General features: G+C 60.3%; 49 protein-coding genes and 6 pseudogenes (2 of these 55 cut by a window edge). 39 read left to right on the forward strand and 16 right to left on the reverse strand.

Annotation, left to right across the window (positions count from 1 at the left end):
- The 5 genes from ACP2YO_RS07915 to ACP2YO_RS07935 form a co-directional block, all read left to right on the forward strand.
- Window positions 1-589, forward strand: partial view of an enoyl-CoA hydratase/isomerase family protein gene (locus ACP2YO_RS07915; RefSeq protein ID WP_426440371.1) — the 3' portion only. Its footprint begins 182 nt before the window's first position; only the last 589 of its 771 coding nucleotides appear in the window; its start codon lies beyond the left edge, outside the window; the stop codon is at window positions 587-589.
- Window positions 590-656: 67 nt separating this feature from the next.
- A complete protein-coding gene (locus ACP2YO_RS07920) occupies window positions 657-1,832 on the forward strand; it encodes a thiolase family protein (protein WP_426440372.1) in 1,176 nt (391 codons plus the stop codon).
- Window positions 1,833-1,917: 85 nt separating this feature from the next.
- Entirely contained in the window at window positions 1,918-2,823 is a 906-nt protein-coding gene (locus ACP2YO_RS07925) for a LysR family transcriptional regulator (RefSeq protein ID WP_426440373.1), read from the forward strand.
- 232 nt (window positions 2,824-3,055) lie between these two features.
- Window positions 3,056-4,384, forward strand: a complete 1,329-nt coding sequence (locus tag ACP2YO_RS07930; RefSeq protein WP_426440374.1) for an MFS transporter — start codon at window positions 3,056-3,058, stop codon at window positions 4,382-4,384.
- A gap of 52 nt (window positions 4,385-4,436) precedes the next feature.
- Complete coding sequence (locus ACP2YO_RS07935) at window positions 4,437-5,669, forward strand: ABC transporter substrate-binding protein (protein ID WP_426440375.1); 1,233 nt, start codon at window positions 4,437-4,439, stop codon at window positions 5,667-5,669.
- Between the two features lie 404 nt (window positions 5,670-6,073).
- Here the strand turns inward: ACP2YO_RS07935 and ACP2YO_RS07940 are convergent, their stop codons facing one another.
- Entirely contained in the window at window positions 6,074-7,300 is a 1,227-nt protein-coding gene (locus ACP2YO_RS07940) for an ABC transporter substrate-binding protein (RefSeq protein ID WP_426440376.1), read from the reverse strand.
- A gap of 213 nt (window positions 7,301-7,513) precedes the next feature.
- Here ACP2YO_RS07940 and ACP2YO_RS07945 point away from each other — a divergent pair, with 213 nt between their 5' ends.
- Window positions 7,514-7,879 carry a nitroreductase family protein gene (locus ACP2YO_RS07945; RefSeq protein WP_426440377.1) on the forward strand — a complete coding sequence of 122 codons (366 nt, stop codon included), beginning with the start codon at window positions 7,514-7,516 and terminating at the stop codon, window positions 7,877-7,879.
- Window positions 7,880-7,966: 87 nt separating this feature from the next.
- Here ACP2YO_RS07945 and ACP2YO_RS07950 read toward each other — a convergent pair whose 3' ends face one another.
- The 4 genes from ACP2YO_RS07950 to ACP2YO_RS07965 form a co-directional block, all read right to left on the reverse strand.
- A complete protein-coding gene (locus ACP2YO_RS07950) occupies window positions 7,967-9,085 on the reverse strand; it encodes a CaiB/BaiF CoA transferase family protein (RefSeq protein WP_426440378.1) in 1,119 nt (372 codons plus the stop codon).
- Between the two features lie 247 nt (window positions 9,086-9,332).
- Window positions 9,333-10,001 (reverse strand): TetR/AcrR family transcriptional regulator, encoded by a 669-nt coding sequence (locus ACP2YO_RS07955; RefSeq protein WP_426440379.1) that lies wholly within the window; start codon window positions 9,999-10,001, stop codon window positions 9,333-9,335.
- Window positions 10,002-10,485: 484 nt separating this feature from the next.
- Window positions 10,486-10,872, reverse strand: coding sequence for a LysR substrate-binding domain-containing protein (locus ACP2YO_RS07960; protein ID WP_426440380.1), 387 nt, complete (start codon window positions 10,870-10,872; stop codon window positions 10,486-10,488).
- Between the two features lie 138 nt (window positions 10,873-11,010).
- Window positions 11,011-11,292: a LysR family transcriptional regulator gene (locus ACP2YO_RS07965; protein WP_426440381.1), complete on the reverse strand. Its 282-nt coding sequence runs from the start codon at window positions 11,290-11,292 to the stop codon at window positions 11,011-11,013.
- 114 nt (window positions 11,293-11,406) lie between these two features.
- Here ACP2YO_RS07965 and ACP2YO_RS07970 point away from each other — a divergent pair, with 114 nt between their 5' ends.
- The 4 genes from ACP2YO_RS07970 (at window position 11,407) to ACP2YO_RS07985 (ending at window position 14,257) form a co-directional block, all read left to right on the forward strand.
- Window positions 11,407-12,489 carry an alkene reductase gene (locus ACP2YO_RS07970; RefSeq protein ID WP_426440382.1) on the forward strand — a complete coding sequence of 361 codons (1,083 nt, stop codon included), beginning with the start codon at window positions 11,407-11,409 and terminating at the stop codon, window positions 12,487-12,489.
- 148 nt (window positions 12,490-12,637) lie between these two features.
- A complete protein-coding gene (locus tag ACP2YO_RS07975; RefSeq protein ID WP_426440383.1) occupies window positions 12,638-13,633 on the forward strand; it encodes an aldo/keto reductase in 996 nt (331 codons plus the stop codon).
- 93 nt (window positions 13,634-13,726) lie between these two features.
- The gene (locus tag ACP2YO_RS07980; protein ID WP_426440384.1) at window positions 13,727-14,032 is read left to right on the forward strand and encodes an MFS transporter; all 306 of its coding nucleotides are present in this window, start codon (window positions 13,727-13,729) and stop codon (window positions 14,030-14,032) included.
- Between the two features lie 63 nt (window positions 14,033-14,095).
- Entirely contained in the window at window positions 14,096-14,257 is a 162-nt protein-coding gene (locus ACP2YO_RS07985; protein ID WP_426440385.1) for a hypothetical protein, read from the forward strand.
- Window positions 14,258-14,798: 541 nt separating this feature from the next.
- Here the strand turns inward: ACP2YO_RS07985 and ACP2YO_RS07990 are convergent.
- The 3 genes and pseudogenes from ACP2YO_RS07990 to ACP2YO_RS08000 all read right to left on the reverse strand — a co-directional run.
- Window positions 14,799-14,876, reverse strand: a pseudogene (locus tag ACP2YO_RS07990) (hypothetical protein); the annotation flags it as partial.
- Between the two features lie 219 nt (window positions 14,877-15,095).
- Window positions 15,096-15,902: an SDR family NAD(P)-dependent oxidoreductase gene (locus ACP2YO_RS07995; RefSeq protein ID WP_426440386.1), complete on the reverse strand. Its 807-nt coding sequence runs from the start codon at window positions 15,900-15,902 to the stop codon at window positions 15,096-15,098.
- A gap of 53 nt (window positions 15,903-15,955) precedes the next feature.
- Window positions 15,956-16,354 carry an MAPEG family protein gene (locus tag ACP2YO_RS08000; RefSeq protein ID WP_426440387.1) on the reverse strand — a complete coding sequence of 133 codons (399 nt, stop codon included), beginning with the start codon at window positions 16,352-16,354 and terminating at the stop codon, window positions 15,956-15,958.
- Between the two features lie 604 nt (window positions 16,355-16,958).
- Between ACP2YO_RS08000 and ACP2YO_RS08005 the strand changes: the two genes are divergently transcribed.
- From ACP2YO_RS08005 to ACP2YO_RS08020, 4 genes are all read left to right on the forward strand, one after another.
- A complete protein-coding gene (locus tag ACP2YO_RS08005) occupies window positions 16,959-17,258 on the forward strand; it encodes a hypothetical protein (RefSeq protein WP_426440388.1) in 300 nt (99 codons plus the stop codon).
- A 151-nt stretch (window positions 17,259-17,409) separates the two neighbouring features.
- Complete coding sequence (locus tag ACP2YO_RS08010; RefSeq protein ID WP_426440389.1) at window positions 17,410-18,225, forward strand: N-acyl homoserine lactonase family protein; 816 nt, start codon at window positions 17,410-17,412, stop codon at window positions 18,223-18,225.
- 379 nt (window positions 18,226-18,604) lie between these two features.
- Window positions 18,605-19,300 carry a nitroreductase gene (locus tag ACP2YO_RS08015; protein WP_426440390.1) on the forward strand — a complete coding sequence of 232 codons (696 nt, stop codon included), beginning with the start codon at window positions 18,605-18,607 and terminating at the stop codon, window positions 19,298-19,300.
- A 37-nt stretch (window positions 19,301-19,337) separates the two neighbouring features.
- Window positions 19,338-20,072: an SDR family NAD(P)-dependent oxidoreductase gene (locus ACP2YO_RS08020; RefSeq protein WP_426440391.1), complete on the forward strand. Its 735-nt coding sequence runs from the start codon at window positions 19,338-19,340 to the stop codon at window positions 20,070-20,072.
- A gap of 153 nt (window positions 20,073-20,225) precedes the next feature.
- Here ACP2YO_RS08020 and ACP2YO_RS08025 read toward each other — a convergent pair.
- Window positions 20,226-21,404, reverse strand: a pseudogene (locus ACP2YO_RS08025) (CaiB/BaiF CoA transferase family protein).
- Between the two features lie 78 nt (window positions 21,405-21,482).
- On the opposite strand from ACP2YO_RS08025, the gene ACP2YO_RS08030 reads away from it, so the two are divergent.
- Genes ACP2YO_RS08030 through ACP2YO_RS08055 form a run of 6 tightly spaced genes read left to right on the forward strand, consistent with a single transcriptional unit; the run spans window position 21,483 to window position 27,285 of the window.
- Window positions 21,483-22,286 (forward strand): enoyl-CoA hydratase/isomerase family protein, encoded by an 804-nt coding sequence (locus tag ACP2YO_RS08030; RefSeq protein ID WP_426440392.1) that lies wholly within the window; start codon window positions 21,483-21,485, stop codon window positions 22,284-22,286.
- Between the two features lie 15 nt (window positions 22,287-22,301).
- A complete protein-coding gene (locus ACP2YO_RS08035; RefSeq protein WP_426440393.1) occupies window positions 22,302-23,855 on the forward strand; it encodes a class I adenylate-forming enzyme family protein in 1,554 nt (517 codons plus the stop codon).
- A complete protein-coding gene (locus tag ACP2YO_RS08040; RefSeq protein WP_426440394.1) occupies window positions 23,840-25,147 on the forward strand; it encodes a thiolase family protein in 1,308 nt (435 codons plus the stop codon). Before ACP2YO_RS08035 ends, ACP2YO_RS08040 begins: the two co-directional genes overlap by 16 nt.
- A complete protein-coding gene (locus ACP2YO_RS08045) occupies window positions 25,134-26,066 on the forward strand; it encodes an alpha/beta fold hydrolase (RefSeq protein WP_426440395.1) in 933 nt (310 codons plus the stop codon). The genes ACP2YO_RS08040 and ACP2YO_RS08045 overlap by 14 nt, the downstream gene beginning before the upstream one ends.
- The gene (locus tag ACP2YO_RS08050; RefSeq protein ID WP_426440396.1) at window positions 26,063-26,482 is read left to right on the forward strand and encodes a hypothetical protein; all 420 of its coding nucleotides are present in this window, start codon (window positions 26,063-26,065) and stop codon (window positions 26,480-26,482) included. Before ACP2YO_RS08045 ends, ACP2YO_RS08050 begins: the two co-directional genes overlap by 4 nt.
- 14 nt (window positions 26,483-26,496) lie before the next feature.
- Entirely contained in the window at window positions 26,497-27,285 is a 789-nt protein-coding gene (locus ACP2YO_RS08055; RefSeq protein ID WP_426440397.1) for an SDR family oxidoreductase, read from the forward strand.
- On the opposite strand, the gene ACP2YO_RS08060 is transcribed toward ACP2YO_RS08055, so the two are convergent.
- Window positions 27,282-27,956, reverse strand: a complete 675-nt coding sequence (locus tag ACP2YO_RS08060) for a TetR/AcrR family transcriptional regulator (protein ID WP_426440398.1) — start codon at window positions 27,954-27,956, stop codon at window positions 27,282-27,284. The two genes, ACP2YO_RS08055 and ACP2YO_RS08060, sit on opposite strands and share 4 nt — an antisense overlap.
- A gap of 317 nt (window positions 27,957-28,273) precedes the next feature.
- On the opposite strand from ACP2YO_RS08060, the gene ACP2YO_RS08065 reads away from it, so the two are divergent.
- Entirely contained in the window at window positions 28,274-28,507 is a 234-nt protein-coding gene (locus tag ACP2YO_RS08065; protein WP_426440399.1) for an NUDIX domain-containing protein, read from the forward strand.
- A gap of 83 nt (window positions 28,508-28,590) precedes the next feature.
- Here the strand turns inward: ACP2YO_RS08065 and ACP2YO_RS08070 are convergent.
- The 4 genes and pseudogenes from ACP2YO_RS08070 to ACP2YO_RS08085 form a co-directional block, all read right to left on the reverse strand.
- Window positions 28,591-29,514, reverse strand: a pseudogene (locus tag ACP2YO_RS08070) (aldo/keto reductase); the annotation flags it as partial.
- On the reverse strand, window positions 29,471-30,322 hold the full coding sequence (locus tag ACP2YO_RS08075; RefSeq protein WP_426440400.1) for an oxidoreductase: 852 nt from the start codon (window positions 30,320-30,322) through the stop codon (window positions 29,471-29,473). The gene ACP2YO_RS08075 and the pseudogene ACP2YO_RS08070, both read right to left, overlap by 44 nt.
- A gap of 52 nt (window positions 30,323-30,374) precedes the next feature.
- Window positions 30,375-31,478: an alkene reductase gene (locus ACP2YO_RS08080; RefSeq protein WP_426440401.1), complete on the reverse strand. Its 1,104-nt coding sequence runs from the start codon at window positions 31,476-31,478 to the stop codon at window positions 30,375-30,377.
- 307 nt (window positions 31,479-31,785) lie between these two features.
- Window positions 31,786-32,232, reverse strand: a pseudogene (locus ACP2YO_RS08085) (IS110 family transposase); the annotation flags it as partial.
- 134 nt (window positions 32,233-32,366) lie between these two features.
- On the opposite strand from ACP2YO_RS08085, the pseudogene ACP2YO_RS08090 reads away from it, so the two are divergent.
- From ACP2YO_RS08090 to ACP2YO_RS08160, 15 genes and pseudogenes are all read left to right on the forward strand, one after another.
- Window positions 32,367-33,745 (forward strand): annotated as a pseudogene (locus tag ACP2YO_RS08090) (ISL3 family transposase); the annotation flags it as partial.
- 408 nt (window positions 33,746-34,153) lie between these two features.
- The gene (locus tag ACP2YO_RS08095) at window positions 34,154-35,053 is read left to right on the forward strand and encodes a LysR family transcriptional regulator (protein WP_426440402.1); all 900 of its coding nucleotides are present in this window, start codon (window positions 34,154-34,156) and stop codon (window positions 35,051-35,053) included.
- Between the two features lie 124 nt (window positions 35,054-35,177).
- A complete protein-coding gene (locus ACP2YO_RS08100) occupies window positions 35,178-35,876 on the forward strand; it encodes a pirin family protein (protein ID WP_426440403.1) in 699 nt (232 codons plus the stop codon).
- Between the two features lie 24 nt (window positions 35,877-35,900).
- Window positions 35,901-36,326, forward strand: coding sequence for a DoxX family protein (locus ACP2YO_RS08105; RefSeq protein ID WP_426440404.1), 426 nt, complete (start codon window positions 35,901-35,903; stop codon window positions 36,324-36,326).
- An 89-nt stretch (window positions 36,327-36,415) separates the two neighbouring features.
- Window positions 36,416-38,020: a carboxyl transferase domain-containing protein gene (locus tag ACP2YO_RS08110; RefSeq protein WP_426440405.1), complete on the forward strand. Its 1,605-nt coding sequence runs from the start codon at window positions 36,416-36,418 to the stop codon at window positions 38,018-38,020.
- Window positions 38,021-38,022: 2 nt separating this feature from the next.
- A complete protein-coding gene (locus ACP2YO_RS08115) occupies window positions 38,023-40,029 on the forward strand; it encodes an acetyl/propionyl/methylcrotonyl-CoA carboxylase subunit alpha (RefSeq protein ID WP_426440406.1) in 2,007 nt (668 codons plus the stop codon).
- Between the two features lie 8 nt (window positions 40,030-40,037).
- Window positions 40,038-40,951: pseudogene (locus ACP2YO_RS08120) on the forward strand (hydroxymethylglutaryl-CoA lyase).
- 156 nt (window positions 40,952-41,107) lie between these two features.
- Complete coding sequence (locus ACP2YO_RS08125) at window positions 41,108-41,554, forward strand: (2Fe-2S)-binding protein (RefSeq protein ID WP_426440407.1); 447 nt, start codon at window positions 41,108-41,110, stop codon at window positions 41,552-41,554.
- On the forward strand, window positions 41,551-43,776 hold the full coding sequence (locus ACP2YO_RS08130) for a molybdopterin cofactor-binding domain-containing protein (RefSeq protein ID WP_426440408.1): 2,226 nt from the start codon (window positions 41,551-41,553) through the stop codon (window positions 43,774-43,776). Before ACP2YO_RS08125 ends, ACP2YO_RS08130 begins: the two co-directional genes overlap by 4 nt.
- Window positions 43,777-44,038: 262 nt before the next feature.
- Window positions 44,039-45,784: a CocE/NonD family hydrolase gene (locus tag ACP2YO_RS08135; protein ID WP_426440409.1), complete on the forward strand. Its 1,746-nt coding sequence runs from the start codon at window positions 44,039-44,041 to the stop codon at window positions 45,782-45,784.
- Window positions 45,785-45,811: 27 nt separating this feature from the next.
- Window positions 45,812-46,597, forward strand: coding sequence for an enoyl-CoA hydratase/isomerase family protein (locus tag ACP2YO_RS08140; protein WP_426440410.1), 786 nt, complete (start codon window positions 45,812-45,814; stop codon window positions 46,595-46,597).
- 67 nt (window positions 46,598-46,664) lie between these two features.
- The gene (locus ACP2YO_RS08145) at window positions 46,665-48,347 is read left to right on the forward strand and encodes an AMP-binding protein (protein WP_426440411.1); all 1,683 of its coding nucleotides are present in this window, start codon (window positions 46,665-46,667) and stop codon (window positions 48,345-48,347) included.
- Window positions 48,344-49,426, forward strand: a complete 1,083-nt coding sequence (locus tag ACP2YO_RS08150) for a maleylacetate reductase (protein WP_426440412.1) — start codon at window positions 48,344-48,346, stop codon at window positions 49,424-49,426. The genes ACP2YO_RS08145 and ACP2YO_RS08150 overlap by 4 nt, the downstream gene beginning before the upstream one ends.
- 13 nt (window positions 49,427-49,439) lie before the next feature.
- Entirely contained in the window at window positions 49,440-50,321 is an 882-nt protein-coding gene (locus ACP2YO_RS08155; protein ID WP_426440413.1) for a dioxygenase, read from the forward strand.
- 125 nt (window positions 50,322-50,446) lie between these two features.
- The gene (locus ACP2YO_RS08160) at window positions 50,447-51,127 is read left to right on the forward strand and encodes a TetR/AcrR family transcriptional regulator (RefSeq protein ID WP_426440414.1); all 681 of its coding nucleotides are present in this window, start codon (window positions 50,447-50,449) and stop codon (window positions 51,125-51,127) included.
- A gap of 108 nt (window positions 51,128-51,235) precedes the next feature.
- Here the strand turns inward: ACP2YO_RS08160 and ACP2YO_RS08165 are convergent, their stop codons facing one another.
- Complete coding sequence (locus ACP2YO_RS08165; RefSeq protein WP_426440415.1) at window positions 51,236-52,207, reverse strand: amidohydrolase family protein; 972 nt, start codon at window positions 52,205-52,207, stop codon at window positions 51,236-51,238.
- Window positions 52,208-52,691: 484 nt separating this feature from the next.
- On the opposite strand from ACP2YO_RS08165, the gene ACP2YO_RS08170 reads away from it, so the two are divergent.
- Window positions 52,692-53,441 carry a helix-turn-helix domain-containing protein gene (locus ACP2YO_RS08170; protein ID WP_426440416.1) on the forward strand — a complete coding sequence of 250 codons (750 nt, stop codon included), beginning with the start codon at window positions 52,692-52,694 and terminating at the stop codon, window positions 53,439-53,441.
- Window positions 53,442-53,467: 26 nt separating this feature from the next.
- Here ACP2YO_RS08170 and ACP2YO_RS08175 read toward each other — a convergent pair whose 3' ends face one another.
- The gene (locus ACP2YO_RS08175) at window positions 53,468-54,331 is read right to left on the reverse strand and encodes a helix-turn-helix domain-containing protein (RefSeq protein WP_426440417.1); all 864 of its coding nucleotides are present in this window, start codon (window positions 54,329-54,331) and stop codon (window positions 53,468-53,470) included.
- A 182-nt stretch (window positions 54,332-54,513) separates the two neighbouring features.
- Here ACP2YO_RS08175 and ACP2YO_RS08180 point away from each other — a divergent pair, with 182 nt between their 5' ends.
- Both ACP2YO_RS08180 and ACP2YO_RS08185 read left to right on the forward strand, forming a co-directional pair.
- Window positions 54,514-55,647, forward strand: a complete 1,134-nt coding sequence (locus tag ACP2YO_RS08180) for a transporter (RefSeq protein WP_426440418.1) — start codon at window positions 54,514-54,516, stop codon at window positions 55,645-55,647.
- A 394-nt stretch (window positions 55,648-56,041) separates the two neighbouring features.
- Window positions 56,042-57,428, forward strand: partial view of an FAD-dependent monooxygenase gene (locus ACP2YO_RS08185; RefSeq protein WP_426440419.1) — the 5' portion only. 230 nt of this gene lie beyond the right edge of the window; only the first 1,387 of its 1,617 coding nucleotides appear in the window; it begins with the start codon at window positions 56,042-56,044; its stop codon lies off the right edge, out of view.

The following is a 57,428-nucleotide window of genomic DNA, read 5'->3' on the forward strand; positions in this document are numbered from 1 at the left end:
CGTCGACCTGAAAGAACACAAGGCGGACCTCGATCAGGGCGTTGCGCCGGACCGCGCAACTGATTGGATCGAGGTGGTTTTGGGCATCCGGCAACATCCCGCGATTTTCATCGCTGCGGTGAACGGCTTCGCCCTAGGTGGAGGCTCGACGCTGATCAGCGTGTGTGATCTGGCAATAGCCGCCGACGAGGCCGAAATCGGCATGCCGGAAATCGGCTTCGGCGCCTACCCGCAGTTTGCGGGACCTGGGACACAGAAGCAGTTGACCGCGAAACGCGCTGCCTGGCTGGCCCTTACCGCAGAGAGGATCGACGGCCGTACGGCCACCGACTGGGGAATGGTCAACCTATCCGTTCCGCGCACCGAACTCATGAGGGAATCGGAGCAGTTGGCCACCAGGATAGCCGGCTTCGATGCAAGCGCCCTGTCGGAGACGAAGACGGCGCTCGACATCATACCCGCGCGTATTTCGGATTGGCGGCACGCCTTCGAGTACGGGTTGGACGTCAACTCGCGCCTCCGCGAAAGCGGCAGACGTCAGTCCATGGCTGATCCGAAAGTTGCCGGGGTCGACGCTGGGCGCGAGTAAGAAGTCAAAAGCCCAAGTTACAAGGCCCGTTGGCCTGCAGGCGAGTCAGGTTGAAGGGATACATGGTATGAGAAACGTCGTCGTAGCTGGCATCGGCCAGACGGTTTTCGGGAAATTCCTGAGCCGGAGCGTTCGTTCGCTCGCCGAAGAAGCGCTCAGGGCCGCCGCTCAAGATGCGGGTATATCCGAAAAGGAGATAGAGACCGTATTCTTCGCGAATGCGCTGTCCGGCCTGGTAACGGGTCAAGAGACCGTTCGGGGACAAGTCGCGCTTCGATATACCGACTTGATGGGCAGTCCGATTGTAAACGTCGACAACGCTTGTGCATCGGGTTCTTCGGCCTTTCAACTCGCCTGGCTATCGGTCGCATCGGGCCAAACCGAAATCGCCTTAGCGATCGGCTCCGAAAAGCTGACGCACGAAGACAAGTCAGTCACCTTCGGGGCTTTCGCGGCCGGAGTGGACGTCGAAGAGCGGAGCAGATTGATGAAGGAGATGCCGGAGAACCGCTCATTGTTCATGGACATCTATGCGGATCGAGCTCGAAAATACATGGCCGCAAGCGGCGCGACCCAAGAGGACTTCGCGGGCGTATGCGTCAAGAGCAGGCGGGCCGGCTCCCTCAGTCCGTGGGCGCAATTCACTAATGAGACTACCGTTGAGGAGGTTCTCGGAAGCAGGGTGGTTCGTTCGCCTCTGACCCTCCTGATGTGCTCGCCCATCGCTGATGGCGCGGCTGCCGTCGTCTTGGTCAGTCAAAAGGTCGCAAGACGCCTGGGTTGTCGGCCGATCGTCGTCAGAAATTCAACTTTGGTTTCGGCAAATCACGATGGGGCAGATCCGAGTGCGGCCGAACGCGCGGGAAAGCTCGCATACGAAGCCGCCGGCATCGGTCCGGAAGAAATCCACGTCGCGGAAGTGCACGATGCGTCGGCCCCGGCGGAGATCATGCTCTACGAAAAGCTTGGCTTCGCCGAAAGGTTCAAAGGCGTCGAATTGCTTCGAAGTGGAGCCACTTCGATCGGAGGGCGGCTGCCGGTAAATCCGGGAGGAGGTCTTCTGAGCCGAGGCCATCCGGTCGGCGCGACCGGCCTCGCTCAGATTGTAGAGCTTACGACTCAACTGCGAGGTGCCGCGGGGGCCAGGCAAAGGGAGGGAGCAAAGGTAGCGTTGGCAGAGTGCTCAGGGGGGCAGATCGGCATGGACTCGGCGTTGGCTTCGGTCTCTATTCTAACAGCGTGAAAGTTCGCCAAAGCACCTTCTGCTGGCTACCACCGCCGTGGGCATGGCCTGGAAGGTCTTGTCTTCGGGTTGTGGTCATACGGCTATGGAAATCAAGCAACTGCGTTATTTCGTCAAAGTTGCCGAGCTCAACAGCGTAGGTCGGGCCTCCGACCTTCTCAACATCGCCCAGCCGACATTGAGCCGCCAGATCCGGGCGCTTGAACTCGAATTGAAGACAGATCTGTTCGCGCGTAACGGACGGGGAGTGACACTTACGGTGCTGGGACGCCGATTCCTCGAACATGCGCGGGGCATTCTTCATGCCACCGACTCGGCGATGGACGCCCTCAACGAAGGCAAGACAGCCTATGATGGGAAGGTAGTGACCGGATTCACCCCGAGCGTTGGCCGAACGATGATCCCTTCCTTCACGGAACAGTTCGTCGAGCGATTTCCCAAGGCTTCGCTAAGTATCGTGGAAGGTTACTCGAGCGCCCTGACCGAACAGGTGCTGATGGGTAAACTGGATTTCGCGATCCTGCTGAATCCGGTCGCGTCTCCGAACCTGCTTATAGATCCCATCGCGACCGAGAACCTCTATCTGATCGGCGCGACCCCGCTGGGACAAAAGCCACGAGAGGTCAAACTGGAGCAACTCGCGGATATCCCTCTCATCATGCCGTACACCATGCATACGATACGTCCGCTGCTGGAGTACGAGGCGGCACGCCTCGGGATCTCGTTGAACATCTCGCTCGAAATCGATGCGGTCCGTTCAATCGTCGATCTGGTCGAAAAGGGAAGCGGATATACGGTGATGCCGCTCAATTCTGTGCGGCGCGACAGCCATCCCAGGCTTAGCTGGCAACGCATCGTCAAGCCCGTGATTGAAGTGACGATCTGCCTCGTCCGACCTGTAAGAGGTGCCCAAACCGCGCTACCGACCGAGGCCGCAGCCCTTGCGCGCAGCACCCTCGTTGGATTGCTCGAGGAATCGAAGCACGGCTGACTTCGTTGGTTGTGCCTTGCGGACGCGCGGCCCCCCGTCCCGTGGTTACCTCCAATCGACCGAAAGTGGATAGCAGAAAGAAAGATTCCGTCATTGTTCGCGTTCGTCAAAGCACTATCGTTTTCCCGACGGGGGATGCCGTCAGCGCAAACTTCGCGCAGATGAAAAAGCCGCGCCGTTCGCCTCGGGCAAACCCCGACGGCGACCGGCACAGTCGAAAAGAGGGAATCTGATGACGGCGACCGCTTCTTTATCGCCTGAGGTCGCCAAAGGACCCGGCCTTACGCGCCTTTCGCGGATGGCAACGAAAACGGTCATCGCGGGGGCGCTTGGCGAAGGCCTGGAGATCTACGATTTCTTGGTCTTCAGCTTCTTTGCGGTCTACATTTCGCGCGCTTTTTTCCCCTTGCAAGGACCGACACAAAGCCTGCTGCTGACAGTCGCAACCTTGGGGCTGGGGTTTGTCACCCGGCCGCTGGGTGCCTTCTATCTTGGCATGTACGCGGATCGGTTTGGCAGAAAGAAAGTTCTCACCCTTACCATGTGGCTGATGGGCGGTGCCACGCTCGGGATCGCATTGCTTCCGGCATACGACCGGTTGGGCACGACCGCTCAAGTCCTATTGGTTCTCGCTCGCCTCGTTCAGGGCTTCGCAAGCGGCGGTGAAGTCGGCTCCGCCGCGCTGCTGATGATGGAGGCGGCGCCACCCGAGCGACGAGGGCTGGCCATGAGTTGGCAGGTCACTTCGCACTCGATCTCGTATATCGCCTCCGGAGTAGTTGGTTCCTCTCTCACATGGCTTCTGACCAAGGAGCAAATGTTCGAGTTTGGCTGGAGAATTCCATTTGCGATCGGCTTTCTGATCGTTCCAGCTGGGATCTATATCCGGAAGAACATTGATGAGACGTTGGACACAGGACGGCACGTCCGGTCTCAAGGCGAGATCGTGAGAGGCCTGCTGAACCGGCAGCAGCTCCCACTTGTGCTGATCACGATCTTCTTTATCGGCGGGGTCGCGATAAACCAATATCTCTTCACCTACATGACAACTTTCGCGATTGTCACGCTGAAGCTATCTGCTTCGACAGCGATGCTGGTACCCGTGTTTATCGGCGTGTTCGGCGCCCTCGCGGGAATATTGGGCGGTTATTGCGTGGATAGCCTCGGGCGGCTCGCCATCAATGTCGTCCCGCGGCTTCTTCTGGCCATCCTCGCCTTTCCGGCGTTCTATATCATCGTTGCGTCGCGCGATGATCGCGTGTTCTTGGCGATCATCTCGCTGCTGACCGTTCTCCACATGAGTTGTACGGCCTTGCTGAACATGGTCGTTGCGGAAGCGTTTCCTCCTACGGTCCGTGCGATGGCGGTTTCGACGACTTACGCAGTCGGCCTGGCTATCTTCGGTGGTAGCGCGCAGTTCGTAGCTACCAGCGTCTTGTCCTACACCGGCGACCCGCGCTCGATCGCAGGCGTATTTGTGCTGGCGAGCTTGATGAGCCTGGTCGCCTACATTTCGATCTATCGACGCGCAAACTACCGAGCTCAACAGCTATCGAAATAGCGGTCGTTCGGCTTCACAGCGAAGTCTCGGCCGGCCGTAACGGGAGACCGAAATGCCTTCGTGGAAGTCCGAAATTCTGATTGGGCCCTTGCTGGCCGTCACATGTCTTTTGGCTGCGACGACGCCATCGACCGCGGAAAAGAAGTACGATCCGGGAGCGTCGGATACGGAGATAAAGATCGGAAATATCATGCCGTACAGCGGCCCTGCCTCGGCGTATGGCGTAATCGGCAGCGCGATGGCCGCGTACTTCAAGATGATCAATGAAGCCGGTGGGATCAACGGGCGCAAGGTCGATTTCCTGTCGAACGATGACGCTTACAGTCCACCCAAGACGGTGGAGCAGGCGAGGAAGCTGGTCGAGAGCGACGGCGTTCTATTCATCGCGGGCTCCTTCGGGACCGCGGGCAACGGCGCGATCCAGAAATACCTGAATCAAAAGCACGTGCCCCAACTGTACGTCGTGTCCGGAGCATCCCGCTTCAACGATCCGAAGCAGTTCCCATGGACGATGGGTCTCGGTGCGACGTACAAGGTCGAGACCGGCATCTATGCGCACTACATCTTGCAGGAGAAACCTTCCGCAAAGATCGCCGTCCTGTATCAGAACGACGATGCCGGGAAGGACCTGCTCAAAGGTCTCAAGCTGGGACTTGGCGACAAGGCCGGCTCGATGATCGTCGCCGAAAGTTCCTATGAGGTGTCGGAGCCGACGATCGACGCTCATATCGTGCAGTTGAAGTATTCCGGTGCCGATGTGCTCCTCAGTCTGGCGACCCCGAAGTTCGCAGCGCAGAGCATCAAGAAGGCGAGCGAACTGGATTGGCATCCCCTGCATTTCCTGCCGGTGGTATCTTCCTCGGTCGGGGCCACGTTGGCGCCGGCCGGAATTCAAAACTCGCAGAACGTGATTTCGGCGGCGTTTCTCAAGGACGCCTTAGATCCTCAATGGGCGAATGATCCGGGCATGAGGAAATATCTCGAGTTTCTAGCTAAAGGTATGCATGGAGCGGACAGATCCGATGGGCTGTTGGCGACCGGATACACCGCTGCGCAAGCCGTCGAGATGGTCCTGCGACGATGCGGAGACGATCTTACGCGCGAGAACGTCATTAAGCAGGCGGCGAGTTTCGATCATGTCTCGTTGGATCTGTTTTTGCCGGGTATCGAGATCAACACCGGCCCAGCGGATTACGACGCCATCAAAGATATGCAACTAATGCGTTTCGAAGGTGCGTCTTGGAAACTGTTCGGTCAGCTAATTCGGGAAGCTCCGAAGGAGTGATGGCGCTGCGGCGTGGGCGGGAGGGAAATCGGCTCCTTCCATCACCTGGCGAAACCGACCGAACGCTTCAACGGGTTGTGGCTCGAAGGGCTCCGGCCGGCAGTTTGGCCACCCGGGTCGCTGCATCCGAACGGCGGGGAATGGCAGTATTGGATCAACGGCAAGGGTCGCATGACCGTGTTCCCCGGCCTGGATGCAAATCGGCGCGATAGAACCGACCCCACCTAGATCAGTGGTGTCAAAGGCTTAGCTTGCCGATCGGCGTCGGACCCCCGCGCCGATTCACAGTCTCCTCTTAAACGCGGACACCACGACGATTCGCATTGCGTCATCCTTCGGCGCTAATGCGTGCTTGCCGCCCAGGATTCGGAAGGCGACGACGATCGAAATGCATTTCGACCGCCTCAATTCTTCGCCGTTGCGGTGACGACTTCCCCGAACAAATGCCACCTGTCGCCCACGAACCGCATGAGTTGCATGTCTTTTATCGGGCTGTAGTCCTCGGCTCCGGTATTGATGGTGATGCCTGGAATAAGCAGATCGGCCTGAAATCCCTTCAGGTTTGCCGCCTGCTTCATGACGTTCTCTCGCGTGAGGTCGTTGTCGCACTGTTTCAACACTTGAACCATCGCCTGCGCAGCCAGATAGCCTGAGGCGGCGACGTTGTCTGCCCGATCTACACCCGGCATGCCCTTTTCGAGGAACTCAAGATACCGCTTCATACCTTCATCGTTTCCCCACTGGGGATCGAGGGCATCCTTGAGGTAGGTCCCCGAAATTATGCCCTGTGTTTTGTCAAAGCCTGCCGGCTTAAGAGTGGCTCCCACGGAGGACGATACGTTCGGAATGACAAAGAGCGGATGCCAACCGAGTTCGAAAGCCTTTTTTATGCTCTGTGCGGCGAACTTCGGGGTCGCGAAACTTACCAACACGTCGGCGCCCGAAGTCTTGAGTTCGACCACATGCGACTCGATGGTCGGTTCAGAGACCTCATAACTCTTTTCCGCCACTATCATCTTCGAGTTCTCGCCCAGTCCGTTCTTCAGCCCCTTCAGAAGCTCCTTTCCGGCGTCGTCGTTTTGATACAGGACGGCGATTTTCGCACCCGGTCTCTCCGCCACAATGTACTTTGCGTAGATCGCTCCCTCAGTGGCATACGATGTGCCCAAGCCCATCGTCCACGGAAAGGCCTTCGGATCGTTCCACTTGTCGGCGTAGGACGCCACGAATAACTGCGGTACCTTCTTTCCGTTTAGGTACTTGGCGATCGCAGAATTGGACGGTGTACCCACCGGACTGAATATCAGGAGTACTTCATCGCTTTCGACGAGCTTTCTGGCCTGTTCGACGGCCTTCGGCGGACTATAGGCGTCGTCGTAGCTGATGAAGACGATCTTGCGGCCGTTAACGCCACCCTCGTCATTCACCTTCTTGAAGTAGGCGGCCTCGGCCTTTCCGAACATCGAGTAGGCGGATGCCGGACCGCTGTAGGGAGCAATGTTACCGATCTTTATTTCCTTGTCGGTTACCCCGGGTCCGTATTTTTCCGCCGCGCCTGCCGTTGGCGCCGACAGGCTCAGAGCGCTGAATACCGCGAGGCCTGCGGCGAACCGTGCTTTGGAAGCGGGCATGTATATCCCTCCCGATCGTTGCATGGGTCCACCTGCCCACGATGGGAACGCGGGACCTATCGAGAGACATGATGAGTCGCATTGACGAGAAAGTCAATTTATAGTATTTAAAAGTCATTCTGGCATGAGAGGCAGGAGTACCGAATCTGCTTCCGAAGCGACGAGAGCCTTCGCGGCGAAACAACACAACACGAATCGAAGGTCTCAGCGAACATGACCGATACCGTCTCTTCGGCCGTCGTCAATCGGGCGATCACCTCACGACGCTCCGTGCGCGCCTTTCTGGGAAAGAGTATTCCGCGGGAAGACATCGAGACCGTTCTGGATATCGCCTCGCGAGCTCCGTCAGGAGCGAATGCCCAGCCTGGGAAGGTCCATGTTCTTACGGGCGAAGCGTTGCCGAGCCTCTCCGAATTCCTCTTGGCTCGACACAATGCGACCGGAGGCCCGGGAGTCCAACCGCGGTCCTATGGTCGAGGCCGCGAGGCCGCATCGAGGCAAGCACCAGAAAACCTGCTCGTGTGCTCGAAAAGATTCCGATGGGACGAATGGGGCGGCTCGAAGAGGGGGCTGCCATGATCGCCTGGATGGCGTCCGACGAATGCTCCTTCACTACCGGGTTCGGATTCGACCTATCGGGAGGAAGAGCGACTTACTAGCAAGGAATCATTCATCTTTCGGGCCGCCTCGCAGCTTCGCAAGAGCATCGAGTATTTCTTCGGTATGCTCGCCCAGCGCCGGAGCCGGCTTGAGCGGCGGCCGCGAAAACGCTGAAAAAAGTAACGGCTGGCGGACGTACACCTCCGATTTGCCTGCCGAATCCGCAACCGTGTCAAACAACCCGCGATCCTGAAAATGGCGGTCGTTCGCAACGTCTTCCAGGCCGTTGATCGGAGACCATGGGATCCTGTGCGCATCGAAAAGGTTCGCCCAGTGCACCAACGGCTGCGTGGAGATGCACTGTGCGACCAACGCGCGAAGCGCCGGCGACTGTTTCAGTCGTGCGCCGAACTTCAGTCCGGCGTGTTCCGGGAGGTTTATGGCCTGACAGAGACTATGCCAGAAGTTGTCCTCGTATGCGATACTGAGAGTCAGCGCTCGCCCGTCCGAGCAGTCGAAGCTCCCGTAGGCGGGGCCCGAGGAGATATCCAGAGCGAGGCCCTTGTTCATGGCTGGCACGATCCATGGCATCATCAGAGACACCAAAGTATCCGCCATCGACACGTCGATATAGGTGCCCTTGCCTGTCGCATCTCTCGCGTAGAGGGCGGTTACGATCGATAGGGCGGCGAAGACCCCGGAGGCCAGATCGGCCCAGGGCGTGATCGGCGTGCCCGCGGCGCGTCTTGCTTGGTCCGCCATCAAGCCGGCGATAGCCTGGGTCGAAACGTCATGTGCAGGTCGATCGCGGTAGGGACCTGTCTGTCCAAACCCGGAGATCGATGCGTATATTAGGTCGGGTTTGACCGCGCGCAGCGTGTCGTAGTCTACCCCGAGCTTGGTGACGGTACCCGGCGCATATCCCTCCACGACGACATCGGCGGCCGCGACGAGTCCCACGAACTTCTCCTTATCTTCCGGCTTCTTCAAATTGAGACAGATGCTTCGCTTGTTGTGGGCGAGCGACGCGAACACATGAGGCCACGACCGCGCAGGGTCGCCCGCGCCGGGACGCTCGACGAGAACCACGTCGGCGCCTAGTTCCGCCAATAGCATCGTCGCGAAAGGGCCCGGTAGGGTCTCGGCAAGCGACAGTGTGACGACTCCGTTCAATGGTCCTGTCATCGTTTTGGTTCTCCACAGCAACACGAGGCGCCCATTCCGCAATGGGCGCCGGTGACAACGAGATCGTCATCGCCAACCGCACGGATCGCTCGCCGCCTGCATTGACTATAGCGTCAATTTTCCAGATTTACTAGTCATTATTTCGAAGGGACATCAGCATGGTGAAAGCTTCAGGTTAGGCATAACCCTCGAACGAAAGCGTCCTTCACGGCGACGGAGGTCTGGTCCACGGAATTTTCCAGCAGCGTCATGTGCGGACCTTGGTCCGCTCCGCGATTACGCGCGGTCGCGAAATCGCCGCTTCGTCGGGCGAGGGCAGGAGCCCCCCCATCGCGATGTCCACGATCTGTTCGGCCACTTCCGCACCCGAGAGACGTCCATTCGGGGAGTACCAGGATGGGATGGCATGGACCGCGCCGACGACGGTGAATACGGCCAGTTCGGCATCTAGGCGGCGCAAGCTGCCATCCCGCATACCGTCCTCTACGATCGCGACGAGGCGCGAGTTGAGTTTGCGACGGTTTGCCTTGACGAAGCGACGGTCCTGTTGGCGCAAAGCGCCGGTCTCGTTGATGATGCCGCAAGCTCCCAACTCTTCGCTGATCGCCGTTGCGTAAGTCGTCAAGACGGTTCGCAATCTCTCTGCCCCGCTATCGCCCGGGCGGCAGGCCTCGAGCGCACGCTGTGCGACGTTCAACGCAAGCTTGTGGCACTCGAAAAGAATCTCCTGCTTGTCGCGTACGTAGTTGTAAAGGGTGCCCTTCGAAACCTCGAGGACACGTGCAACCTCGTCAAGGGAGGCGTTGTGGAACCCGTCCCTGCTAAATATCCGGCCCGCTTCGCGGACGATCGCGTCGCGTTTCATGCGTGAAATTTCGTCGTTTGTCTGCGAAGCGTTCTTCCAGTGGGCCATCATTTACCGTTCGGTCAGTTCTTACTCTCCAACAATATCAATATTTTGGCGCATTGCCAGATTCCAAGTTCCCAAGGTGGACCAAAAAGCGAGGCGAGCGATCCCTTCGGCGTTTTAACGGTCAACGCGTACCCCATCTCCGGGTCTGCGCCGCCCCTTGGCGTGGTTCTGCCGTCCATGTGACCGAAAAGGAGAAGGCACTACCAGGAGCTCTTGACCTCGCGACCCGAATAGCGGCAAACGCGCCCATTCCAAGCACCGAGGATTCCAACGAAGGACCGCAGGCGTTTGCAGAGAAGCGCCCGCCTGTCTGGTCTGATCGATGATTTGTTTCGAAACGCAAGCCATAGTCCAGTCCACAATTGGACTCTGCGCTCACGCCGATAACGCTCGAGGTGCGTAGGATCTCATGGTTCACGAAGTTGCGCGGCGACGAAGTCCGCGAAAGCGCGCGCCGACGCTTTCGCAGCCCGTCCGGCCGGTAGAATCACGTTAATGTCGGACGATCCAATTTCCCAGTCCGGTAGAACCCGAACGAGGGTCGGGATTCCAGCTCGGCCTGGATGCTTCTTTCTCCAGTGGAGAAGATTCTCAATCCTGCGATCGCAGCAGTCGTCGCAGCTTCGGTGGCATTGATGACGAGGCGTCCTTGCACGCGAACCGACGTCGTCTTTCCGTCCCTGTGGAATGACCAGCCCTCGGAGCTACCGCCGGCTGGACCGACGATGAGTGTGTGCTTGGTCAAATCGGCAGGGTTGAGAGGCGTTCCGGCTCTGAAAAGGTACACCGAAGAGACGACGATTACCCGGTGAACTGTCCCAATCTTGCGAGCAACAGCGGTGCTGTCGCTCAAAATCCCGATGCGGACCGCCACGTCTACCGAATCTCCTCTCAAATCGTGCCGTGCGCCCGACCAACGTGAATTCGATCCGCAGCTTCGGGTGCTGGTCGATGAAACCAGCGAGGCGTGGCATCATTGTCTTGCTGGCGAATATGGGGGATGTTGCGACCCCTAGCGCGCCGCGCAGCTCCCCAGTGCCCGCGCGGCATCGTCCGCCTCGTCGAGAGCTGCGAGAATCATCTCCGAACGAGCGAGGTAGTCGGCGCCGGCCTCGGTGAGGGTCACTGCACGCGTACCGCGCGTCAGCAGCGCCACCCCGACCCGCTTTTCGAAAGCCGCAACGATTCGGGACGCCGTTGGCTGCGTCACGCCCATCTCGCGCCCCGCGACCGAGAAACTGCCGCTGCGAGCGACCCGAATAAAAAGCTGTATGGCGGTAGAGCGATCATTCATACAGAAATCGCATTTTAGAAAGTTGTTTTTTAAGACTACCGCTAAATTCTGTATAACCCAAATTATGTGAGCAGCCCCAAATACATGATGGGTCTGAGGAAGGACCGGCACTTCTTGACCCTCTTTGCGCCCTTCAAACTTGGTCAAATCGCACTCAAGAGCCGTATCGTCATGGCCTCCATGACTCGGGGGAGGACGACCAACCCAGGACACGTCCCGAACGAATTGCAAGTGGAGTACTACCGGCAGCGCGCCAGCGCCGGCTTAATCTTGACAGAGGGAACTTGGGTGAGCCGGGACGCGATCGGATTCATCAATGTACCGGGCCTGTTTACGCCCGCGCAAGTTGATGGCTGGCGCAAGGTAACTGAGACGGTCCACCAGGAAGGGGGCGTAATCTTCGCCCAACTCGCTCATTCGGGCGCCGTCTCGCACCCGGATTTTTTCGGCGGACTTTCACCGCTCGCTCCCTCGACGGTCAATCCAGGCCTGCGCGCTTTCACACCCGAGGGATTCAAGGACACGGTGACGCCCCGTGCGATGACACTTGACGACATACAGCGCACGGTCGCTGATTACGCGGCAGCGGGTCGTAACGCGCGCGACGCTGGCTTCGACGGCGTCGAGGTGCACTGCGCAACCACTTATCTTCTCCCGCAATTTTTAAACAGCGAACAGAACACCCGCCAAGACGCCTATGGCGGCAACGCCGAGAAACGCTGCCGCATCGTCGTCGAGATTCTTGAGGCACTAATTTCCGCTTGGGGACCTCGGCGGGTGGGCGTGAAGATCAGCCCTGCTCTCAGTCAGGGTGGATTTCGTCCCACCGAGCAAACGGTCGAAACCTATGACCATCTCGTCAGCGCGCTCAATCGCCTGGCGCTGTCACATCTCCACGTCGTTCGCGCAGCAGGCGACCTAACCAACTCTCCCATTGCCGCGCTACAGGACACGGTTGGCTACTATCGCGAGCGGTTCGAGGGGCCGATTATTGCCAACTTGGGTTTCGACAGGGCCGCGGCCATGGCTGCGATCGGTGGCGGCGCTGCGGACCTGGTCTCGTTTGCTAAGCCATTCATCAGCAACCCCGACCTCGTTCGCCGGTTTGAACACAATCTTCCGCTCGCGCCCCCGGTGGCCGACACTTTCTACCAGGGGGGAGAAAAAGGGTACGTCGATTATCCACCCTCAGAGTGAGATTCGCGCGGGAGCATCGTGAACCGAAAGAGCTTCAGCCAAGAGGGACTACACAATTCCAAATCCTGAAGAGGCAATACACTATGCTCGATCTTTACACCGACGCCACACCGAACTGCCCAATACCCACAACGATGCGGGGAATGCAATGAAGTTTGCAAGATTCGGCGCCACTGGATTAACCGTCTCGAAGCTGTGCCTAGGAACCGCGACCTTCGGAAAGCAGACGGAAGAGGTCGAGGCTCAGCGGATTCTGGAAAAAGCAGCCGACGCCGGCGTCGACTTCATCGATACTGCGGACGGCTATCCGATGGGTGCCGATTTCGCTTCGGTCGGACGAACCGAGGAGATCGTCGGCAGGTGGCTCAAGGGGCGGCGGGGTCGTTTCATCGTTGCCACCAAAGGCGGCGCCCCGATGGGGCCGTCGAGGTGGGACCAGGGCACGTCGCGCAAACATCTGCTCGACGCCATCGACAGTTCGCTTCGCCGGTTGGGTACCGACTACGTCGATCTCTACCAGCTTCACTTCGACGATCAGACGGTTCCGATCGACGAGACTTTGCACGCGCTCGAGTCGATTTTGAGTTCCGGGAAAGCCCGCTATGTCGGCACTTCGAACGTCCTGGCATATCGCTTGGCGCGCGCGTTAGGACGTTCTGATGTGCTTGGCGTTGCTCGGTTCGCATCCGTTCAACCTCGGTACAATCTGCTATTCCGCGAAATCGAGCGCGAACTTCTCCCGCTCGTGCAGGAAGAGAATCTGGCAGTCATCCCGTTCAATCCGCTCGCCGGTGGGATGTTGACCGGCAAGCACAAATTCGACATGCAGCCGGAGGCGGGACGCTTCTCCGGCGAGGTCGGGCAATTCGGCGCCGTGTATCAGCAGCGCTACTGGCACGAACGCGAATTTCAGACCATCGCGGAACTCGACTCCATTGCGAAAGGCGTCGGACAGCCCCTGTCGACGATCTCCATCGCGTGGTTGCTGGCCAATCCCGCCGTCACGTCGGTCGTCCTCGGCGCGAGCCGCGTCGATCAGTTGGACGCGACCTTGGCGGCGGCCCAATTTGAGATGAGTGCGGATCTGAAGAAGCGGCTCGACGACCTGACGGTCGAGTTCCGCCGAGGCGATGCGGCCCGTTAGCAACGGAGAATTCAACGGTCGACCTGAAAGATTTCACTGGTCCCAGCGATCGCTGGAACGGATCGCAGCCTGCGGCGCTGGATATTTTTGGCAGTGCTGCTCACTGCCGTCTTCGTCGCTACGCTGGACAATTTCATCGTCCTCGTCGCGATCCCGAGCATCAGAACCGACCTGGGCGCGACCTTCGCGCAGGCCGAATTCATCGTCGCCGGCTACACGTTGACCTTCGCGCTTGGCCTCATCACCAGCAACGGTCTCGGCTACAGGTTCGGCCGCCGTCGAATGTTCCTGATCGGATTCACGTCCTTCACCGTCGCATCGGCGTTGTGCGGCGCGGCTCCCACTCCGTCCAGCCTAATCGTATTTCAGTCGTACAGGGTATCGCCGGCCCAATGCTGACACCTCAAACGCTGGCAATCATCCGGGTGACCTTCATCGAGGCCCGCGACGGCGTTCGCCTGGATGGCCGTAACGCTCGGCCTCGGCGGCGTGCTCGGCGGCTTCGTCGCCTCCGCGGATTTCTTCGGGCTTTCGATCAACCTTCCCGTTGGCATCTTCGCGCTAACGGTAGGCCCGTTCGTTATCGACGAATCCGCGCCCCGGGCGTCCAGAGACTCGACTTGATCGGTGCCGCGCTAAGTTCGCTTAGGCTCGGGCTTCTGCTTTACCCCCTGATCGATGGGCGGGAGGCCGGCTGGCCCTCCTGGACTTGGGCGATGTTGGGCGCGTCCTCGATCGTTCTGGGAGTTTTCGTCGTCCATCAACACCGCAAATCCGTGGCGAAGACCTCTCCATTGCTTGACACGGAGCTCTTCTTCGATCGGGCCTTCTGCGTCGGCCTTTTGCTCATTTTGTTGTTCTATTGGACGTCAACATCGACCGGCAGAAGGGCCGGTCGAGCGCGTAAACCCGTCCGGCGGCGGCTTATCCAGCAGCTTCCGAATCCGCTTGTCGGTCGTCTTTGCAAAAGATCAGCCCTCCCTCTTCGTGGACCGCGTCGGTTACCCTCTGCCAGCCAGCCCTTTGCTCCGTGGAGAGACCGGGAACGTTGATGAAGCCTATGCTCTGTGGGCTGACCCAATTTGTCTCGGTGAAGATGAGCCCTGCAAGATGCCCTCTGCTTATAATATGCTATCTGCAAGTCGCCTGGGACGAGCCCGGGATTCCTTGCGCGGCCCCTCGTCATCGAGGCCATGGCCACCCGATTTCTTAAGGCGAGCCCACCCATCGTGTAGGGCGTCATCAGGGGATGATGATCAGTCCGTTTATCGCGGCATCTGCCTTCTACAATTGCTGATCTCTCTTCGCCGGGTCCTCAAGCTTCGCAGAGCATCGCCGCTTTCCGCGTAAGGCGCAGCTGCGACCAACTGTGCGCTCCACGCTCGCTCGCGAGCTCGGGAGAGCATTCCTCCTAGCGTTCGGCCTGCGGCCAACAGCACAGCTGCTCGCCAACCCGCTCGCGCTAGAGTGCCTTGTGATCACGCACCGCTTCTTCGAGCGAAAGTTTGATCGCCAGGAACGCCTCGTCGACCTGCCCGGGATCTTCTCGGTTGAGCGCGACGACTTGGGCGCGCTCTTTACCTCCGCGGGTCACTTCAAACGCATTAGCCTCGATCCCTGCAATCACCGCAGCTGCGACGCTTGCCGCGCTCTCCATGAAATAGCCGCTCTCCGGTCCCGCTTTCGAGGTCGCCATCATAGGCGTCTCCGTGGCTCCGGGATAAACCACGAGCACGTGCACACCTTCGCCCTTCAGCTCTCTGCGAAGCGATTCGCCGAACCGCACCAGGCCTGACTTCGTGCCCGCGTAGGGGGAATAGAAGGGAACGCCCGTTACCGCGCTGCTTGATGCTATGTTGACCACCATGCCTTCGCGGCCTTTTCTCAGCTCAGGAAGACATGCTCTCGTCAGCAGTATTGGAGCCACAAGGTTGGTTTCGATCATTGCGCGAATCTCGCGCTCGGAGATGTTCTCAAGCCGTCCGGCGCGGACTGCGCCGGCGTTGTTGACCAAAATGTCCAAGCCGCCCAACCGATCACGCGTAGCTTCGAGCATCTCGGCGCGACCATCCCCCGTCGCGACGTCGGCGACCAGCGGAATAACCTCGCCTTTTGCGTCCGCCAGCCCACGAGCGGCTCGTGAGAGCCGCTCGGTGTTGCGACCTGTGATAATCAGGCGAGCCCCTTTAGCGAGAGCCGACCTCGCGATCTCAAAACCGATGCCACTCGATCCGCCGGTAACGAGGATGCGCTTTCCAGCCAACTTCATCGTAGTTCTCCCTCGGGTCGCGGCTCGACGTCGGGCGCGACCAGCCCCTCCCGTCAGGCAAAGAAGCCACGGTAGACCAGATTTCCCGCCAAGACGGCTATACATATCATGCCAATCAGCCAGGAGAGCGACCGGATGGGGTTGATCGGCAACCAGTAGCCGAGTGTAAATGTCGTGCGGACTACCATGTAGACCAGCGCGACTGCGGAGATCAGCCAAGACGAATGGCCCTGGAGCACCGTTACGACCGCGACCGGAACGTACATCAACGCCGATTCCATGTTGTTGCGTAGCGCACGGGCGGATCGCCCTGTGAATCCGTCATCCGGCAATTGTTTTGAACGGTCGCTCATAACGTACGCGTTGCCGTGGGACGCAAGATTGTTGGCGTGCTGCGCGATGGCGGATAGCCAGATGAGAAGGCCAGCGTAGGCGATGGAGATTTGAAGCATGATCGTTGTTCCGTGAATTTCTGAGCACTGCGATAATCGCGTTAATCGGCACAAAACACTAGCGGGTCAATTTGCGTAAGATATATTCAGGATTGGTATGAACGATCGCATCTATGCTCTCGGCCTCTTCGCTCGCGTCGCGCGCACGGGAAGCTTTTCCGCAGCGGGACGCGAATTCAACGTTTCGCGGCCATCCGCTTCTGGATCATGCGGCTCGGGGGACCGGCGGACTGCGTGGCCTGCTCCGGGTTGCGACATCGACGACGTTCACAGTTCGGGAAATGATCCCCTCGCGGGCCAAATTCCTGGAAAAGCATCCGGCGCTTCGCGTCGATTTCCTTCTCGATGACAAACGCTAGGACCTGGTAATTGAAGCGGTCGACGTCGCCTAAGCATAAACCGAATCCAGCGCGGTGGCACGGCGTATTGGCGTCTCTCGCCGGCTGCTCGTTGCGTCTCCGGCCTATCTTAAAAAATGGGGAACGCTCCCCGGAGACCTGGCTGAGTACAAATTGATCGTCGGGCCGCCCGGGCTTGGTCCGGACGCTTGGGCTTTCCGCAAGGACGGGAAAGCGACCTCAATCCGCGTCGAGGCCACGTCACAATGAACGTGAACGAAGGAGCCATCGCGGCCGCCGTCACTGGGTTGGGAGTGTCCACGGGCACGTCGGCTGTCGGGCGGAAACCGGCGCAGCGTCTGACGGTGTCGAATCGCTGGCAGATTTGCGCGGCAAACGCGCAAGCCAATTCCCGGCACATCCGGAATATGAAGAAAGCCGCCGCGAATCTCGAACGTAGCGCAGGGTTCGGCGAGCGGCATTCTATCCGCATCGCTTTAGAATTCATCGCTTCCCGTGAAAAGTTGACGGGGTTTGCCACGGCACTCCCAAGAGAAAGCAGCTGAGATCAGGAATACGGTCCGAGTCCGATGAAACGGCTTCTTATCGAGTCCTCGATTTGCATGACGTGATAGAACGATTAATTGACGATGAAGTCAATTCTGTGCTACATAGCATGCTGGAAAAAAACCAGAGAACATTGCTGCGGAGGACAAATTGACCCTGAAACTGTATGCGATGACTTGCGGTTGGCTTACGATGCCGTACGGCTTCTTTGTCGCTGGTGAAGAGGGCGAATTGGCAGTTCCGGTTCCCAGCTACCTAATCGATCATCCCAAGGGCACGGTCTTATATGATACCGGTTTGGAAAAGACGCTCCAAAGCACGGATCCGGAGGTCGTGAAAGAAACGCTTGGATCGCTGGCGCCCTATATGAAGGTACGATATTTGCCGGGGGAGGATATTTCCAAGCGCCTTGAGTCGTTCGACCGCGATCCGAAACGTATTCATTACTTGATAAACTCCCATTTGCACTTCGACCACTGCGGAGGAAATGAGGCTATTCCGAATGCGCGGTGGGTAATCCAGAAGCGAGAATGGCAGTCCGCCACGACGCCAGAAGGGATAGCGGAGAATCGATTTGTTCCGCGCCATTATGACCTCGGTCACGATCGAATTGAAATCGACGGTGAGTACGACCTGTTTGGCGATGGGACAATTACCTGTGTACCTACCTATGGTCACACACCCGGGCACCAGTCCCTTCGACTTGCAACGGATGACGGCATCGTCTGGCTCACCGCGGACGCGTGCTACATGCGTACAGCGCTTGAGAGGATGATGCTTCCGGACGCGATGGTTGTGCGCGACGCGGACGCAATGATGAGGAATTTTGTCATGTTCAAGAAGCTCCTAGATGCGGGCGCTGTACTCATTTTTGGTCATGATCCAGCTCAATCTAAAACTTTGACGGACGGACCAATTCGGGAGGTTACGGCCAAGGCGCTCAGGGAAGCCTCTTTCGCACGATAGAGCTCGTTGCTCGAACTGTGCGCCAGCGAAGGCTTGAAGCACACCCATCGCGTTTGAAGAACCGGCACCAGTGGCGGGATTTCTTGTGTTCTTGGTGAAATGCGCGAAGTGTAGGCGCACTCGTCTTGAACTGAAAGACGACCGACACGCCGCGCTTGGAGCAGCTTCTTTGAATCTTTGAACAAGCGGGCAAGCTCGCGCTGATGACACACCGCGCGTTTTCCCGCATGCATACAATGCATCTGAGTCACGCATGACGCGCTGGGTTGACGCAAAAGTCAATTTGTAATAGTCCTAAGTCATGTGACGCCGAGGTCCGCGCGCGGCGCGGGAGAGCTTTTGCGAAATCCGCCGTAGCAGTCGACAGGAGTTCGCGAAAATGAGCGACAGAGTTCCCTCGGGCGATGTAGACCGAGCAATCGCATCACGACGCTCCGTCCGTGCATTTTTGAGCAAGAACGTTCCGAGGGAAGATATCGAGCGCATATTGGAGGTCGCTTCGCGATCGCCCTCTGGAGCCAATGCTCAACCTTGGAAGGTGCACGTGCTGACAGGTAAGGCTTTGCGGCGGTTGTCCGAACTTCTACTGGACGAATACAACGCGCCCGGCGGTCCGACTACTGAACCGCGACCGTATCAATACTACCCGGAGGAATGGGTAGAGCCGTACTTGGGACGACGCCGCAAGGTCGGGCTCGATATGTATCGTCTTCTGGGCATCGCGAAGGGCGAGAAGTCGCGCATGCACGAGCAGACGGGACGCAACTTCGAATTCTTCGGAGCGCCGGTCGGATTGATCTTCGCGATCGACAGGAGGATGGCGGTCGGTAGTTGGCTGGACTACGGGCTATTTCTTCAAAGCATCATGATCGCGGCACGAGGACGCGGGCTTGATACCTGCCCGCAGGCAGCATTCATCGACTATGCCGACACGATAGCCGAATTCGTTGGTCTACCCCAAACCGAGATAGTGGTTTGCGGCATGTCGTTCGGCTACGCCGATCCCGAAGCGGTCGTCAATCGGCTGGAAACAGATCGGGCTCCGGTCTCGACCTTCACCGTATTCCACGAATAGGGGACCAATGAGCAACCACATAGATCTTTCCGGCCGCGTGGCCGTCGTGACAGGTGGGACTAGCGGCATCGGTTTGGCGGCTGCCGAGCGCCTGCTGAGGTCGGGAGCGGTCGTCGAGATTTGGGGGCGAAATGCTGGGAAGATTGGTGCAGCCGCCGAGGCGCTATCAGCCTTCGGCCGAGTACGCGCGGTGGCGGTCGACGTATCGAGTTTCGAGAACGTCAGGGCGGCCGCCGAAGATGCAGAGCGACATTACGACCATGTCGACATACTCCTTAACAGCGCTGGCGTGCTTGCGGCCTCTGCTCCGGTCCAGGAATTGTCGCAAGAGGCTTGGGCAGATTCCGTGGCGACGAATCTTTCCGGCGTCTTCCATACGTGCAAGGCCTTCCTGCCGGGAATGCTTTCGCGGCGATACGGACGGATAATCAATGTTGCATCGATGGCCGGGAAGGAAGGTAATCCCTTCTTTGCGGCGTATTCCGCGACGAAGGCCGGGGTCATTGGCTTCACGAAAGCGATCGCGAAGGAATTCGCGACCTCGGGTGTGACTGCGAACTGCGTTGTGCCTGCCATCATTGAGACGCCTATGGTCGAGGCCGTTTCGAGACAGGCGCCGGAAAATTTCGCGCGAACACTCGAGAAGATCCCGATGGCTCGGATGGGGCGGCCCGATGAGGCCGCCGCGATGATCGCTTGGCTCGCATCCGACGAATGCTCCTTTACGACGGGCTTCGGCTTCGATCTCTCGGGAGGCAGGGCTACCTATTAGAGTATTCGAAGCTCCCTACACCGCGTCACCCTGCCGGAGCCGAACCACGGCCTTGGAACGTCGCGAGCATGGATCGCCCGTTTAGACCGGCTCCGGCGCACGGAAGCCGTAGCCAAGTCCCTAAGGCGATGGCCTTAGACAGGATCGTGCAGCCTAGTACTTTTCGCGGTCTTGGCGCTGCGAAGCGGCGCCGAGTATTTGTTCTATGCGCTCGCCCAGTGTTGGTGCGAGGCGGAGCGGCGGCCGCGAAAACGTGGAGAACAGCAGTGGCTGACGAACGTAGACTTCGGGTTCGCCTGCCGAATTCAACACGGTTTCGAACAGTCCGCGATCAACAAAATGACGGTCTTCGGCGACTTCAGTCAGATTGCTTATTGGAGACCATGGGATTCTCCGCGTGTCGAAAAGATCGGCCCAGTGCGCCAGCGACTGTGCAACGATGCGCTGCGCCACCATCGCTCGAAGCACTTTCGATCGCTTCAAGCAGGCGCCGAACTTCAATTGAGCCTGTTCTGGGAGGCCGATCGCTTCACACAGGCTGCGCCAGAAATCATCCTCGTGATGCGACGCTGAGGGTCAGCGCGCGTCCATCCGAGCAGTCGAAGCTACCATAGGCGGGACCTGTGGAGACATCGAGAGCGAGCTCTTTGTTGATGGCCGCACGATCTATGGCGCCATCAAAAAGACCAGTGTGTCCGCCATCGACGCGTCGATATGGCGGCCCTTGCCGATCGTTTTCTTGGCGTAGAGAGCCGTCCCTATCGATAGGGCCGCGAGCACGGCGGAGGCGAGATCCGCCCACGGAATCGTCGGTGTGCTTCCTGCTCACGTCGCCTGGTCCGCCATCAGCCCGGCAGTGGCTTGGGTAGAAACGTCATGCGCCGGCCGATCCCGGTATGGCCCTGTCTGTTCGAATCCGGAAATGGACCCGTAGACCAGGTCGGGCTTAACCACCTGCAGGGCGCTGTAGTCTACCCCGAGCTTGGCCGCGGTTCCTGGCGCATATCCTTCCACGACCACGTCGGCGGTGGCGACCAGCCCCATGAACTTCTTCTTGTCCGCCGGGTCTTTCAGATTGAGGCAGATGCTTCGCTTGTTGTGTGCGAGGGATGGGAATACGTGAGGCCACGACCGCGCCGGGTCGCCGGCGCCGGGGCGCTCGACGAGAACCACGTCGGCACCCAACTCCGCCAGCAGCATGGTCGCGAAGGGGCCCGGTAACGTCTCGGCAAGCGAAAGCGTGAGAACTCCGTTCAAAGGTCCCTTCATCGAACTTGGCTCCTTCAAAATGGCCGCCACACGGAACACGCAGACGTGATCGCCACCATGCATGATCCGTCCGTGATAGTTTATTGACTACAAAGTCAACTCATTGTACATAAAAGTCATAATTCAGGAGGGAGGTCACGGATGCCAGTAGCTTCGACCGAAGACATGATCGTAGCGCGGAAAGGCTCTTCGATCTGGCTCACCCTCAATCGTCCGGAAGCCTTCAATGCCATCCGGCCGTCGATGATGGACCAACTGCAGGCCTCGATGGATTTGGTCGAAAGCGACAGGTCTATCCGGGCGTTGGTGATAACGGGTAGTCAGGATCGGTTCTGCGCGGGAGCCGATCTAAAGGCGGTACTGGCGAACGGCTCGCCGGATGACCCCGATCGGGCGTTCGTCGCCTTCCTGCGTCAGGTGATGGCGACGTACAGCCGACTTGAACGTTTGAGCGTACCAACCGTCGCGGCGGTAAACGGACTCGCGCTTGCCGGCGGCATGGAGCTGATGCTTTGTTGCGACCTGATCGTGCTCGACTCCAACGCCAAGCTCGGGGACGGACATGCGAAGTTCGCTCAATTGCCGGCTGCGGGCAACTCGGTTCGCCTGCCGCGCCGCATCGGAGAAGCGCGCACGAAATATCTTATGTTCACTGGCGACCTTCTCGACGCCGAGAAGGCGTTGTCCTGGGGACTTGCCGACGAAATCGCTCCGGTAGGCCAGCTCGACGAAGCCGTGGAGGCGTTGCTTTCGCGCATTACCGACAAGAGCCCATTGGTTCTCGAGCGTATGAAGAGCTTGCTCCACGATGGGCGGGAGCAGCCTCTTGAGGTCGCATTGAGATCGGAGCTAAAAATGGTCGAGTGGCACGCCGGATCGCACGACAGGAACGAAGGGTTGACCGCATTCAACGAGAGACGAAAGCCGGTCTACAAAGGTCGGTAGGGCGGAGCGCTGGGCATGAGAATCGCGGACTATTTCGATGCGGCGGCCGCTCGCTTTCCCGACCGCGAAGCTCTGGTCTTCGGTGATGTGCGGATGACATTCGGCCGGGCCCGACGATACGTTCACGCCGTGGCGCGTCGTCTGCGCCGCGAACCAGGTTTGTCCGACAATGCGATCGTCGGGATCTACAGTGGCAACGACCATCGCATTCCGCTCCTTCAACTCGGCGTCAACCGGGCGGATCTGACCTGGACAGGCATTCATAGCCGCAGTTCGGCCGCCACGAACGCCGAAGTGGCGCGTTATCTCGACTGCGAAGTCCTATTCTTCCATAGCGAATACGAGTCGCAAGCCGGTCAGCTGCTGAGCGCCGTGCCGAGTCTTCGGACGGCCGTATGCATCGACCGCCGGTCGGAGCACGGCCCAGAGCTACAGGCGTGGCTCGACGGCTGTTGGCAGGACTACGGCTATACTGCCTGCGATCCCGGCAGAATGGCCTATATCCAACCGACGGGCGGCACGACTGGTCCGGCAAAGGGAGCCGTCCACACGCACTATTCCACCGAAATGCAGGTCTTGAACGTCTCGCGGTACCTCGAATTCGACGAGGGCAGCCGACTTCTCTCAGTTGCGCCCTTATCGCACGCGGCCGGAAGCTTCGCATTCGGTTGCATACCGAATGGCTGCACGCACGTGATCATGCACGAGTTCAACGCCGACGAGGTCCTGCGCGTCATCGAGGCTGAACGTATCACCCACGTGTTCTTCCCGCCAACCGTGATCTCGGTGCTTCTCGTCCACCCTCGACTCGGGGAGACGGACTTTTCGAGCCTCAAGTGTCTGCTGGTCGGGTCGGCTCCCATCGCCCCGGAAAAGTTCAGGCAGGCCGTTCGCGCCTTTGGTCCGGTCCTGGTCGAAGGATACGCGCAATCGGAAACGCTACTGCCGGTACTGCTGAAGAAGCCCGCGGATTACCTGCTCGCGGACGGTAGCTTCGACGAAACAATTTTGCCGGCGGCTGGAAGGGCAATCCCACCGCTGCGGGTGGACATCTTGTCGGACGACGGGTTGCCGCTGCCAGCGGGCGAGCCTGGCGAAATCGTGGTTCGAGGAGCGCCGCTCATGAGCGGGTACTACAAGTTGCCCGAGGCCACGCAGGAGGTCTCGCGCGAAGGATGGCACCACACCGGCGACGTGGGGATCATGGATCGACGCGGTTTCGTCACGATCGTCGACCGAAAGAAGGACATGATCATCACCGGGGGCTTCAACGTATTTCCGACCGAAATCGAGACGGTCATCTACGAACACCCGGCGGTTCTCGACTGCATCGTGATCGGAGTACCCGACGAAAAGTGGGGTGAAGCGATCAAGGCCCTCGTCAAGCTCAAGCCAGGAAAAAGCGTCACAGACAACGAACTCATTGGCCTCTGCCGGGATCGACTGGGTGGTGTGAAGACGCCGAAAAGCGTGGAATTTTGGGACGACCTTCCACGTAACGCTGTTGGTAAGCTACTGCGTCGCGAAGCGCGCGCGAAATTCTGGGAAGGTCAATGGCGCTCGGTCTGAGCGCGGTCCCGATGGAGCTAGTTCAAATGCGGGAAGCATATGTCGTCGGCGTTGGGATGACACCGTTCGGTCGCCACTTGGACAAGAGCGTCAAGCAACTGACTGCGGATGCAGTGAGTGAGGCGCTGCGGGACGCCCGATGTTCGCCCGAGCAAGTGAACGTCGCGTTCTTCGGAAACTCGGTTCAGGGTTTCATGGAGGGGCAACTGTACATCCGGGGCCAGATCGCCTTGCTCGCGATGGGCTTCGACGGCATCCCGATACACAATGTGGAGAACGCCTGTGCGACCGGTTCGACGGCATTCCATCTTGCCGTCAATCAGATCCGAGCGGGAGCGGCAGATGTAGCTTTGGCCGTCGGCGTCGAGAAGATGTACTCGCAGGACAAGGCAAAGATGTTTGCGCAATTCGACTCCGGATGGGATATCGAGACAGTACCGGAAAACGTGCGGAGGCTTACCGCACTGGGCGCGGGGATCGAAATACCGCTGCACACGACGTCGGACAAGCCTTACAGCGTGTTCATGGACGTATACGCAGCGTTCGGCCGTCAGCTCATGAAGCGTTTCGGCATAACTCAGCGCCAGATTGCGGCGGTGGCCTCCAAAAACCACGGCCATTCGGTTCACAATGGCCGGGCGCAGTACCGGGCGGCCATTAGCATCGATGAGGTGCTTGCGGCTCCGCCGATTGCCTATCCCATGACCCTGCCGATGTGTGCGCCCATCTCGGACGGCGGCGCGGCGGCGATCGTGTGCTCGAAAGAGGGGCTTGGGCGGCTGGGCCTCGGAAAGCAGGCCGTCAAGGTTCGCGCGAGTGTCATGCGGTCGGCAAGCCACCGGAACGGTGATGATCTCGATCATCATGTGACGCGTCTTGCCGCGCGAGCGGCGTACGAGCAGGCGGGTATCGGACCGGCCGACGTGGATGTGGCCGAGGTTCACGATGCGACCGCGGTGGGCGAGCTTCTCCACGTGGAGAATCTGGAATTCTGCGCACCAGGCGACAGCGGCAGGATGGCCGAGTCCGGCGAAACCACGATAGGAGGGCGATTGCCGATCAATCCGTCGGGAGGCCTCGAATCCAAGGGGCATCCGGTTGGCGCTACGGGCCTGGGACAGATCTTCGAGCTGGTATCCCAACTCCGGGGCAGTAGCGCCGAACGTCAGGTCGAGCGGGCCAGGTTGGCGTTGCAGGAGAACGGTGGAGGCCTGTGGGGCGTGGAGGAAGCCGCGGTCCACGTTGCCATCTTCGAAGCGCCGGCGATAGGGTTTGTACATGCCGTTCGATAGCCTACCCGCCGAGATCAGAGCTCAGTGGCCGTTCGCGCCCCGCTACACGAGCGTCAACGGCTGGCGCATGCATTACGTCGACGAAGGGAGTGGGGATCCGGTTCTTTTGCTTCATGGCAATCCCACTTGGGGCTACCTGTACCGAGACATTATCCCCGCGTTGGTTCAGTCGGGGTATCGAGTGATCGTTCCGGACATGATCGGCTTCGGCCTGTCCGAGAAACCGACGCGGGAAGCGACTCACAGCCTCGATAACCACACCTCGAACCTCGTTTCCCTCGTCCGTCAACTCGACCTGCGCCGGCTAAGCGTCGTCTGCCACGATTGGGGTGGGCCGACGGGCCTTTCCCTTGCGATGTACGAGCCCGAACGGATGCGCAGCCTGGTGATCATGAGCACCTGGGCTTGGCCATCGCCTCCCGCATCGTTTCACGAACGGATTTTCCCGTGGCGTATGATGCATGCGCCGCTGGTCGGGCCCTACCTGATGGGGCGTCACAACATACTGACCGGGCGAGGCGTATACCTTTCAGTCGTCGATCGTGAGAGCTTCAAACGACGGGCTCAGGCGGCTTATGAAGGCGTGCTCCCGGATCCGACTACTCGGCTCTTGACGTGGACCTGGCCGAGATGGATTCCGCTGGATTCAGCCGCGCGCGCGACGGATCGGTTCACTTGGCTAGAGCAGAAGCTGCGTGCGTCGCAGCTCCCGGCGACGATCATCTGGGGACGGGAAGACGAGGTGTTCGACGCGGCGACGTTCAGTACTCGTTTCAAGGATATACTGCCCCATGCCGAGGGCCCGCATTTGGTGACAGGCCGCCACTTTCTGCAAGAGGATTCCTCCCCGGAAATATCCCGGTTGATCATCGATTTTCTTGGACGGCTCGATCGTGGCGGAAGGGATCAAAAGGCATGAGCCAGATCAAGATTTTCGCCGCGCCCGCCGATGCCGACGTACGGCTTTGCTTCCTCCTGGCCGAGGACAGGCTTGGCCACTATCCGGAGTTCCGAGAATTCTTCGTCAGCAAGTTCAGCCTGGATGGCGTCGGAAGGGACCGGCCCGGTGTCGTGCAAGCTCCATCCGGGGCTACCTATGCGCTCATATTCATCGGACGTAGCGGCGAGCCGTTTCCTAGCGGCGTGGAGATCTTCGCATACGCGGATCGTCTTGAACCGCTGGACGAACAGACTGCGGATCGCGACCTGTGGGCCATTCTCGAATGGATGATTGAGGGCGTCGGCGGCGAGTGGAAGGTCGACGAATTAACGGCCACGGGGTTGCTTTACCGCATCCCGGCTGCGACGGCGCACGCGCCGGACGGCAAAAGCTAAGGAGGGATTTCGCCGTGGATCTTCGAATCGGAAAACGTCGAGCCATCGTAGCAGGGGCAAGCGCCGGCCTTGGATTCAGCAGCGCAATGGCGTTGGCACGCGAAGGCGTCGAGTTGTTCATTTCGGCCCGCGGCGGCGACCGCCTCAATGCCGCTGCTGACGAGATACGGCGAGAGACACAGGCCCGGGTAAGTGCCGTTGTCGCCGACCACAGCACGCGCCAGGGCCGCGAAGCGCTGCTAAAAGCTTGCCCGGAGCCGGATATTCTTGTCATAACCTGCTCTCCTCCGAAGATGACCGACGACTATCGCGAAATCATCGAGGAGGACTGGTACGGGACCGTTGCTTCGACCCTGGTCGGGCCGATCGAACTGATGAGGGCGTCGGTCGAGGGAATGGTTGCGCGTCGCTGGGGTCGTATCGTCAATATCGCGACGGTTGCGGCAAAGTATCCATCGGAATTCCGATTGCTGTCGGGACCGACGAGATCTGCCCTGGTGAACTATACGGTTGCGTTGTCCAAGCGGGTTGCGAAGGACAACGTGGCGTTGAACAACCTTTTGCCCGGCTTGCACTCAACTCTGGGCTTAGAGAACACTTTGCGGGATTTGGCGGACCGCAATGGGTCGAGCTACGAAGCCGAAGAGCAAAAGCTTCTTGTCCGGTTCAATATCCCGGCGAAGAGACTCGCGGATCCGGACCATTTCGGTGCGTTCTGCGCGATGTTGTGCAGCGAACACGCTAGTTCGATGGTCGGGCAGAACCTCGTGATCGACGGAGGCCTGGTCCACGGAATGTTCTAAAGGGAGCTTGTGCGCACCTTGGCCCGCTTTGCGACCGCCCGAGGTGGTGCGGCCGCCATTTCGTCGTAGAACGGCAGGAGTCCTCTCATGGCGATATCGACGATTTGTCCGGCCACCTCAGCGCCTGAGAGACGTCCGTTCGGAGAATACCAAGCGGGGATAGCGTGGACCGCTCCCACGACGGTGAAAACTGCGAGTTTGGCGTCCACCTGACGCAAGCTGCCGTCGCGGATCCCATCCTCTACGATCGCGACGAGGCGCGAGTTCAGCTTGCCACGTCTGGCCTTCACGAAACGACGATCCTGTTCGCGCAATGCACCGGTCTCGTTGATTATGCCGCAGGCTCCCAGCTCTTCGCTTATCGAAGTCGCGTAGGTCGTCAAAAGAGTGCGTAGTCGCTCCGCGCCTGTACGGCTGGAGCTACTGGCTTCAAACGCGCGTTCCGCGACGCTCAATGCGAGCTTGTGACACTCGAAGAGGATATCTTGTTTGTCCCGGACGTAATTATACAGAGTCCCCTTTGAAACATCCAGAACGCGTGCGACTTCGTCGAGGGAGGCGTTGTGAAACCCATCTCGGCTGAATATCCGGCCCGCTTCGCGGATAATGGCATCGCGCTTCAGGCGTGAAATATCATCGTTCGTCTGCGAAGCGTTCTTCCAGTGGGGCATGCAACCTGCTGTTCGATAGGGTCTTCCTCTTCGACAATGATATCAATATTTTGGGGACATTGCCACCGCAGCCGCTTGATTGAGGGGCGATCGATCTGTTGGGCCAATGCACCTCGATGTGGGCCTCAGCGTGATTCGGTTCGCGCGAGCCGGCGCCACCACTGCAGCACGGTGGGGCTTTCGCGCGTGACACCCGAAGCGACCAAGGACGCAACGGCCGGCGTGATCGCAGGCATAAACCGCACTCATTTCCTGCAGAAGATTGTGTGGCCGGAGCGTGTAGCTGGCCGCCGGTCAATGTGCCAGGATCGAACGACATGACTTCTTCCAAGAAGACATCCGCCAGAGCGAACGCTAGTGCGGGCATCCTGGCCTATCGCAGGGGGCTGAATTATCTCGAAGTGCTTCTCGTCCATCCCGGTGGTCCGTTCTGGAGGAAAAAGGGCGATGGTGTGTGGTCCATCCCGAAAGGCGAAATCGACGCGACGGAAGATCCAGAGCAGGCGGCGCGGCGCGAGTTCGCCGAAGAGACCTGCTGCGGGGATCGGTGACCGAGGATGGCGCCAGGCGCGAAAACGCGATCGAGTGTCGTCAGATCGCCTTGGCTAAGCGCGATATTGAGCGCTCCCAGGTTTTCGAGAAGACGTGATCTGCGACTCATCCCGATCAAGGGAACAATGTCGTCGCCGCGCGACAACACCCAGGCGAGGGCCAGCTGGGCCGTTGTTACAGCCATCTCGGAAGCCATTTTCTCCAAGATTTCGACGGTCTGCAGGTTCCTTACAAGATTCTCACCTTGGAGCCTATCCAACCCGGCGAAAGCCGCTTGAGGAACGCCGCGCTTGAACTTCCCGCTCAGGAGGCCATGAGACACGACCCCGTAAGCAACGACCCCGATGCCCAACTCTCGCGCGGTCGGCAGAATTTCTCGTTCGATGAAGCGGGTGGCAAGTGAATACTCGATTTCCAACGCCGCGACCGGGTGGGTCCGGTGTGCACGGCGAAGCTGATCGGCATTGACCTCCGAGACGCCGAGATATCGAACCTTTCCTTCCTTGATCAAATCCGCTACGGCGCCAACGGTGTCCTCGAAAGGCACGGCCGGATCGGCGCGTCCCGGCTGATACAGATCGATCACGTCCACACCAAGCCGCCTGAGCGAATAGCTGGCGAAATTCTTGACCGAGTTTGGCCTGCAATCGGCGCCGAGGAACGCGCCGGAGGGCGCCCATTGAGCGCCGAACTTAACGCTAACGAACGCGCGGTCTCTCCGCCTCTTGAGCGCACGACCCACCAGCGTTTCGTTGTGACCCATGCCGTAGAAGTCGCCAGTGTCGAGAAGCGTGATGCCGGCGTCCAGCGCCGCCTCGATGGTGGCGACGCTCTCCTTGTCGCTATCCGGATCGGGATCTGTGGGAGCGCCAGCGAAGCTCGACATTCTCATGCATCCGAGTCCGATGGCGGAAATGGTAGGCCCGCCGCGGCCAAGAGTTCTAGTCTTCATGGTCGTCTCCTCACATCGTCTTCGGCAGACCGATGAACCTGCGCGCGAACGCATCGCGCACCCGGTCGCTGCCGAGCAGCTTGTGGACGAGACTGAGATTCCGCGCCATCCGAGGCGCGGTGTAGATCGGATTCGGGTTTTTGGTCTCGACGATCTCCTGCACGACGTCGGCGATGACCTTCGGATCGGCGACCATCTTGTCGAATTCGGAACTCATGAACTTCGAGTGTGCGGCGTTGACCGCTTTTGCGTATGGGCCGTTGCCCGAATAGCGTAACAGGCTTTCTCCGACGATCGCTCGCCAGCCGGTGTCGATGGCACCGGGCCTCAGGATGACGACGTCGACGTCGAAAGGGCTCAGTTCTTGGCGAAGCGAGGAAGACAGACCTTCGAGGGCGAACTTCGTAGCATGATACCAACCACCGTAAGGGTAGGCGCCGATGCCGCCGATCGAGGAGACGTTGATGATCAAACCGGATCGCTTGCTCCGCATATGTGGGATCGCGAGTTGCGTGATGCGGCCCAAGCCGAACAAATTGACTTCGAACTGGCGCCGAGCGACGTTTAGCGGAATCTCCTCGATCGAGCCATAGTTGCCGTAGCCCGCGTTGTTGACGAGGACGTCGATGCCGGCGGTTTCCTCTACGATTGTCTGATGGCAATCCGCGATTGACGCTTCGTCCGTGAGATCAAGCGGAAGCACCCGGATTCCTTTTTCCTTCAGGTGCTCCATTCGGTCCAGACGACGCGCCGCCGCGTAGACTTTCGAGCCGCCTTCGGCCAGCCGTAGCGCGACAGCCTCGCCGATGCCGGACGAGGCTCCCGTCACAAGAGCGACCTTGTTCACGTCAAGTCTTGACATTGAGGATTCTCTTGGTTGGGGCGGGGAGGTTGGGGCGGGGAGGTTGGAGCGCTCACGGCGCCAGCGGGTAATCGGTGTAGCCTTCGGCGCCTCCCTGGTAGTACAAGTCGCGGTTGGACGGGCTGAGGGGAATGTCGTCACGCAGGCGCCGGACGAGATCCGGATTGCCGATGAAGAAATTGGCGAACGAGATCAGGTCGGCCTCGTTCGCCGTCAGAGCAGCACTGGCCTTCGGCTTGTCGTAGCCGAAATTCGCGATCAGCGTCCCTTTGATGAGTGGACGGAAATAGGCGATGGTGTCCTGGATCGCCTCGATCGGCGTTCCCGAGAGATCGTTCGGTGCCTTGACCAACTGCACGTGCGACAGCGGAAGGTCGTTCAGGCGCCCCGCCAAGTGTTTGTAGGTCGATATCGTCTGGTCCGTCGGACCGAAGCCGCCCATTGCCATTGTCGGACTGAGCTTGACGCCGACCCGACCGGGACCCCATTCGGTGATCATCGCCTCGAGCGCCTCGATCACGATTCTGGAGCGGTTTTCCGGACTGCCGCCGTACGCGTCGGTCCGGACGTTGAGTTTGCTGTTAAGGAACTGCGGAAGCAGGTAGGTTGTCCCCGAGTGGAGCTCGACGCCGTCGAAGCCGGCGGCCTTCGCGTTCTTCGCGGCTACGGCATAGTCGGAGATCGTCATCTTGATCTGTGCAAGGGACATTTCGCGCGGTGTCACGGTGTCCTTGAAGCCCTCGGGCGTGAACGCCTTCAGGCCGGGATTCACGGCCGACGGTGCCAGCGGCGGCTTGCCGTCGAAAAAGTCGGGATGGGACACGGAGCCGGAATGCGCGATCTGCAGGTAGATGCGGCCTCCTTCGGCGTGCACGGCATCCGTGACTGCCTTCCAGCCGTCCACTTGCTCGAGCGTGTAGATGCCTGGAACGTTGATGAAGCCGATTGCGTCAGGGTTGACCCATGTGGCTTCAGTGATGATGAGGCCCGCGCTGGCGCGCTGCCGGTAATATTCGACGTGGAGGTCGGTCGGGACGAGGCCCTGGTTGCGGGCGCGCCCTCGCGTCATAGGCGCCATCACGACGCGGTTCTTGAGTTCGATTCCGCTGGCCAGGGCGTAGGATGAGAACAGGTCGGACCGTTTATTGTCTAGCATCTGCCGGGCTCCGTTGATGAGCGGAACATCGGAAATCCCCGGGCCGTCCGGTAGCGCGAGTAATCGACTATAAGTTATTCAGTTTTTGAGTGAGCGCGCGGCTTCCGGCGGAACGTTGTCCGTACTTCGGGAAGCCGTATTAAGATCGGCGAAAGGGCGCAATGCGCGTGTTTGCGGGATGGGACAAAGGCTATCTCGATCGGCAATTCGTTCAGGGTGGCCTGCGCAAAAGTCGCACGCTCGAATACAAGGCGTCGGCGGCCACGATCCGACCGACATCGATTTGGGAGTCGATGCAAGCGTCTTCAATACCCAATTCAGCCATATGTGCGCGCAGGCATTTGCCGTCTGGCTGCGCTGCCTCATCAGCATCTATCGCGTTCGCAAAATCATGCCGGCTGCTCGTTGTTCGGCGGTCTTTACCGGTACGAAGCGCATTGTCGGACGGGTGACCGCCTCACAAATGGCTTCCGCATCCGCCGCGTCGGTCTTGTTGCGTTTGACGTAGGGCTTTACATGGGCTGGCGGCATCATGCGGACCACGTGTCCGAGTGCTGCGATCTCGCGCGCCTAGTGATGAGCACTCGCACAAGCTTCCATACCCTACCAAGCAGGCAGGGAGCGCTCGAAAGAAAGCCAGCACTTGCGATCGTCGCAATGAGCGGCGAATCAAGATCTGACCGTTTTCGGCAACGCCGTGAACTTGAAAGATCGACTTAGCCAAATCCAAACCCACCGTGGTAATTTTTTCCATGGAACGGTCCTTCCTTTGTGGCGCTTCTCGAAGCGACCACGTTAGGCACTTTTGATGCCGGTTCGAAGGGCCGTTCCACACCATCACTTTTGATGCAGTTTGGAGGATCTCTTGATTAGGGGAGAATCAGCGCCATGCAGCAGGCACTCCAGCGCTCCAATCTGGTGCCGAGTGGGTTTGTTGTAGGGAGTGCATACTTCGAAGGTGATAAGGCCGTTATTGAGGTCCGGGTGTCGGGAAGTGTTGGTCTGTGTCCATCGTGCGGAACGGTTTCCCGACGTGCCCATAGCCGGTATCGGCGACGCGTGACCGATCTGCCGCTCTCGGGATGGATCGTCCAGCTCCTGGTAATCGCCCGCCGCTTCCGCGGCGATGCCGCCCTGTGCGGGCGCCGAATCTTCACCGAGCGCTTCGCCGAAGGGGTACTGGCGCCATCGGCGCGACGGACGGCAAGCCTGGACTCGATCGTCCATCACCTCGGTCTGGCGCTGGGCGGTCGCCCGGCAGCGGGCTTTGCAAAGCGGCTAATGCTGCCGGTGAGCAAGGATACGCTTCTTCGGGTAGTTCGGCGCCGTAGCCGTCCCCCAGCTGACCCGCTCAGGGTTATCGGGATTGATGACTAGGCCTGGCGGCGCAATCACCGATACGCGAGCATCGTCTGCAACCTGGCCAGGCGCCGGGTGGTCACCCTGCTGCCGGATCGTGAACCAGCGACCGCCCATGCCTGGCTATTGCTCATCCCACGATCGCGATTGTCGCCCGTGATCGTGGTGGAGGATATGGCGAAGCCACGGGAAAAGCGCTGCCGCACGCGGTACAGGTCGCCGATCGTTGGCATCTGATGGAGAACGCCAGTCGGGCCTTCCTCGATGTCGTGCGCAAATCGATGTGCCAGATACGGATCGTCATCGGTGCGACCACGATCGATCCTAAGCTGCTCACGGTCGCCGAGCGCCTCCAGTATGAGGGCTATCTACGTCGCGAGGAGACCACGCGGCTGTCCTGGCTTTGTCGAAGAACGGCATACCAATCAAGCAGATCGTGCGTCAGACTGGCCATAGCAGGAAGCTGGTGCGGCAGGTGGTCCGCGGCGAACGCCACGACGTCTTCCGAACCAGGCAAAGTTCGTTGGATCTGCACTTGCCATGGCTCGACGATCAATGGGCGTCCGGCTGCCGCAATGGAGCTGAACTTTGGCACCGCTTAACAGCGCGTGGCTTTCGAGGCTCGCTCCGCGTCATCAGCGAGTGGGCGACCCGCAGGCGCAGAGCCGAAAGACCGACGCGCAAACCTTCAGCGGATCCCGTCGGCCAGGACGATCGCGCGTCTCATGACAATCGGGCGGGACTTGCTTACGAAAGCGGAGACCGTCACGATCGCGGCGATCGAATCTGGCGCACCAACGCTGGTCGAGGCGCGCGAGATTATCGCTGAATTCCACTTGATGGTCCGGCGCAAGGTTGAGGCGGGATTTGCCCCATGGATCGAGCGAGCCCGCGCCAGTCTCGTAGCACCGGGGGATCTGGCCGGCGGAACGGTTGTGCGGGGCGCTCGGTGTCTCGCCGGGTGGATTCTATGCGTGGCTAATACGGCCGCGCAGTCACGTTGATCCGGCCTCTATGACCACTCATTGGGAGCTGCGGGGCGCGGCATTGAACAGGACTGCCCTTCAAATCATGCGCGGCATCTGGAGCCTTTCCGCGGGGAGGGCGAGCCGTTCCGCGCCTGACTTTGTTTCTGATGGCACTCACATGGCTATTATATTATCCGTTTGTAAAGTATAATTGAGCAGGGGTCCGAAACGCATCCGGCTTGATAGTGCCCAGTGCGGCTTCGTCCGTTAAATTCTGTCCACGTCGGGGACTTCAACGGGTTCGTCGCTGGTAATCATCGAAAGACGCCACCAGGCGGGGAAACAGCGATGCGCGACTTCAACGATCTCCAGTTTTTTGTAGCCGTCGTGGCTCATCACGGGTTCTCTGCTGCCGCTCGTGCACTGGGCCTGCCCAAATCACGCATCAGTCGGCGCGTCGCGCTGTTGGAGGAGCGCCTCGAAGTGCGCCTTCTCGATCGAACGACGCGAGGCCTTGGTTTGACCCAGGTCGGTCAACAGGTATTCGAACATGCACGGGCGGCGGTCATCGAGGCCGAGGCCGCCGAGGAGGCCGCACTTAGAATGCAGGCCGAACCTCGCGGGCTCGTTAGGCTGAGCTGCCCGCTAGGCCTTCAGGGCGCGATCGCCGGCCCCTTACCGGGCTTCCTTGCCGCCCATCCACAACTACGGCTTCAGTGCATCGCAACCAATCGTCGGGTTGACCTTATCCACGAAGGGGTCGACGTTGCGATCCGTGTTCGGGAACGTCTCGACACCGACGCCGACATGCAAGTCAAGCGAATCGGCACAAGCCGACGCATCCTTGTCGCGAGCCCGGACCTGCTCGCGGCGGCGGGTGTTCCGATGTCGCCTTCGGACCTCGCCAACTTCCCCATCTTGTACCAGGAAGAGCAGGGCGGCGGCACCTGGCATCTGACGGCCGAAAACGGCGATATCAGTAGCGTACCGGTCGAGCCACGTCTTGCGAGCGGCAGCTTCGAAATTTTGATGGCGGCCGCGCGCCAGGGCGCCGGAATTACGCTGTTACCAGCCAAGAATTGCCAGGAGGCGCTCGATGCCGGTGCGCTTGTCCGGGTGCTGCCGGAATGGAGCGGCATCGACGGCATCCTGCACCTCGTCTTTGCCTCGCGTCGCGGCATGCTGCCAAGTGTTCGAGCGGTCATCGACTTCGCGGCCGCAGCCTTGAGATCGTCGACCGTCTCGTAGAACGGGCAGCCGGCCGCTCGTTCACCAGATAGAACGACGTGTCCATGATCCACCGACTAATCAGCCCATCGGTTAGGCCCCATAGTTAGTTGACACCCACTAAGTCCGAAGTCGAGGAATGGCTATGTTGCAACTCCGATCCAAAGAAACGCTCGATCACGGTGATCGCGGCTGGCTAAAGGCGCGCCATCACTTCGTCGTTTCGGCCGGCGGCAATGGGGCGAATAGCCCCCTCGGCCCCCTCGTGGTCTGGAACGACGACGAGATCGCGCCCGGCACCGGCTTTGGCCGTCACTCCCATGCCGACATGGAAATCGTCACCTATGTTCGCCAAGGCGCGGTGACGCATGAAGATAACACCGGCAATGTCGGTCGGACCGTGGCCGGCGACGTCCAGGTCATGAGTGCTGGAACCGGAATCAGCCATTCCGAGCACAATCGCGACGAAGACCCCCTCAAGCTCTTCCAGATCTGGTTGCTCCCGCGCCATCGCGGCGGGGCGCCGCGCTGGGACAGTCGCAAATTCCCCAAAGCGGATCGCGCCGGACGCCTCATCGAACTGGCGAGCGGAGATCCGGAGACGGCCGATGCCCTTCTGATACGCGCCGATGCGCGGGTTATGGGCGCCACGCTTCTTGCCGGCACCACGCTCACCCACACGCCGGCGCGATTCCGACACGCCTATCTTGCCCCTACCCAGGGTGTGATCCTCGTCAATGGGCAGCGGGTTGCTGTCGGTGACGGCATTGCCGCCATCGACGAACCCGAACTCACCATCACGGCCGAGGAGAATGCCGAATTCATTCTCGTCGACGCCGCCTGAACTCACACCAGAAGGAATAATGCTATGGACGCTACCCGCTATCTTCCGTTCCTGGGCCGTCTGCTGATCGGCCTTCCGTTCGCCATGAGCGGTTTTGGCAAGCTCGCCGCTTACGGCAAGACGACCGCAATGATTGCCGCGGTGGGCCTGCCGGCGCCGCCGCTGGCTTATGCCGTGGCCGTCGTCCTCGAACTGGGCGGCGGACTGCTGCTGATCGCAGGGTATCAGGTTCGCCCCGTCGCAGCAGTGCTGGCCTTGTTCTGCATTGCGACGGGTATGGCGTTTCACACCAACTTCGCCGATCAGAATCAGATGATCCACTTTCTCAAGAACGTCATGATGGCGGGGGGCCTGCTTCAGATTGCAGCCTTCGGTGCGGGCGCAATCAGCCTCGACAATCGCCTCTCGAAGGGGCAGGGGACCGTTGCGAACGCCGCACCGGCTCGCTGAGCCGCGCGGCCCGCGTCGCCATGGGGCAGCTATAGCCCGTCGGTCGTGGACGTCGCGAGACGTCCACCGCACCGCTGGCAGGGGGGACTATGAAAATCCAGTCGAGTCTTGATGTTTCGTCGACCGATTTCGCGCGCAATGCGGAGGCCATGCGCATCCTCGTCGCCGAGTTGCGCGGCAAGTTGAAGGAAGTTTCGGGCGGGGGCGGCAAGGCGTCGCGGGCGCGGCACACCTCCCGCGGCAAGATGCTGGTGCGTCAGCGCGTCGATCTGCTCGTCGATCCCGGCACCGCATTCCTGGAATTGTCGCCGCTCGCCGCCAACGGCCTCTATGGCGGTGACGTGCATTCGGCAAGCGTCGTGACCGGCGTTGGGCGCATCTCGGAGCGCGAATGCATCATCGTCGCCAACGACGCCACCATCAAGGGCGGCACGTACTACCCGATGACGGTGAAGAAGCACCTGCGCGCCCAGGACATCGCGCGGCAGAACAATCTGCCCTGCGTCTACATGGTGGATTCCGGTGGCGCGTTCCTGCCGCTGCAGGACGAGATCTTTCCCGATGAACGGCACTTCGGCCGCATCTTCTACAACCAGGCGCAGATGTCTGCGCAGGGCATTCCGCAGATTGCGATGGTGATGGGCTCCTGTACCGCCGGCGGCGCCTATGTGCCCGCGATGTCGGACGAGAGCATCATCGTCCGCAATCAAGGCACCATCTTTCTGGGTGGGCCGCCGCTGGTGAAGGCGGCAACCGGCGAGGTCGTCACGGCCGAGGAACTCGGCGGCGCCGATGTCCACTCCCGACAGTCAGGCGTGACCGATCACTACGCCCAGAACGATGCCCACGCGATCGGGATCGCGCGGCGCATCGTCGGCACGCTGAAGCCGCCGACCCGCGCGGCGCTCAACATGCGCACGCCGCGGGAGCCGCTGTTTCCGGCCGAGGAAATCTACGGTGTGGTTTCCGCCGACGGCCGCAAGCCGTTCGACGTCCATGACATCATCGCGCGGATCGTCGACGGCTCCGAATTCGACGAGTTCAAGAAGCTCTACGGCACCACGCTGATCTGCGGCTTCGCTCATATCTGGGGCTATCCGGTCGGCATCATCGCCAACAACGGCATTCTCTTCAGCGAGAGCTCGCTGAAAGGCGCACATTTCATTGAACTGTGCTGTCAGCGCGGCATACCGCTGGTGTTCCTGCAGAACATCACCGGTTTCATGGTCGGCAAGAAGTACGAGGCCGGCGGCATCGCGCGCGACGGCGCCAAGCTGGTGACCGCGGTCGCGACCGCCGGCGTGCCGAAATTCACGGTCGTGATCGGCGGCTCCTACGGCGCCGGCAATTACGGCATGTGCGGGCGCGCCTACAGCCCGCGGTTCCTCTGGATGTGGCCGAATGCCCGCATTTCCGTGATGGGCGGCGAGCAGGCGTCGATGGTGCTCAGTCAAGTGCGCCGCGACAATATCGAGGCCAGGGGCGAAAGCTGGCCGGCGGGCGAGGAAGAGAAGTTCCGCGCACCCATCCGCGCGCAATACGAGAGCCAGGGCAGCCCCTATTACGCGACGGCGCGGCTGTGGGACGACGGTGTCATCGATCCTGCGGATACGCGGCTCGTGCTCGGGCTCGGTCTGTCGGCGGCATCGAACGCGCCGGTCGAGCACACGACATTCGGCCTGTTCAGGATGTGATGATGGACCGCGCAAATCTGTACCGCCGCTTTCATACGCTCCTGATCGCCAATCGCGGCGAGATCGCAGTTCGCGTGATCCGCACCGCGCGTGCGATGGGCCTGCGCACCGTTGCGGTCTATTCCGAAGCCGACCAGGACGCCATGCACGTCGCCATGGCGGATGATGCGGCGCTGCTCGGGCCCGCACGCGCCCGCGACAGCTATCTCAATATCGAGCGGGTGATCGACGCCGCACGTCGGACCGGTGCCGAGGCCGTGCATCCCGGTTACGGCTTCCTGTCCGAGAACGCGGAGTTCGCGCAGGCCTGCGCGACGGCGGGTCTCGTGTTTGTCGGCCCGACCGCCGCGATGATGACGGCGATGGGCTCGAAGTCCGGCTCGAAAGCGTTGATGGAAAGGGCCGGCGTGCCGCTGGTGCCGGGCTATCACGGCGAGGCGCAGGACGAGGCTACTCTGGCCGAGGCCGCCAACCGGATTGGCTTCCCGGTGCTGGTCAAAGCCTCTGCCGGCGGCGGCGGCCGCGGCATGCGCGTGGTCAATTCGGCCACCGAACTGTCGGCTGCGATTGTCGGCGCCAAGCGCGAGGCCGCGGCGGCTTTCGGCGACGACCGTATGCTGATCGAGAAATACGTGCAGAATCCCCGGCATATCGAGGTGCAGATCATCGGTGACAGCCACGGCAACCTGCTCTCGCTCTGGGAACGCGAGTGCACGCTGCAGCGGCGGCATCAGAAGGTAATCGAGGAGGCGCCATCGCCGACGCTGACGTCCGCGCAGCGCGATGCCGTGTGCGAAGCTGCGCGCAAGGCGGCCAGCGCGGTCAACTATGTCGGTGCCGGCACCATCGAGTTCGTGTCCGACGGCAAGGACGTGTTCTTCATCGAGATGAACACGCGCCTGCAGGTCGAGCATCCCGTCACCGAGTTGATCACCGGCGTCGATCTCGTCGCGTGGCAATTGCGCGTCGCCTTCGGCGAGGCGCTTCCATTGAAGCAGAACGAGATCAAGCTCGACGGCCATGCGATCGAGGCGCGGGTCTACGCCGAAAACCCGCAGAAGAACTTCATGCCGTCGGTCGGCCGGATCAAGACCTGGCGGACGCCGGCCGAAGGCGACGGCTTGCGCATTGACGCCGGCTATCGCAGCGGCGACAACGTCTCGCCCAACTACGACGCGATGCTCGCCAAGGTGATCGCCTGGGCGCCGTCGCGCGAAGAGGCGATCGATCGCCTCCATCGCGGATTGGAGGAAACCGACGTCCGCGGGATTGTCACCAACACCCCGTTCCTGGCGGCGCTGGTCACCCATCCGAAGGTGCGTGCCAACAAGATCGATACCGGTTTCATCGAGCGTGAATTGACGACGTTGACCGCGGCCACCGCGGCGCCGGGCGATCTCGAATGGGCCGCGGCGGTCGCGGCGATCCTTGGTGAGGAGGCGAGCGCTGCGCAAGGTGAAGCGCGTTCGCCCTGGCGGACCTTTGGCTGGATGTCGGTCGGTCGGCGCGAACGGGTATTTGCGTTTCGAGCGGGGGAGGGTGCTGAGAAGAAGGTGACATTATACTATGGCGGAGGCCCGTCGACGCTGACGGTCGACAATCGGGACATCGCGTTTGCGTCAAAGGCGTCGGAAGCGGGCGGCTTCGATGTGACGCTGGCCGGCGTGAAATCCCGCGTCGTTGCCGTCGTTGAAGGCCACGAACTTGACCTGCGCACCCGCAACGGACGCTTCGAGCTGCATTGGGTCGACCAGTTCGGTGGCGAAACGGAGGAAGTGTCCCGAGAAGATAAGATCGTCGCGCCCTTGCCGGGAACCGTCGTGGCGCTGCTCGCCGAAGAGGGAGCCGTGCTAGAAAAAGGCGCGCCGATCCTCACCCTGGAAGTCATGAAGATGGAGCAGACGCTGCGCGCGCCATTTGCGGGTGTTCTGAAGAAGATCAAGTGCAAGGTCGGCGATATCGTGCAGGAGGGTGTCGAACTGGCCGAGATCGAGCCTGCGTCAGCGTGAGGTGAGGCATGAGCGACACCGTAAGCATCATCGAAATGGGGCCGCGTGATGGGCTGCGGGACGAGAAGACCCGGCTCAGCGCCGCAGACCGCATAGCTTTTATCGAAAAGCTGCTCGATGCCGGCCTGAACACCATCGAGGTCGGCGCCTTCGTGTCGCCAAAGGCGATCCCGCAAATGGTCGGCTCCGACGAGGTGCTGCGCGATGTCAATCATCTGCCCGGCGAATTCCATGTGCTGGTGCCGAACGAGAAGGGCTACGAGGCCGCGCGTGCTTCCGGCGCCAAAGTGGTCTCGGTGTTCGCGGCGGCGTCCGAAGGGTTTTCCCGCGCCAACATCAACTGCTCGATCGCCGAGTCGATCGAACGCTTCAAACCGGTGATGGGCCGAGCCAAATCCGATGGCGTCAAAGTGCGCGGGTATGTCTCTTGCGTGCTCGGTTGCCCATTCGACGGTGAGATCGAGCCGAAGGCGGTGGCCAACGTCGCCAAGACCATGTGGGATCTCGGCTGTTACGAAATCTCGCTTGGCGACACCATCGGCGTCGGCACGCCGACAAAGGCTAGGGACATGCTGCGCGCCGTCGGCGGGTATGTGCCGATGGCCAGGCTCGCCATGCATTTCCATGACACCTACGGCCAGGCGCTCGCCAATCTCTATGCCGGTATGGAGGAGGGCGCACGTGTCATCGATTCCGCCGCCAGCGGCCTCGCGGCGGCTGCCCCTACGCGCCCGGCGCCACCGGCAATGTCGCGACCGAGGATGTGGTCTACATGCTCGAGGGTATGGGGATCAAAACCGGGGTCGACATCGCGAAGCTGCTGGCGGCGACGAATGAGGTCAGCCGGTTGCTCGGGCGCGCGCCGGCGAGCCGTGTCGCCGCGGCGCTGAATGCGAAGAGGGGCTTTCGATCGTTCACGTAGCGGGACGCCGTGTTCCAGTTTCATGCGCTAGTGGTTGGGCCGGATAACGTTTTAACTCGCGAGGCGACCGCGGCAGTTGGCCGGCAAATCGTTCTTTTCGACCGTCGGATGGATCGTCTCCAGGTTTGTGGGTGAAGGATGTCGCATCGAATTGCGGTGAACGGCGAACTGCATCTGGTGGAGGCCGCGCCGGATACCCCGCTGCTGTATGTGCTGCGGAACGATCTCGGATTAAACGGCCCCAAGTTCGGCTGTGGTCTCGGGCAGTGCGGTGCCTGCGCCGCCATCGTGGGCGGGAAACTCACGCGGACATGCTCGATTGCCCTGCGGGACGTCGGTGAAGACAAGGTCATCACCCTCGAAGGACTGGGGACCGCGCAGAAGCCTCACCCTTTGCAGAAATCGTTTATCGATGAGCAGGCCGCTCAGTGCGGTTACTGTTCCAACGGCATGATCATGGCCGCGAAGGCTTTGCTGGACCGCAATCCGGTTCCCAGCGAGGAAGACATCAGGGGCGCCCTCGAGGACCAGCTCTGTCGGTGCGGCGTCCAGAATCGGGTGGTGCGCGCCGTTCGCCGCGCTGCAGCGGAGCGCGCGAAATGACGGACAAAGGTCTATCCCGCCGACGCTTCACGCAGTCGCTTGGTATCGTCGTGGCCTCGTTCGTCCTGGCGCCCGCTGCGGCATTTGGTGAGGCGTCCGGAGCATTGCCGTTCAGCTTGCGTAACAACCGAAAGCTGGAGGGATGGATTCGATTGGAGCCGGACGAAACGGTGATCATATTCACCGGCAAGGCCGAGCTTGGCCAGGGGATCCTCACGGCGTTGGCGCAGGTTGCGGCGGAAGAACTCGACGTCGGGTTCGACAAGATCCGCATGATCTCCGCCGACACGTCGCGTGGCCCCGATGAGCAATACACCTTCGGCAGTCAATCGGTCGAGCAAGGCGGAAGCGCTATTCGAGCGGCAAGCGCTCAGGCGCGGGGCATTCTACTTGCCGCGGCGGCACGGCGGTTCGGCGTCCGCCCGGAGGATCTGCAGATCAAGGCCGGCGTCATCGCTTCTCCGGACGGCAAGCGTGCGACCTTCTGGGACGTCGCAAGCGCCGATCCCGGCCTATTGAAGGGAGACATCACAGGCGCAGCACCGCCAAAGAAGCCGAGCGACTATTCCATCGTCGGCAAATCGATTCACCGGATCGACCTCCCCGGAAAGCTGACCGGTGCGCCGTCCTATATCCAGGATATGAGGCTGCCGGGGATGGTCTTTGCGAGGGTCGTGCGTCCACCGCGCTACGGGGCGAAACTGCTCTCGATCGACGAAGCCGCGGTTCGATCGCTTCCCGGCGTGGTCGCGGTGGTTCGCGACGGTAATTTCCTTGCGGTTGCCGCAAAGCGCGAAGAGCAGGCGATCGCCGCCCGCAATGCCTTCGCCTCGGCGGCGCGCTGGAGCGACGACGCGGTGCCGCTTCCGGATATTGCCGATTTGCCCGGAGAGTTGAAGAAGCTTCGTGCGGAGACCATTGTCGTGGGCACCGCCGGTCAGTCCGAGCCGGTGCCGGACCAGATCAAGAAAGTGAGCGGCGAGTATACCCGCTCCTACTTGTCCCATGCCTCGATCGGGCCCTCTTGCTCGGTCGCGTGGCTGAAAGACGGTCGCATGACGGTATGGTCCCACACCCAAGGCGCCTTTCCCCTGAGGGGAGATCTGGCCAAGGTGCTGGGAATGAATGACGCTCAGGTCGATGTCATTCACACCCCGGGAGCGGGATGTTACGGCCAAAACGGTGCGGACGACGCGGCTCTGGACGCCGCTCTGGTGGCCCGTGCCGTCGCGGGCGCGCCCATCAAGCTGCAGTGGATGCGCGATGACGAGTTCGCCTGGGAGCCTTTCGGCCCCGCAATGGCGATGAGGGTCGAGGCGGCGCTTGCACCTGACGGAAAGATCGTCGATTGGTCGTACGATCTTTGGAGCAACAGCCACGCCATGCGGCCGGGTCAAGCCGGTGGCGTGAATCTTCTCGCGGCCTGGGATTTGAGCACGCCCTTCGTAAAATCTCCCGCGCCACATATTCCTCAGCCGTACGGCGACGGAGACCGCAACGCGGTCCCGTACTACGAACTGCCGAGGAAGCAGATCCGAAACCATCTCCTTCTCGATGCGCCGGTCCGAAACGGATCTTTCCGAACGCTGGGATCTCACGGAAATATTTTCGCGATCGAATCTTTTATGGACGAGCTCGCCGGCGTTGCCGGCGTCGATCCGTTGTCGTTCCGGCTCATGCATCTGAAGGATCCCCGAGCCCGGGCTGTGCTTCAGGCTGCCGCGGACAAGGCGGGTTGGATTCCCGGCCAGAAGGGTGACGGCCAACATGGACGCGGCCTGGCCTTTTGCCGATACAAAAGCATCGGGATGTACGCGGCCGCGGTGGTCGACGTGGAAGTCGACCGCAACACGGGTGTCATCAAGGTCCCCCGGGTTGTGCTGGCGGGCGATATCGGGCTCGTCGTCAATCCGGACGGAGCGAGGAATCAGCTCGAAGGCGGGATCGTCCAGGCGGTCAGTCTCACTCTGAAAGAGCAGGTCGGTTTCGACAGACGGGAGATCACGAGCCGGGATTGGTCGGGATATCCCATCCTCACGTTTTCCGAAGTTCCCAGCATCGACGTCGTTTTGATGGAGCGCAGCGATCCCTCGCTTGGCGCCGGCGAAGGCTCTCTTCCTCCGACGTCGTCGGCCCTGGCAAATGCTTTCGCCCATGCCACCGGACGCCGGCTGCGCGAGCTTCCCATGACGCCTGAACGCGTGAAGGCATCGCTGTCCTGATCGTCCTCGCGGCTTGAGGGCCAGCTCGGCCGCCTGGCCCGGGAGCGCCGGGCAGCGTCTCGCGCCGCACGAGGCCGTGCATCGATCAGGTTCTGCCAGTGCCGATTGTCCTGCCAGCAGGACGTTCTGTCTCTCAAATTATACTTTACGATTGTAAAGTAAAATGACATAGTCCGTTCCGTCGGGCGAGAGGCTTGCTTCTCACCTTCCCGACATCGTCAAACGTCGACCGAAAGCGTCGCGAAAAACCGGGGATGAAACGATGATCGAGGAACGCGACATCAGCGTCGCCATGAGAGACGGCACCCGGCTGGCGGTCGACGTCTACCGCCCGGACACGCCCGCCAGATACCCCGTGCTGTATGCGGCTGCGCTGCACAACAAGGACATCCAGGGGCCCGACATCGCGGATATATTGCCGCCGCAACCGGCGCACGCGCCGCTCTGGTTCGGTCCGATCGAGGCGGGCGACACGCGGCGCTTCATCGCCAACGACTATGTCCATGTGATCGCGCAGCCGAGGGGCTCCGCCAAGTCGGAAGGCCACTACGGCCACGAGGACACGGACCACTACGACCTGATCGAATGGATCACGCAGCAGCCGTGGTCAAACGGCAAGGTCGGAATGGTCGGCATCTCCGGTTATGCCGGCGAACAATGGCGCGCCGCGGCGCAGGGACATCCTGCGCTCAAAGCCATCTTTCCCTATGACGCCTGCAGCGCCTATGGCGGCATGTTCGGATTCCGCGACTTCAATCCCGGCGGGGTGCTGCACAGCTTTCCCTATCTGCTCGATGTCTTCAGCACCGTTCACGAGTCCCGTGACCGGCCCGGCGAGCTTCCGCCCGCAGAGGAGGCGCTCTGGCGCCGTGCCATGAGCAATCCGGACTTCAAGCAGTACATCAACCTCTACAACATCCTGACGCAGAAGGGGCAGCGCACTTTCATCATGTATCTCACGATGACCCACCCCTGGGAGCAGGACGGCACGGTCGAACGCGCCGAAGAGACCTTCAAGAAAATCAAGATACCGTTCTACACGGGCTCCGGTGCCTATGCGTACACCTACAAGCTCCATTGGCTTGGCGCGCAGCATTACTTTCAGAACGTCGATGCGCCGAAAAAGCTGCTCTTCACCGGGCCAGCGCACCTCGAGCGTCCGTTCCATCAATACCATGACGAGATCATCCGCTGGTACGACCACTGGCTGAAGGGGCACGACACCGGCATCATGGGCGAACCGCCTGTCCGCTACTGGCTGATGGGTGCCAACGAATGGCGGACCGGAACCAATTGGCCGCTGCCGGAGACGCAGTGGACCAAATACTATCTCTCCCACTGGGAGACGTTGTCGACGGCACCGCCGCGACCGGCATCGGAGGTTGGCGCTTCGGCGCGCGAGCCCGATGTCTTCACGCAGATGCCGGTGACGCGGACGACGAAGGTCGAGCGGCTGCGCTACATGACCGAGCCCTTGCCGCACGACGTCACCGTCGCCGGTCCGATCACGCTGACGCTATATGCGGCGATCGATCAAGAGGACACCAACTGGATCGTCGCGCTCAAGGACGTCGGACCGGACGTTTCGGTCCGGACCGCGCGCGAGGGCGAGCGCGATGTTCCGTCGACGTTGCCTGAGCGCGAACTGACGCGCGGCTGGCTCAAGGCCTCGTATCGGGCACTCGACGAGACGCGCTCGAAGCCCTGGCAGCCGTTCCACAAGCTGACCCATGACACAATTGCACCCGTCAAACCGGGAGAGGTGGTCGAGTACCAAGTGCAGATCCTTGCGACCGCGAACCAATTCAAGGCGGGGCACCGGATCTGCCTCGATATCACCTCCATGGACGTTCCGACCGGCACCGGGGCGATGACCAATGTCGAGTACATCCCGTACCACGTTTGCAGCAGCAGGACCGTGACCCACAGGATCTATCGGGACGCCGAGCGGCCGTCGCATCTGCTGCTGCCGATCATACCCGAACCCATCGCTCAGCATTCGCACTGACGTCGGGATAAAAGAGGAAACGCTACGATGAGCATTCGATTTGAACGAGACGGCGCCGTCGGAAATATCGTGCTGGCCAATCCGCCCTTCAACCGGCTCGACCTCCGCTTCGCGGAAGCCTTGCGAGCGGCGGTGCATCAGGCCAGCGTGAGCGACATTCGTGTGCTCGTCATTCGCTCGGAGGGGCCGCATTTCAGTTTCGGCGGCGAGGTGCGCGAATGGCCGGGAAAGGATGTGAACTGGTTCCGGACGTTCGTCGCGGACGTGAACGTCGCTTACCGCGCCATCGAAATGCTCAAGGTTCCAACGGTCGCCGTGGTGCAGGGGATCGCCTTCGGGGGCGGTTTCGAGCTGGCCCTGGCGTGCGATTTTCTCGTCGCGGCGGACAATGCGATGCTTCGGTGCGTCGAAGTCACGACAGCGATGCTGCCGATTGCAGGAGCCCTGCAGCGGATCGCCGAGCGCGCCGGCCGGGCGCGCGCGTCGCGATTCGCCATGCTTGGTGAACCGATTTCCGGACACGAGGCCGGCGTGCTCGGAATTGCGACGCACGTGGTGCCCGAGACCGAGCTTTCAGCGACCGCGGATGCGTTGGTCCGCCAGCTTGCGACCGGACCGACCCGATCGTATGCGGCGACCCGCACGCTGCTCAAGGCCTGGTCGAGCGGCGGGGTCGCCGCCGCGGACCTTGTGATGCTTGACGTCGCGATGGAGCTATATGAGGGGGCCGATGCGCAGCGCGGCTTCGCGAGCACGGCAGCGGCCTTCGACAAGGATATCGAGCCGCCAACGCTGGTGTTCGAAGGGAAGTAGACGTCGGCCGTGTGATGAAGTGCGTCCTGGCCGGAGATCCAGGAACCAAGCTGATCGGGAGATTGTCGTGCAGCGTGAAAGCTATGTGTCTGGCAACAGCAGCCCGCCCTTGATCGGCAAGACCATCGGCGCCCTTCTGGACGACGTGAGCGCGGCTGACGGGGCCCGCGAAGCGCTGGTGGTTGTGCACCAGGAGATTCGCTGGACCTACTCGGAACTCAAGGCACGCAGCGACGCGTTTGCCGCGGGGCTTTTGTCCCTCGGCCTCGAGCCGGGCGATCGCGTCGGCATCTGGGCACCGAACTGTGCGGAATGGACAATTGCGCAGTTCGCCACGGCGAAGGCAGGCCTAATCCTGGTCAACATCAATCCGGCCTATCGTTCAGCTGAGCTGGAGCATGCCCTGCGCGCCGTGGGATGCCGCACGCTGATCACCGCCGTGCGTTTCAAGACCAGCGACTATATCGCGATGATCCGCGAACTCGCTCCCGAACTGGGGAACGGAAGCGACGAGCTGAAGATCGCGCGCCTTCCCGACTTGCGGCACGTGATCTCGATTGCAGGAAAGCACGATGGCTGCCTGGCATTCGAGGGGGTGCTGGAGAGAGGCAGGCAGGTTGGCAGCAGTCGTCTGGACGCCGTCGCGGCGACGGTCCGAATCGATGACGCCGTCAACATCCAGTTCACCAGCGGCACCACCGGATTGCCGAAGGGGGCGACGCTTTCGCATCGCAACCTCATCAACAATGCCTTCTTCGTCGGTGAAGCCACCGGGATCGAATCTGGTTCTCGCGTCTGCATCCCGGTGCCGCTTTATCACTGCTTTGGCATGGTGATGGGCAATCTCGGTTGCGTCACCCATGCGGCGACGATGGTCTATCCATCCGAGTCCTTCGATCCGTTGAAGACCCTGGAGGCCGTCGAGGCAGAACGTTGCGACGTGCTCTACGGGGTGCCCACGATGTTCATCGCTCAGCTGAATCACCCCGAATTCTCGCGCTTCGACTTGAGCTCGCTTCGGCGTGGGATCATGGCGGGGGCCCCATGTCCGATCGAGGTCATGAAGGACGTCGCCTCCACCATGCACATGAGCGAAATCACCATCGCTTACGGGATGACCGAAACCAGTCCCGTGAGCTTTCAGAGCAGCCGGGACGATCCGCTCGAACTGCGCGTGTCGACGGTCGGACGGATACAGCCGCACCTCGAGGTCAAGATTGTCGACCGTCACGGTCGAGTCGTGCCGCGGGGTGAGGCCGGTGAGCTGTGTACGAGGGGATACTCTGTGATGCTCGGCTATTGGAATGACGAAGCGCGCACAAGGGAGGCTGTCGATTCAACCGGTTGGATGCATACGGGTGACCTGGCGGCCGTCGACGACGACGGATATTGCCGCATCGTCGGAAGGATCAAGGATATGGTCATCCGCGGCGGTGAAAACATCTATCCCCGTGAAGTCGAAGAGTATCTATATCAACACCCCGATATTCAGGACGTCCAGGTTTTCGGAGTGCCGGACGCGAAGTATGGCGAAGATCTCTGTGCCTGGATCGTTTCGAAGTCCGGTACCACCCTCGACGAGGAGAGCGTCCGTAAGTTCTGTCAGGACCGCATCTCGCACTACAAGGTCCCTCGCTACATCCGGTTCGTGGAGAGCTTCCCGTCCACTGTGACCGGCAAGGTCCAGAAGTTTGCGATGCGTGAGGCGATGATCGAGGAGTTCGCCCGCGCAATGAAAGTCGGCGCATGAGCCTCAGCGAAAACGCTATGGAGGCTTTTCAATATACGGCATTGCCGGCCCGCGTCCTTTTTGGATTCGGCACCATCGCAAAGGTCGCCGATGAGCTGGTCTCGATGGGTCGCAAGCGGGCCTTCGTTCTCACCGATCCGCATCACGCAACAGCGGCCGCGGCGCGTCTGATGCTCGCCCTCGGTGAATTCGGCGTCCAGCTTTCGACGGATGCGGTCATGCACACGCCGGCAGACGTCACCGAGCGCGTAATGGAAAAGCTCGCTGCGTGCGATGCCGACTGTATCGTGGCTCTCGGCGGCGGCTCGACGATAGGTCTCGCCAAGGCACTGGCGCTGCGAACCGACCTCCCGCAAATCGTGCTTCCGACCACCTACGCCGGCTCCGAGGCCACGCCGGTGCTTGGCGAGACGCGAGACGGGCAAAAGTCGACCATCCGCTCGATGCAGGTTCTCCCCGAGGTCATCGTATACGACGTGGAGCTTACATACGGCCTGCCGCCGGCGATATCGCTGGTTTCAGGGATAAACGCCATCGCGCACGCGGTGGAGGCGCTATACGCAAAGGATGCGAACCCCATAATGTCTAGCCTTGCAGAGCAGGGCATCGCAGCCCTTGGACGCGCGCTACCCCGGATTGTTTCAAATCCGGCAGACCGCAGCGCTCGCGCGGATGCTCTGTTCGGAGCCTGGGTCTGTGGGTCCTGTCTCGGAGCGGTAGGCATGTCGCTCCATCACAAGTTATGTCACGTGCTGGGCGGCACTTTCAGTCTTCCGCACGCCGAAACGCACACCGTGATCCTGCCGCATGCGGTAGCCTACAACGCGGCCGGTGCATCGACTGCGATTGATCGCGTGGCTCGCGCGCTCGGTGCAGATCATGCCGCGCAGGCTCTGTTCGATCTTGCCGTGACCAACGGAGGTCCGAGGTCGCTTCGCGAGATTGGCATGTCTTATTCCGATCTCGACGGAGCCACCGAGGCAGCGGTCAAATCACCTTATTGGAATCCGCGCCCCGTCGAGCGGAACGCGATCAGGAAACTCCTGGAAGACGCCTATAACGGACACCGGCCCTTGTGAAGGGAGAGCGAGAATGAAATCAACCGTCGCGGCCAATGATGGTTCGGGCGCAGCGATTTTCCCTGAACTGACGCGCGACGTGATCGATCGCATGAGGGACTCCGCTAACCCTAGGTTGCGCGAGATCCTGTCGTTGGTTGTAAGCCACATCCACGAGATCGTGCGGGAGGCGAACATCACGCAAGACGAATGGTGGCGGGCGATCGAGTTCCTCACGCGTGCCGGCAAGATGTGTTCGGAAAGCCGACAGGAGTTCATCCTGTTATCGGATATTTTGGGGATTTCGATGCTGGTCGATGCCATCGATCATGTTGGTGGACCGGGACTCAGCGAGTCGACGGTTCTAGGCCCGTTCTATGCGGGCCAGCAGCGGGAACTCGCTGCAGGCGAGAGCATTCTTCTGCGCGAAGAGGAAAGTGATCCACTGGAGATGCGAGGCCGCGTTGCGGATTCCCGGGGGCGGCCGATCGAAAATGCGCTTGTCGAGGTCTGGCAGACCGCGCCCAATCAACTCTACGATGTTCAGGACAAGGATCAACCGGGCGGGCATCTGCGGGGCAGCTTTCGTACCGACGGCGCGGGCACCTTCTTTTTCCGAACCATCATGCCCGTAAGTTATCCGATACCGAACGACGGTCCCGCCGGCCAATTACTCGCGGCAATGGGCCGCCATCCGTTTCGGCCAGCACATATTCATTTCATGATCAGCGCGCCGGGATATCGCACCCTTGTCACGCACCTGTTCTTGGACGGGGATAGATACTTGGCAAGCGATGCGGTATTCGGGGTCAAACCGTCTCTTGTCATCCGCCCCAGACCGATAGACGGCATGAACACGGTCGAATATGACTTCGGTCTTGCCGATCAGCGAGAGTCGCCTCGAGCACAAGTCTAGGATCTCCGAAGTCAACGCGAATAGCTTTGCGCCAGTCGGCAGCGCCGCAGCCGTTGTTTCCGATGAACGACACCTCAAACGCTTGGATTGGCGCTCCGTCGAGAACCGTGTTAATCGAAAACCAAATGGCGAAGCAAGCTGCTCGGCGAAAGCCCCCGCGTAAGAGAGCCGAACAACAGCGCTCGATCGAGACGCGGGTCTCGATCCTCAATGCTGCTATTGAGGAATTTGCCGAACGCGGATTCGAAGGGGCGAGCATTCGCGCGATCGCCGACCGGCTCGATCTGCAACATCCGCTGATCACCTATCACTATCGCAGCAAGGAGATTCTCTGGCGGGCGGCGGCGGAGCATGCCTTTGCGCAGATTCGCGACGAGTGGGATGTCTCGGCGCCGGAGGGCGCCGATTTGTCGCCGTTGGCGCGGCTGCGTCGGGAATACACGACCCTTTTCCGGTATACGGTCGCGTTTCCCGAATTCCATCGGTTCATGCGCCAGGAGACCTTGACGAACAATCCGCGGCTCAAATGGGTGGCGGAAGCAATCTTGGCGCCGCTACTGGGGCGACTGATGCCTCAGATACTCGAAGCTCAGAAGCAGGGCTTCCTTCCGGCCGTCGATCCTATCCTTTTCCACTATATGATGGTCAGCCTTACCGCCACGCTTTCCGAATTTGGTCCCGAAATGCGGATGACCAGCGGCCTGTCCTCAGGAGATCCAAAGGTGGTGGAGGCGTATTGGCGGCTGGTCGACAAGATGGTCTTCGGCAGGGAGTCGAAGCTGCCTGGAAAGACGCGGAATCGTTGACCCGTCGCTCCAACCTCCGTCGGCCTCATTATCGTCGCGCACCGCGTCGACCATTTTGCAGCACTGCTCGCCGCGAGCGATCGCCGACTGGGGCCTCGCTTGCGGTGTTCAGGGTAGCCCGAACAGCGTGCGCGCGTTGTCGCGGCCGATCTTCTTTCGATCGAGTTCGCTGATCTCACAATTGTCGAACCAGCGGGAGCCGTCTTCAAAACTCTCGAACGGGTAATCGACGGCGTACAAGATACGGTCGCTGCCGACCTCAAGCATGGTCGAAAGCAACGATGGCGTACGGAAATTGCCGCTCGTTGTTACATACACGTTCTCCTGGAAGTACTCCCCGAGCTTGCGTTTGCACGGAATTCCCCTAGGCGCTTTTGCGACGATGTTATCAATACGCCAAATATTAAACGGAATGCATTCGCCGAGATGGCCCAGGATCATCTGCAGATTTGGATTTTGATCGAACAGCCCAGACGACATCAGCCGCAATGCGTGAGTGCTTGTCTCCATCGTAAAGGCCCAGGTGGCCGCGGTTAGCCAGGGAAAGCCGTCGTAGATCGGCTCGCGGGAAGGCAGCGGATCCCGGGGGTGCATGTAAAACGGTTTGCCGAGCGCGTTCGCTGCACTCCAAAAGTCAGAGAATTGCGCCGCATCGTAGTAGGCGACGGTCTCTGCGTCCCCGACTTGCGAGAAGCCGTTCACCATGAAGCCGTGGAAGCCCATTGTCTTGATGCAGCGCTCAAGCTCGCGCGCCGCCGCCTCAGGATCCTGCATCGGCAACGCCGCGAACCCGCCCAACTTTGTCGGGTGGCGCGCAACATGCTCGGCAAGGGCGTCGTTGGAACGGCGAGCTACGTCAATGGCCTCCTTTACCTTTGGGATACCCTGAATGCCAGGCGAATTGAGCGAGAGGATTGAAAAGGCGGTGCCTCCCTGTTCCATTCTTTCGAGCCGTTGCTGTTCAATGTCGAGAAGGTTGGCCTTCAGCCTCTCCCAAACCGCGGGCAGCGAGTAGATCTTGGACTGATCGATCGTCAGGTCGATGGCGAAGTGCTCTTCCAAAGCAATCTTGTTCTTCAACTTGTGACTCCGCAAAGAAGAGAGGACGCTGCAGTGTGGCAAAAAGCGTTCGCGTCGCCGCAGCCCGACGCGCGTGATCGGCTCCCGTAGTGGAGAGCTGGATCAGTATAGTCGCGCGTGGGGGAACCGGGCTTGATCGCGATCGGCGCGTTTGGACTCGGATGCCAATCCCGAGGCTGGCGCCTAAAGCGGCTCTTCCTGCCATGAGATTGACCAGGTCGTTTGATGTCGGTATTGTGAAAGCTTCATAAATATACGTCCGATCAACGGACTTGGGCGGAACGTGGGTGATGTGAAGCGTCGCTTTGCTCGACCGCCTCGCCCGGAGGAGAGGATCGCATCGGTGGATTACGGCAGTAGCCGTCCGCACAATTTGGGAGCCGCTCGGGTACGGAGTCACACCCTATGCGGCATAGAGGTGCATTGCATCCAACAGGACGCCTTGCCGGGTCGTGCTTGGCACCAGCTCAGCAACCATCATCCTATGCTTGCGATCGTGGTGAACGAAACGGGTGGCCTGTGCGAGGCCCGACCTTCGCTGCAAAGCAACACCAATCGGTCAAATGAACGGCGGCACCGACGAAACGGCCATACCAGCCTGATCCCCGCCGGCCTCCCGATATGGTGTTATTCCGACCAGATCGCCCGGGTCGATGCAGTCCGGCTAATGCTCGATGTCGATCGCGTCGTCGATGTAATGGGCGGGGAATTCCAAGTTGCCAGGCTTGCCGAGCCACGCTTAACGTTCTTCGACGAAAAACTTCAGGTTTTGGCACGACTTCTCGCTTCGAGCCGAGACGACACGCCCGGCTTTCATCTATTTGGTGACAGCGTCGTCGCGGCTATTATCGCCCGGCTCTCGCATCTGAGCGCGACGGGTCAGCCGGTGAGCTCGCGGCGGCTGGGTCTCACCAAACGGCAGTTGGCGCAGGTCACCGACCTCATGAACGAAAATCTTTCCAGATGCATTCGCTTGTCTGAGTTGGCATCTCTAGCGGGGCTTTCCGCGTCTCAGTTCGGTCGGGCCTTCAAGGTCTCGACCGGAATGACTCCACACAACTGGCACCTTTTCACTCGAATCGAATATGCGAAGCGTCTGCTCGCGAATCGAGAGAAGAGCTTGGTCGATATCGCGCTAGAGGCCGGCTTTTCCGAGCAGAGTCACTTCACGCGCGCCTTTACTGCCGCGCATGGGACTTCTCCAAACGCGTGGCGGCGGAGTAGAATGGGTTGATCACGGCGGCCTGATCGGTCGGATCTTCAGGTGTACTGGCGAAGCCAGGCGCTCGGCGTCGTGCTTACAATTTCAAGAAATGCCCGCGAGAAGTGACTCGCATCGGAAAAGCCAACGAGGGATGCTATCGCTGCCAGGGATTCGGTAGGGTCGTCCAGCATGAGTCGCTGTGCGCTTCTGATGCGGGCGTCCATCTGCCAGCGCTGAAGTGAAAGACCGGTTGCTTCGCGGAAGCTCTGACCGACCTGTGCAGCAGACAAGTTTGCGAGGCGCGACAGTTCCTCGACGGTAATGCTTTCGTCGAGATGATCGTTGATATGATCGATCACGAGGGTCAGGCGCTGGCCTGTAAGCTTTGTGCATCTCTGCGGTTCAGTCGGACGGCTGGCTAGGTCGAGCAAACTCGCCTGCAACGCGCGCGTCAGAGAGAGAGCGTACAGGTCCCGATCGTTCTCTGCGTCGTGCTCGCTCAGGAGGCGAGCACATTGATACAGAGGATCGTCTCTGAACATGTACCGGCTTTTCATGCCGTCAATTATCATCGTCTCATGCGATGTAAGGCAATCGGACGTTTCAAGGTTAATTTGATAGCACGCGATGCGTGCGTGCCTCATTTCCGAGGCATAAATTACGAACGACTGCGAAGGAGTGGCGAAGCTTAAGTGCCCTGTTCCAAAATAGTCACCCTCTACCGGTCTATCGGGTTCTAATCGCGTCTGACAACGTCCCCCAATCTCGCTCATCACGGCGCACAGCAATGGAGCGTCGAACGAAAATGAGATCCAACCCGGCTCCGTCTCCCATCGCAGATCGAAAATTGCGCACGCTATACCAGGCCATTCCCAGCGATTTTGGGCAGAAACGCGAACCCCGTGTTCTTTCTGGATCATGATTTTCAGTGCCGGCTCGGATGTGCGTGCAAATCTTAGCCCTAACGTTGCGGTTGCGTAAATACCTTCTCCGCCTCCAGCTCAATCGCATCCAATTCGCGCGGTTTCTGATCAATCTTTGCTGATCGCGCTGAGCCATGCTCCGGCAAAGTAAAATTCAGACGGCGCAAGTGGGGGCATGAATGACTCGTCTAAAGGGCGCGACGCTTGGTAGTTTGATTGGGACCTTGGTGCTAACGGCAACTGGCGGTAGCAGCTTCGCGACCGAGCCCGGAAATCTTGGGAATCTGCTTTTTGGCGCAACCATGGGAGCGCCAATTGCAGCCGCGCCACCTCCCGGCGTCTACTTCAACAATACCTTCTTCTACGCCCCCGAGCTGGCGGGAAATGGCAACGCCAATTGCGGCGTGGGATGCAAGTCGCGGTATTCAGGCGCTGTTGATTCTGCGACCGTGACTTGGGGCAGCGGATTGACGTTTCTAGGTGGCGTATACTTTCCGACTGTAAATATTGTCGGCGATACTGTTTCGGAAACCAACACGCCTTATCCTCCCGGTGGGGGCCCCGGAGCATCGCCGATTTACGGCAACTCTCTCGAATTGGAAGTCCGCAATCTGTATATCAATCCCATCAACTTCTCGTGGAAGGTCGGCAACATGCCCCTCTTCCTCAATGCGGGGCTGGGCTTCGTCGCTCCGGTGGGGACGGATTACGCTGGCTCGACAGTTCCCGACTATTGGACGATTCGCCCCCATTGGGCTGTGAGTTACTTGGGGGAAGGTTGGAATCTGTCAGCAAATTTCAGCTACGATATCAACACCGCCTCGCGTGGCAACACTGGTCTCTATCAAATCATCGCATTGAATCCCGCGACGGCTCCGCCCGTATCGGCGCTGCTGACAGGCCCCGCCAACCCCGGCAACGGCTATACCACGGGCGACTATCTGTTCCTCGATTGGACCGCGACCAAAAAGTTCGATAAATGGGAAATCGGACCCGTCGGCTTCGTCAAGGTTCAGACGACTGACGACACGCCAGGTGGCGTAAACCCGGCCACCCGTGCTGCATGGACTTGCGCGCAATTGACGGCCGCAAAACTGCCGACCTGCGGCAAAGACGTCGAGATCGGAGCGGGTCTTCTGGTCGGCTACAACTTTGGTCCGGTCGATATGAAGTTCATTTATACGAATGCGTTCTATTCAAAGGACACCGTCGGCTCCAACTCAGGCTCGACGGTTTGGATAAAGACATCGTTCAGGTTATGGGCGCCCGACGAGCCCCCGGCACCGAAGAAGCAACTCTATACCAAGAACTGATCTCGTTGCCTTCACCCGGTCTCCGTAGTCAATGGGTCAAGATCGGCACGCCTCCGTTCCTTTCGGCAATGCTCTGCCCTAAGGTAGCTCTCCCCAACTGAAATCCCTGCTGGCATGCGCCAGCGGGGCTCTTTCCTATTGAGCGGGCCGACCGACAAGGCACCGATTTGAGCCGTTGGTGATCACCGGCTCTGATCGCAACGGCAAGGTGGTTTGGCTCGGGTGCCAAACATGCGTATCGGCATCAAGAAGTCGATCCGCTTCGGATCTAATATTCTCGACCGACGCAGAAACCCGGAATTTCACCGCATAACGGTCAGCGGGACTTCCCCGAGCGTCGGTCATTTCGAACTTCGGGTCGGCCCTCGATCCGCCAGGCGTGGATAGTACGTGCATGGATACTCAAGTCGTTGTTGTCGGTGGTGGTCCCGTCGGTCTGACCTTGGCCGTTGATCTCGGCCGTCGAGGGGTGCACTGCACGCTTATCGAGCAAAAGTCTGAGCCGCAATTCCTGCCAAAGATGGAGCGCTGCAACGCGCGCACCATGGAGATGTTCCGCCGCATCGGCGTAGCCGACGAACTGCGCGCGGCCGGGCTGACGGCCGACTCCGCTATGGATGTCTATATCATCCTGAGCATGACGCAGCCGCCGCTGCTGCATCTCAGGTATCCTTCGGTCAACGAGGCCCAGGAGCGGATACGCGAAATCAATGACGGTTCGATGCCGCTCGAGCCTTACCAGCTGATCTCGCAATACACGTTGGAGCCGGTGCTCAAGCGCCTTGCCGAGAAGCTTCCAACGGTCGACGTTCGATACGGCACCGAACTTTTGGAATTCGCCGAGGACGAGGCCGGCGTCATCGCGACCGTGCGTCGCTCAGACGGCGGAACCGAGCAGATACGGGCCGTCTATCTGGTCGGTTGCGATGGCGGCGGCAGTCGAGTGAGGAAACAACTCGGCGTACGACTCAAAGGTGAAGCCAATCTGGCGAAGTTTCGTCAAGCGCTCTATCGTTGTGACGAGCTACACGATCGTCTCCCTCTGGGTGAAGGGCCTGGCCGCGGTCGGCACTACCTTGTTGCGGACGAATGGGCGACCTTTCTGATCATGCAAGACTCCAGGCGGCATTGGACACTCCATGCGGCTGTCGAGTCGGACGAAGAAATGAAGCGGCAATTCGAGCAGACGGTCGGTATTCCGGTTCGCTATGAGATGCTCTATTGCGGTGAATGGCGTCAGAACCTTCTGTTGGCAGATCGTTACCGCGCCGGCCGCGTCTTTCTGGCCGGCGATGCGGTTCACCTAGTCATTCCCGCGGGTGGTCTGGGCATGAATACCGGCGTGGGCGATGCGTTCGATCTTTCGTGGAAATTGGCGGCGACTCTCGAAGGGTGGGGCGGTCCTAAATTGCTCGAATCCTATGAGATCGAGCGACGCCAGGTCGGCGAACGCAACATCGGCGCATCCCGTTACGCTACGCTCGGCTATCGTAAATGGCGTTCGCAATGGCGTCCGACTATACGCGACGACTCCGTAGAAGGAAAAGCGGTTCGCGACAACCTCGCGGCGGTCGCCGACGTCGAACAGCGCAAGGTCAACGAAATGATCGGCGCTGAACTCGGTTATCGCTATGTCGATTCACCGATCATCGACAATATTCCGGGCGGTCCAGAGCATCCCTTCCGTGATTATCGCCCGACCACCTGGCCGGGCGCACGCTTACCCCATACATGGCTCGCCGACGGCACACCGATCCAGGATCGAATTCCGACGGCGGGGT

The sequence above is a fragment of the Bradyrhizobium genosp. P genome (assembly GCF_049949265.1).
Taxonomy (GTDB): Bacteria; Pseudomonadota; Alphaproteobacteria; order Rhizobiales; family Xanthobacteraceae; genus Bradyrhizobium.

What these genes read in the sequence shown, in the direction of transcription:
- ACP2YO_RS07920 (WP_426440372.1), top strand. Translation starts at nt 657, where the DNA reads ATGAGAAACGTCGTCGTAGCTGGCATCGGCCAGACGGTTTTCGGGAAA.
- ACP2YO_RS07925 (WP_426440373.1), top strand. Translation starts at nt 1,918, where the DNA reads ATGGAAATCAAGCAACTGCGTTATTTCGTCAAAGTTGCCGAGCTCAAC.
- ACP2YO_RS07930 (WP_426440374.1), top strand. Translation starts at nt 3,056, where the DNA reads ATGACGGCGACCGCTTCTTTATCGCCTGAGGTCGCCAAAGGACCCGGC.
- ACP2YO_RS07935 (WP_426440375.1), top strand. Translation starts at nt 4,437, where the DNA reads ATGCCTTCGTGGAAGTCCGAAATTCTGATTGGGCCCTTGCTGGCCGTC.
- ACP2YO_RS07940 (WP_426440376.1), bottom strand. Translation starts at nt 7,300, where the DNA reads ATGCCCGCTTCCAAAGCACGGTTCGCCGCAGGCCTCGCGGTATTCAGC.
- ACP2YO_RS07945 (WP_426440377.1), top strand. Translation starts at nt 7,514, where the DNA reads ATGACCGATACCGTCTCTTCGGCCGTCGTCAATCGGGCGATCACCTCA.
- ACP2YO_RS07950 (WP_426440378.1), bottom strand. Translation starts at nt 9,085, where the DNA reads ATGACAGGACCATTGAACGGAGTCGTCACACTGTCGCTTGCCGAGACC.
- ACP2YO_RS07955 (WP_426440379.1), bottom strand. Translation starts at nt 10,001, where the DNA reads ATGATGGCCCACTGGAAGAACGCTTCGCAGACAAACGACGAAATTTCA.
- ACP2YO_RS07965 (WP_426440381.1), bottom strand. Translation starts at nt 11,292, where the DNA reads ATGAATGATCGCTCTACCGCCATACAGCTTTTTATTCGGGTCGCTCGC.
- ACP2YO_RS07975 (WP_426440383.1), top strand. Translation starts at nt 12,638, where the DNA reads ATGAAGTTTGCAAGATTCGGCGCCACTGGATTAACCGTCTCGAAGCTG.
- ACP2YO_RS07985 (WP_426440385.1), top strand. Translation starts at nt 14,096, where the DNA reads ATGGCCGTAACGCTCGGCCTCGGCGGCGTGCTCGGCGGCTTCGTCGCC.
- ACP2YO_RS07995 (WP_426440386.1), bottom strand. Translation starts at nt 15,902, where the DNA reads ATGAAGTTGGCTGGAAAGCGCATCCTCGTTACCGGCGGATCGAGTGGC.
- ACP2YO_RS08000 (WP_426440387.1), bottom strand. Translation starts at nt 16,354, where the DNA reads ATGCTTCAAATCTCCATCGCCTACGCTGGCCTTCTCATCTGGCTATCC.
- ACP2YO_RS08005 (WP_426440388.1), top strand. Translation starts at nt 16,959, where the DNA reads ATGAACGTGAACGAAGGAGCCATCGCGGCCGCCGTCACTGGGTTGGGA.
- ACP2YO_RS08015 (WP_426440390.1), top strand. Translation starts at nt 18,605, where the DNA reads ATGAGCGACAGAGTTCCCTCGGGCGATGTAGACCGAGCAATCGCATCA.
- ACP2YO_RS08030 (WP_426440392.1), top strand. Translation starts at nt 21,483, where the DNA reads ATGCCAGTAGCTTCGACCGAAGACATGATCGTAGCGCGGAAAGGCTCT.
- ACP2YO_RS08035 (WP_426440393.1), top strand. Translation starts at nt 22,302, where the DNA reads ATGAGAATCGCGGACTATTTCGATGCGGCGGCCGCTCGCTTTCCCGAC.
- ACP2YO_RS08040 (WP_426440394.1), top strand. Translation starts at nt 23,840, where the DNA reads ATGGCGCTCGGTCTGAGCGCGGTCCCGATGGAGCTAGTTCAAATGCGG.
- ACP2YO_RS08045 (WP_426440395.1), top strand. Translation starts at nt 25,134, where the DNA reads ATGCCGTTCGATAGCCTACCCGCCGAGATCAGAGCTCAGTGGCCGTTC.
- ACP2YO_RS08050 (WP_426440396.1), top strand. Translation starts at nt 26,063, where the DNA reads ATGAGCCAGATCAAGATTTTCGCCGCGCCCGCCGATGCCGACGTACGG.
- ACP2YO_RS08060 (WP_426440398.1), bottom strand. Translation starts at nt 27,956, where the DNA reads ATGCCCCACTGGAAGAACGCTTCGCAGACGAACGATGATATTTCACGC.
- ACP2YO_RS08065 (WP_426440399.1), top strand. Translation starts at nt 28,274, where the DNA reads ATGACTTCTTCCAAGAAGACATCCGCCAGAGCGAACGCTAGTGCGGGC.
- ACP2YO_RS08075 (WP_426440400.1), bottom strand. Translation starts at nt 30,322, where the DNA reads ATGTCAAGACTTGACGTGAACAAGGTCGCTCTTGTGACGGGAGCCTCG.
- ACP2YO_RS08080 (WP_426440401.1), bottom strand. Translation starts at nt 31,478, where the DNA reads ATGCTAGACAATAAACGGTCCGACCTGTTCTCATCCTACGCCCTGGCC.
- ACP2YO_RS08095 (WP_426440402.1), top strand. Translation starts at nt 34,154, where the DNA reads ATGCGCGACTTCAACGATCTCCAGTTTTTTGTAGCCGTCGTGGCTCAT.
- ACP2YO_RS08100 (WP_426440403.1), top strand. Translation starts at nt 35,178, where the DNA reads ATGTTGCAACTCCGATCCAAAGAAACGCTCGATCACGGTGATCGCGGC.
- ACP2YO_RS08105 (WP_426440404.1), top strand. Translation starts at nt 35,901, where the DNA reads ATGGACGCTACCCGCTATCTTCCGTTCCTGGGCCGTCTGCTGATCGGC.
- ACP2YO_RS08110 (WP_426440405.1), top strand. Translation starts at nt 36,416, where the DNA reads ATGAAAATCCAGTCGAGTCTTGATGTTTCGTCGACCGATTTCGCGCGC.
- ACP2YO_RS08115 (WP_426440406.1), top strand. Translation starts at nt 38,023, where the DNA reads ATGGACCGCGCAAATCTGTACCGCCGCTTTCATACGCTCCTGATCGCC.
- ACP2YO_RS08130 (WP_426440408.1), top strand. Translation starts at nt 41,551, where the DNA reads ATGACGGACAAAGGTCTATCCCGCCGACGCTTCACGCAGTCGCTTGGT.
- ACP2YO_RS08135 (WP_426440409.1), top strand. Translation starts at nt 44,039, where the DNA reads ATGATCGAGGAACGCGACATCAGCGTCGCCATGAGAGACGGCACCCGG.
- ACP2YO_RS08140 (WP_426440410.1), top strand. Translation starts at nt 45,812, where the DNA reads ATGAGCATTCGATTTGAACGAGACGGCGCCGTCGGAAATATCGTGCTG.
- ACP2YO_RS08150 (WP_426440412.1), top strand. Translation starts at nt 48,344, where the DNA reads ATGAGCCTCAGCGAAAACGCTATGGAGGCTTTTCAATATACGGCATTG.
- ACP2YO_RS08155 (WP_426440413.1), top strand. Translation starts at nt 49,440, where the DNA reads ATGAAATCAACCGTCGCGGCCAATGATGGTTCGGGCGCAGCGATTTTC.
- ACP2YO_RS08160 (WP_426440414.1), top strand. Translation starts at nt 50,447, where the DNA reads ATGGCGAAGCAAGCTGCTCGGCGAAAGCCCCCGCGTAAGAGAGCCGAA.
- ACP2YO_RS08170 (WP_426440416.1), top strand. Translation starts at nt 52,692, where the DNA reads ATGCTTGCGATCGTGGTGAACGAAACGGGTGGCCTGTGCGAGGCCCGA.
- ACP2YO_RS08175 (WP_426440417.1), bottom strand. Translation starts at nt 54,331, where the DNA reads ATGATCCAGAAAGAACACGGGGTTCGCGTTTCTGCCCAAAATCGCTGG.
- ACP2YO_RS08180 (WP_426440418.1), top strand. Translation starts at nt 54,514, where the DNA reads ATGACTCGTCTAAAGGGCGCGACGCTTGGTAGTTTGATTGGGACCTTG.